The following is a 50,881-nucleotide window of genomic DNA, read 5'->3' as shown; positions in this document are numbered from 1 at the left end:
AGAATTATCCAAGTGAACTTATTCGAAAGGAAGTATTTGAAATCGCTATTCTCACCAGACAAGAGGGTGATAAAACAAGAGGAACCTCAATTGAGGTTCCTCTTGTGATTTTTGTGGGACAGCAGTGGCATTTAGCCCCTTTTTTAGTGTCAAAAATTTTAGATTTCAGACATTTTTTTTTGATATTGCGCTTCGGCTTTTTCAAAGCGTTCAACCACATCCGCCTCAGGTGCTTTGCCCAATAAGCTCACCACAACGATACTGATTGTAGAGAAAATAAAGCCTGGAATGATTTCGTATAAACCAAGGTGGCCTAAGTAGTTTTTCCACACGATTACAGTCACAGCACCCACGATCATGCCAATGATTGCTCCGTTAAGCGTCATACGTTTCCACAGCAATGAAAGAATAATCAGTGGGCCAAATGCAGCTCCGAAACCTGCCCATGCATAAGCTACTAAGCCTAAAACTTTACTTGCAGGGTTCATTGCAAAGGTGATTGCAAATACAGCAATTGCCAAGACCATCGCACGTCCAATCCAAACCAATTCTTTTTGCGATGCATTTTTACGAATAAATCCTTTGTACAAATCTTCCGTCAAGGTGGTTGAGCAAACCAATAACTGACAGCTAAGTGTGCTCATCACCGCAGCTAAAATTGCGGCTAAAATAATCCCAGCAATCCACGGATTGAATAGAATTTTAGTCAACTCCATAAATACCGTTTCAGGGTTGGCATTAACGACACTTGCCAGTTCTGGGTGGACTTGGAAGTAAGCAATACCGATATAACCCGCTGCTACAGCACCGCCTAGACACAGGATCATCCATGTCATACCAATGTGTCGTGCATTCGGAATGGATTTAACAGAATCGGCTGCCATAAAGCGAACCAAAATATGCGGCTGACCAAAATAGCCTAAGCCCCATGCCATGCTGGATAAAATCGCAACTGTACTTAAACCTTCAAATAAATTAGAAGCTTGTGGGCGAGCTGTTTCCAAAACAGCAGCAAGATTTTGACTGTTATCACCTAAAGCAAGGTAGGCGATGATCGGTGTGATCAGCAGTGCAAAGATCATCAGACCCGCTTGGAAAGTATCGGTCCAACTGATCGCTAAGAATCCACCAATACAGACATAGCTGATGGTTGCAATTGCACCAATCCACAGTGCTGTTGTGTAGTTCCAACCGAATAAACTTTCGAAAAGTCGTGCGCCAGCCACCATGCCAGAAGCACAGTAAATCGCAAAGAACACTAAAATCACTACAGCTGAAATGATACGTAAAATCTTTTTACGGTCTGCAAAACGGCTCGTGAAATAATCGGGCAGGGTCAGCGCATTATTTTGATATTCGGTATGAACACGCAATCGACCTGCAACGATCAGCCAGTTCAACCAAGCACCGATAATTAAGCCGATTGCAATCCAAGCTTCGGAAAGACCAGATAGATAAATTGCACCAGGGAGACCCATGAGTAGCCAACCACTCATGTCGGATGCACCTGCTGAAAGTGCAGTCACAACACTTCCTAAACTTCGTCCACCTAAAATGTATTCGTCAAAGTTATGCGTAGCTTTGTAGGCATACAAACCAATGGCAAGCATTGCAAGAATATAAAAAATAAAGGTGACTAATGTCGGGTTTAAATGGCTCATAGGCGGTTCGTCCTTATTGAAAGCAAATCATCTCTGTCCTAGATGAAAATTTGTACTTCTGTCGTAAGTCGCAGATTCAAGCACGATTTAAAAATTACACTCTGTAACCTTTAAGCATATTTTATGTATGTTTTGCGTAAATGATATTTTTTCTTATTACAAATCGAATTTTTATTGTACTGTTGAAATGTTGTCCAGAAGGGAATTTAAATTTTGTTAAGTAAATCTACCTGAGACTTTTCATCACAAAAAGAGAACTAATGAAATTAGGTAAAAATTACACAATGTTACATAGTGAACAAGAAATGTGCATTTGAAATATTTGGTTGCAAATGTGCATCACATCATCTGTAGTGAGATGATTTGAACAGGTCGAATATGAGGTATGCACAGTCTTGGTGCGTAATTAGAGGGAATGCGCAGTGACAACGGTTCAAATGGAAAAAACGAGAATAGAGCATGATTTATTGGGGGATAAAGCAGTCCCGCAGTCATGTTATTACGGTATACATACATTGCGTGCCATCGAAAACTTTCAAATATCAAAGCAGCATGTCGGACAAAATTTAAACTTTGTACGCGCTATTGCTCAGGTAAAAAAAGCGTCAGCAGAAACCAATTATCAATTTAACTTAATACAAGATGATATTCGCCAAGCGATTCAGCAGGCGTGTGATGCATTGATTGTTCATCCTGAACAATGGGCAGATTCATTTCCAATTGATATTTATCAAGGTGGAGCAGGCACTTCTATTAACATGAATGCCAATGAAGTCATTGCCAATATTGCCCTTGAGTTGCTCGGAGATGCGAAAGGCAGTTATCAAAGGATTCATCCCAACGACCATGTCAATAAGTCACAATCCACCAATGATGTCTATCCAACAGCGCTGCGTCTAGCGACATATAGTGCTTTTAATGCTTTATTTGGGGTGTTAAATCAGCTAATTGTAAGTTTACATGTTAAAGCCGATGAGTTTAAACATGTCATCAAAATGGGGCGTACACAGTTACAAGATGCTGTTCCGATGACATTGGGGCAAGAGTTCCGAGCATTTGCAACATTATTAAAAGAAGATTTGAAGTTGATTGAACAAAATCGACAGCTTTTATTGGAAATTAATTTAGGTGCGACGGCAATTGGTACTGGTGTGAATTCTCCTGGAGGTTATGCGGCCAAGGCCGTTGAAAATCTAGCTCATTTGACCGGTCTAAAATTGCAAGGTGCAGAAGACTATGTCGAAGCAACCAGCGATTGTGGCGTATTTATTTTATTATCGAGTTGCTTAAAACGTTTAGCTGTCAAACTTTCTAAAATTTGTAATGACTTACGTCTTTTAAGTTCTGGGCCACGTACAGGTTTAGCGGAAATTCGATTACCTGAGTTACAAGCAGGTTCGTCGATCATGCCTGCAAAGGTCAATCCCGTGATCCCAGAAGTGGTCAACCAAATTGCATTTCGAGTAATGGGGAATGATTTAACCATCACTTTGGCTGCAGAAGCAGGGCAATTACAATTAAATGTCATGGAGCCTGTGATTGCATTGTCCATGAATGAATCGATTGAGCTTTTGGTGAATGCAGTAAAAACATTAGACAGCAAATGTATTCAAGGGATTCAGGCAAATGAGCAAGCATGTTTTGATGCTGTGATGCGTAGTGTAGGTATTGTGACCTTACTTGATCCATATTTAGGTCATGCAAAATGTGATGAAATCGGTAAGCAATGTATTGCCGAAAATAAAACCATTCGCCAAGTGGTATTAGAGCAAGAGCTGTTAACTGAAAGTCAATTGGATGAAATTTTCTCGATTGAAAATTTAGTTTCTGAAGTGACACCATTTAGTATGCCACTCGCTCAAGTGAGTTAAATGCTTATTTAAGACTTTTAAATAGTAAATGATGAGTAAATGACGAAGGTTAATCCTTCGTTTTTTATTTGAAGAAATTAGTGGTAAATATAGAGAACTAAACTAATGACAGTCATGTATTAAGTATCCATTAGAAACCTAATTTCTAAAAGAAAGTATTAGGTTGAGAATAAAACGCTATATTTGCTTAGGATTGTAATTATTGTTCTATATATAGTCATGAAGGTTTGGATGAAAAATTTAGTGCATAGATAAAGTCAGAAAAGCTTTAACTTGCCCCAAAAAGGACGTAATCGAAGTACAATAGGTTTTTTATCATGTTGTAGATAGTCAGATGTTTAATAAGTTAGTCGATTTATTCAAAGGCGCTAAAGAGTCGCCTGAGCAACTTTACTTAGAACAACACCACATTCAATATGATGAAACTCAGGGCTATATCATTGAAGGCGTAGTTTTAAATACTTTGTCTGAACGTCTGGAATATTTGTCGAATAGAAAAATGACAAATTTCGATGATTTAAAACAGCTCTATGCGACTGCAATGATTATCAATGAAAAAATAGACTTGGAAATTGCAAATCAACGCTTTGTTGCACGATTAGGCAATACTGAAGAAAATCTGTTGCAGTTTAAACTCTATGTCAAACTATTGAATGATTATTATCGTCAATTCATCCGTGATCGTAAGTAAGTGAATGGACTGCAGTGTTTGAGTTTGATGGGTGCGTTAATGGTACTCTTCAATAGAAAATACAATCGCAAATCCATATTGGTTAAAACACTGTATATAGTTGCTTAAATCTCGGAATGTAAAAAGCATCGTGTTAATATGATCACCAAGTGATTAAAACATTAAAAGCTATTTACATCATGTTCCAGCAAGAAATTTCACAACTCAATCTTAAACAGCTCAAAGCTGGCGAAAAGCGGTGGGTCGGAAACTTACAAGGCTCATCTGCTGCATTATTATTTAAAGAAATTAGCAAACAATCCAAACAGTTGTTTGTGATTGTAGCACGTAATAATCAGCATCTCGGGCAGTTAGAAAGTGAGCTGGAATTTTACGGAATTAAGCCGACTATTTTCCCTGATTGGGAAATTTTACCTTATGACCGCCTATCGCCACATCAAGACATCGTTTCTGAGCGCTTGGCGATTTTGTCCAATATGCCACAGCAAGGTGTGTTGTTGGTTTCAGCAACAACTTTAGCGCAGCGAGTTGCGCCTGCATCTTGGGTATTAGGTGAACACTTTGATATTAAAGTAGGTCAAAAATTTGATATCGAACAACAAAAATTAAGATTAGTACAAGCGGGCTATCACTTGGTGGATACCGTTTATGATCATGGTGAATTTGCAGTACGCGGTAGCATCATGGATATTTACGCTTCGGGACAAAGTTCACCGATTCGTGTTGACTTATTTGATGATGAAATCGATACCCTCAAATTCTTTGATCCTGAAACTCAGCGAACCACCCAAAACTTAGATCATTTTACGGTTTTACCTGCAAAAGAATTTCCATTAAAAGAAGCGCGGTCACTGTTTCGTGATCGATATGCGGAAAATTTTCCGACGGCAAATCCAAAGAAAAACCCAATTTATCAGGATGTACAAGATGGCATAGCTTCACCGGGTATTGAGTTTTATTTTCCGTTGTTCTTCTCTGAACAAGCCATGAGAGAGCAAAGTACGCTATTTTCGTACTTACCAGAGAATGGCATTGTCATTACAGATAAAGCTATTGATGACACATTGATTCAGTTTTGGTCAGACATTGTGCGTCGTTATGAAGACCGTCGTCATAATGTCGACCAACCGATTTTGCCGCCAGAGCAGATTTTCCTACAACCAAATCAAGTGTTAGAACAATTAAATCTTTGCCGTCGTATTGTGGCTTCACCTGAGGCTTTTGATGAACGTAATGGCGTGATCAATCTTGCTGCTGAGATTCCACCCCGTTTACCGGTCGATCCAAAACGTGAAAAGCCATTTTCTGCGGTTAAGCAATATATCGATGCGGCAAATTATCCGGTGCTTTTGGTGGCTGAAAGCGCAGGTCGACGTGAAACCTTAAAAGATGCGTTGCGTCCGAGTTTGGGTGATATCCCGACGGTCGAAAGTTTTGATGATTTTATGCATTCTATGCATGCGATTGCGATCACCAATGCGCCCTTAGATCGTGGTTTATTGCTAACTGACAAGCTCAGTGTAATTTCTGAAAATCAGCTGTATGAACACCGTGTGGTTCAACGTCGTCGTAAACGCCAACAGGAAGTATCAGAAGAGTTTCTTGTTCGTAGTTTAACCGAGCTCAGTATTGGCGCACCTGTGGTTCATATTGATTATGGTGTGGGGCGATATGCAGGTTTAATCACCTTGAGTATCGATGAGCAAGACCATGAATTTTTGCAGTTAGATTATGCCGATGCAGCTAAGGTGTATGTCCCTGTAACAAACCTGCATTTAATTAGCCGATACAGTGGTGGTGACCCAGATCTAGCACCATTACATAAATTGGGCACAGATGCATGGTCTAAAGCCAAACGCAAGGCTTTAGAGCAGATCCATGATGTGGCGGCAGAACTTTTACATATTCAAGCCCGTCGTCACTCGAAGCCGGGTTATGGATTTGAACTGGATCAGAGCCTCTATATGCAGTTTGCCAGTGGCTTCGCCTATGAAGAAACTTTAGACCAAGCCAATGCTATTGAAGCGACACTGTATGACATGCAACAAGCGAAGCCGATGGATCGCTTGGTTTGTGGTGATGTCGGTTTTGGTAAAACAGAAGTAGCCATGCGTGCTGCATTTGTGGCAGTACAAAATAACAAACAAGTGGCTGTACTTGTGCCAACCACGTTGTTGGCGCAGCAGCACTACGAGTCTTTCAAAGACCGTTTTGCGGACTGGCCTGTACGTATTGAAGTCCTTTCACGTTTTGGTTCATCAAAATCACATACCAAAACCATTGAAGACCTCGCAGAAGGCAAAGTGGATATTGTGATTGGCACACATAAAATCTTGCAGGAAAGTGTGCAATTTAAAAATCTCGGCCTCATGATCGTGGATGAAGAGCACCGTTTTGGTGTACGTGATAAAGAGCGAATTAAAGCTTTACGTGCCGATGTTGATATGCTAACGCTAACTGCAACGCCTATTCCACGTACGCTGAATATGGCTTTTAGTGGCATGCGTGATCTATCTATTATTGCAACGCCGCCTGCACGTCGACTTGCTGTGAAAACCTTTGTACAAGAGCATACTGGAGATTCGATCAAAGAAGCCATCTTGCGTGAATTGCTACGTGGTGGACAAGTGTATTTCTTACACAACGAAGTCGAGACCATTGAACGTACGGCAGAAACCTTACGGGAATTGGTCCCTGAAGCACGTGTTGCGGTTGCTCATGGTCAAATGCGTGAGCGTGAACTAGAGCAAATCATGCAACAGTTCTATCACAAAGAATATAACGTGCTGGTGTGTTCAACCATTATTGAAACTGGGATTGATGTGCCAAACGCCAATACCATTTTGATTGAACGTGCAGATAAACTGGGGCTTGCGCAGTTGCACCAATTACGTGGTCGTGTTGGTCGATCGCACCATCAAGCATACGCCTATTTACTTGTACCTTCGCTCAAAGGCTTAAAGGGTGATGCTGAAAAACGCCTAGATGCCATTTCGCGTGCATCGACTTTGGGTGCGGGTTTCATGTTGGCTACAGAAGACTTAGAAATTCGTGGTGCAGGTGAGTTGCTGGGTGAACAGCAAAGTGGCTCAATGCAAACCATCGGTTATAGTCTATATATGGAAATGCTTGAAAAAGCCACCAAAGCCATTCAAAAAGGCAAAACACCTAATTTTGACTCACCATTATCATTAACGGCTGAAATTAGCATGCACATGCCAGCCTTAATTCCAGATGATTATTTAGGTGATGTACATCAACGGTTATTGTTCTATAAACGCATTAGTAATACGGATACTCAAGAGAAACTCGATAACATTCGTATGGAGTTGATCGATCGTTTTGGCTTGCCGCCGCAAGCAGTCAAGCAATTATTCTCTGTCCATCAGTTGCGTTTAAAAGCGGAACAATTGGGTATCACAAAAATTGATATCAGTTCACATGGCGGCAGTATTGAGTTCTCACCAGATACACCAGTTCAAGCCATATCGATCATTCAAATGATGCAAAAGCATCCGACTTTCTTCCGAATGGAAGGTGGACAGCGTCTAAAAGTGATGGTCATGCTCGAAGAATATGACAAACGCATTCAATTTATAAATGACTTATTAGACAGTTTGCTGAAGGAATTGGCGCCAAATCAATAGATTTGGCGTATAAATTGCTTGTTTAGAATGAGTAGATTTTCATGAGTGTTTTTTATATAGAAGAAACGCTTGATTTTTTTGAAAAATTTATTAGAGTCATAAGCACGCAACGTTTTATTCAAATGCAGTTTATTTGTAATGAAACGTTCTGTACAGAATATTCACACCCATAAGGATGTGATAGTATTAGCCATCATTCTAATTTTGCATCATTTATAAAGATATGTTTAGTTTACATCCACAACTTGCTCAAGATACGTTTTATGTAGGCGACTTTCCTCTGTCAACATGTCGTTTGATGAATGATATGCAATTCCCGTGGCTTATTTTGATTCCACGTGTTCCGGGAATTACAGAGCTTTATGAATTAAGTCAGGCAGACCAAGAGCAGTTTTTACGTGAATCAAGCTGGTTATCAAGCCAATTGTCACGTGTATTCCGTGCAGACAAAATGAATGTAGCTGCATTGGGTAATATGGTTCCACAATTACATTTTCATCATGTTGTTCGTTATCAAAATGATGTGGCTTGGCCGAAACCAGTTTGGGGTACGCCAGCAGTTCCTTATAACAATGATGTCTTGGCACACATGCGCCAAACACTAATGCTTGCACTACGTGGTCAAGGTGATATGCCTTTCGATTGGCGTATGGACTAATCCCGATTTACGGACAATATCAGGATAGTAGAAGAATGAGTGTCCGTATGGGGGCGATCGAGTGCCGTTAGACAATTTAATCAGCAAAGAGCCTAAACAGTTTGAATATTTTCATCGTTTGATGGGATATATCATGCTGTCTTTGGTGATTATTGTCTATCATTACACTCAGCCAGATACGCAATATCAAATCTATATTCCTGCATTTTTATTTTTTCTGATTTTAGTCGTTCCTAAGTTTTCTCATTGGTTAATTTATCGATATAGCAATCAAGTTAAGCGTAATGTGCTTTTTCTGATCGATATCATAGTAATTGCTGTACTAATGTCTGCAGTACATTTAAGCCTTGTTTTAACTTTTCTTGCGGTCTTTGCGCTGCTATATACAACCATTTATAACAAAATCAATTTCTTAATGATGTCCTTGGCCGGGATTGTAGGCGTCACTGTATTTTATTTATGTAATATTTATGTCTTTGGTTTTCAAGAATATTTTGAGTCAACCAGCAGTGAATTAACCGTTCTTGGCTTTTTATGCCTCATTACCTATTTCAGTGTGGGGACATTTTATCAACACACCCAAGTTCAGTCTTTGAGCAATAAAAAGAACCACTATTATGATCAGATGAATCGTTATATGGAATTCGCCAATCAATTGAGTCGTTATGCGCCTATGCAACTTTGGCAATCGATTATGAAAGGTGAGTCTGAAGCTAAAATCGAATATAAACGTAAAAAACTCACGATTTTCTTTTCAGATATTCAAGGGTTCACAGAACTTTCTGAAACATTAATCCCAGACGATTTAGCATTTCTACTCAATGACTATTTGAGTCATATGACTGAGATTGCCAAACAGTATGAAGCGACTGTCGATAAATTTATGGGTGATGCAATTCTAATCTTCTTTGGTGATCCACATAGCCAAGGCGTAGAGCAAGACGCAAAAACCTGTTTAGAGATGGCAATGGTCATGCGTCAGCAAATGAAGTTGCTGCGTGAACGCTGGATTAAAATGGGTTATCCGCCGCTACACATTCGTATGGGTATTTCTACAGGGTATTGCCACGTTGGGAACTATGGTGCGGCTCACCGTATGGCTTATACCATCGTGGGTCGTGATGCCAACTTGGCTGCAAGATTACAGAGTGCTGCCGAAGTCGACGAAATTTTGATTTCAGACGATACGCATCATTTAGTGAAAAATGACTATTTATGTGCGCCCAAAGCACCGATCTTCTTAAAAGGTATCAAAGGCCCAGTACGTACTTGGCAAGTGATGGAAAAATACACCTCACAGAAAACAGATTATCAGCGTTGGTTCGACTACGAATATAAAGGCTTTAATCTATTGTTGAACTTAGATGAAGTACAAAACTTTGAATATCCTGAACTAATACATGTTTTAGAACGTATGATTCAACGCTTACAAACTCAGCAAAAAATGACCAACTCTGCTGGTATTGTTAAACTGAATTTAGAAGACGAAGTGATCGAAGAAGTCAAAAAAACTGAATCGCACTCTTAATGATTCAACACATGCATAATTAAAATTAGATCTAATCGTATCGCGTAAAATTTAAACAAGAACTCAATTCATGCTTTTATCAAAACGTCTTCTTTTTTGATATGTTGAATACATTTATGTATAAAAAAGCCAGTGACGATAAACTGGCTTTTTAATTATAGAAAATATTCTATAAATTAATGATTTTCTGAAGCATGGTTGATGGTGTATTTAGGAATTTCAATTTCCAAATCTTCATCTTCAATTTGTACTTGGCATGACAGACGAGAGTCTGGTTCTAATCCCCAAGCACGATCGAGAAGATCTGCTTCGACATCATCCATTTCATCTAGACCATCAAAACCTTTACGTACAACCACATGGCAAGTGGTGCATGCTTTAGACATATCACATGCATGTTCAATTTTGATGCCGTTTTTTAACATGCTTTCGCAAAGGTTAGCATTTGATTCGACTTCAAACTCAGCGCCGTTTGGGCAGATTGTTGCGTGAGGCAGTACTTTAATACGTGGCATAATCTTGACCTATAAATTAATTTGAGTTTGACCAGTCATCGAGTTTTGTGCCTTTCAATGCGGCATCAATGTGCTGATTCATACGAGCTGCAGCAAATGCATCGCTATGTATTTTAAGCTGTTCTACAGCATGTTCAATAGCTTTGATATCAGTCGTTTCAAGTGCAGCATCTAAAACAGTGCGTGCAGCAGTGAGGGAACTGTGTTGCTCTTGGCTGAGAAGTTGAGCATCCACTTTAAGTGCTTGATCAAGTGCTTCAAGTTCACGTTTTGCTTCCACTTTGGTTTCTTGAAGATGGCGTAAGTTTTTATCTTCTTCAGCAAACTTATAACCATCAATCAGTAAGCGTTCAGTATCGGCATCAGATAAACCATAAGATGGTTTGATGTCAATTTGAGCATGCACACCAGAAGTGGTTTCTTTGGCAGACACCGTCAGTAAACCATCTGCATCAACTTGGAAAGTCACTTCGATACGCGCTTGACCGGCAGTCATCGGTGGAATACCACGAAGCACGAAACGTCCTAGACTACGGCAATGTTCAACCAAATCACGCTCACCTTGTACAACATGAATCAACATTGCTGTTTGACCATCTTGATAGGTTGTGAATTCTTGGCGACGCGCCACAGGAATGGCTGTGTTACGCGAAATAAGGCGCTCAACCAAACCGCCCATGGTTTCTAAACCTAAAGAAAGCGGCGTGACGTCTAAAAGCAGTGAACCATCTTTAGAGTTACCAATAAGTTGGTTCGCTGTAATCGACGCGCCAATGGCCACAACTTCATCAGGGTTAATAGTACAGAGCGGTTCTTGATTGAAGACATCTTGAACAGCTTTTTGTACAGCATACGAGCGGGTAGAACCACCGACCAATACCACATTTTGAATATCGCTGAGCTCAAGCTTGGCATCACGCATGACACGTTTACAAACGCTGATGGTTTTATCCAAAGCAACTTTGATGATGGATTCAAAAGTAGGGCGGTCTAAAGTCAATGATTGATCAAGAACTTTAAGCTCTACAGATTCAGCCTCGGTTAGAGCTTCTTTTGCTTTACGAGCAGAAACGATGAAATGTGCATATTCAGCATCATCTAAAGTTTCAATATTCAGTTGTTTTTTTGCCCATTTTACAATCAGACGGTCTAAGTCATCACCACCAAGCGCCGTGTGGCCACCCGTTGCTAGAACTTCAAAAACACCTTGAGAGAAACGTAAAATTGAAACGTCAAAAGTACCGCCACCCAGATCATAGATCACATAGTTTTGATCATGTGCAAGATTGGTGTCTTGGTCTAAGCCATAAGCCACTGCCGCAGCAGTCGGTTCATTTAAAAGACGGAGTACATTTAAGCCTGCAAGCTGTGCTGCATCACGCGTTGCTTGACGCTGTGCTTCATCAAAATAGGCAGGTACAGTAATCACAGCACCATTTACTGGATTGTTTAAGCTGCTTTCTGCACGGTCTTTAAGTTGTTTTAAAATTTCTGCAGAAATTTCAACTGGTGTTTTACGACCTTGTGCAGTTTCAAAAGCAGGCATTTCATTCGCTTCACCGACTAAGTTGTACGGGTGTTGGAATTTAATATCTGCCTTAGAGCGACCCATAAAGCGTTTTACAGAACCGATAGTATTTTTAGGATCAGTCGTTAAGAATGCCTTTGCGTCGTCACCATATTGCGTAGTGGATTCGCCATAGTGTGCAATAGAAGGGAGTAACACACGACCATGTTCATCGTTAAGCACTTTCGCTTTACCAGAAAGTACCGTGGCTACTAAAGAGTGTGTAGTCCCAAGATCGATACCAATTGCGATGCGGTGTTCATGCGGCGCACTTGATTGACCAGGTTCTGCAATTTGCAAGAGAGCCATGTGTGTTACATCCTTTGAACGTCAAATATAAAAAATAAATTAAAAATCATCGTCTAAATCAAAGCTATCGTCGTCTAAGAAGCGATCTTCAGCTTTATCGATGTCAGCCATTACTTTTTGGAAAAAGCGTAATTTACGTACGGTATCACGTGCTTCTGCCCAGTCTTCGTCGTCATAATCAATCTTGAATTCACGAACCAAACCGTCTATCCATTGCTGAACTTCAGTTTTAAGTGAAGTGAGGTCATCAGCAGTGCCTGCCTCATCTAACTGTTCACGAATTTCTAAGGCATCTTGTAGGAACTCAAAATCACTAATTGATTGATCAAGGTGATAATCTTGTTTTTTGAGACTTAATAGATATGCAGCGCGGCTATCAACATTGGATAAAGCTTTAAATGCTTGATTAATCTCACTGGATTTAATCAGGGCTAGATCTTTGTCTTCGGCTTTATCTGGATGATATTGTTGCTGCAACTTTAAAAATTCAGATTTTAAAACTGCTAAATCAATATCGAGTGCTACAGGTAAGTTAAACAACTCAAAATGATTCATGGGAGATGGTGTCCGCAATAGAGGTGCAAAAAGTGTTGCTTTAAATGCAATTAAAACAGTGAATTTTACACTGTTTTAATGCGAAAAAGGAGTGTGGAAAAGGCTTAAACCGTAAACGATTCGCCGCAGCCACATTCGCCTTTTTTATTTGGGTTATTAAATTCAAAACCTTCGTTTAATCCATTTTTCACATAGTCCATCTCCATACCTTCGAGATAAACTAAGCTTTTTGGATCAACGAATACTTTTACGCCAAACTGATCGAATACTTGGTCATGCGTGTCAATATCATCGACAAACTCAAGTACATAAGCTAAACCAGAACAGCCAGAAGTTTTCACGCCAACGCGAATGCCTTCACCCTTACCGCGATTCTTGATGTAATTGCTGATATGAGTTGCAGCATTTTCAGTTAAATGAATCATGAAAACTCCGTTAATCTTTTTTAAAACACGTAAACAATTAAGCTTTTACTTTCTTGCTACGGTAGTCTTCTACAGCAGCTTTGATTGCATCTTCAGCAAGTACAGAGCAGTGTACTTTTACTGGTGGAAGTGCAAGTTCAGTTGCAATATCAATGTTCTTAATTGCTTGAGCTTCATCAAGAGTTTTGCCTTTTAGCCACTCTGTTACTAATGAGCTAGATGCAATTGCTGAACCACAACCGTAAGTTTTGAAGCGAGCTTCTTCAATTATGCCGTTGTCATCAACTTGGATCTGTAGACGCATAACATCGCCACAAGCTGGTGCACCGACCATACCTGTACCAACGTTTTCTGCATTTTTGTCTAAAACACCAACATTACGAGGGTTTTCGTAATGATCAATTACTTTTTCGCTATAAGCCATGACGCTTCTCCAAACCTCGGGGTCAGCCTTAAGATTAATATGGGGGTGAAATTACGTTAATCAATGAGATAGCCTTAAAATAAAAGCTATCTCACCGGGATGAATTAGTGTTCAGCCCATTCTACAGAATTAAGGTCGATACCTTCTTTGTACATATCCCAAAGCGGTGAAAGATCACGTAGTTTTTCAACTGCTGCTTTGGTAATTTCAAGTACATGGTCAATATCGGCTTCAGTGGTGTATTTACCAAAGCTGAAACGAATCGAGCTATGAGCCAATTCATCTGAAAGACCCAATGCACGAAGTACATAGGATGGTTCTAAAGTTGCTGATGTACATGCAGAACCAGAAGATACTGCGCAATCTTTAAGTGCCATCATTAACGATTCACCTTCAACGAAGTTAAAGCTGACGTTTAGATAGTTTGCAACGTTGTATTCTGGGTGACCGTTCAGGAAGACTTGTTCAAGACCTTGCAAGCCATTCCAAAGTTTGTCACGAAGTACACGAATACGAGTTTGTTCGGCATGTAAGTTTTTGCCTGCAAGTTCGAACGCTTCGCCCATACCCACGATTTGGTGAGTCGCTAGCGTACCTGAACGCATACCACGTTCATGACCGCCACCGTGCATTTGCGCTTTAATACGTACACGTGGTTGACGACGTACATAAAGAGCACCAATACCTTTAGGACCATAGATTTTGTGGCCAGAGAAACTCATCAAATCAACTTTCATTGTTGAAAGATCAATTTCTACTTTACCAGCAGCTTGCGCAGCATCTACATGGAAATAAGTTTTGTTTGCACGAGTCAATTCACCGATTGCAGCTACATCTGTAGTTGTACCGATTTCATTGTTCACCATCATCAAAGATACAAGAATCGTATCTGGACGAAGGGCAGCCTGAACCATTTCAGGTGTAATTAAACCTGTTTTTGCTTCTGGCTCAAGATAAGTAATTTCGAAGCCTTCTTCTTCAAGCTCGCGGCAAGTATCAAGAATTGCTTTATGTTCAATTTTACTTGTAATAATGTGCTTGCCTTTAGATGCATAGAACTGAGCAATACCTTTAAGCGCAAGGTTGTCAGATTCAGTTGCACCAGAAGTCCAAACGATTTCGCGTGGATCAGCTTTTACTAGATTAGCAACTTGTTCACGTGCATATTCTACTTTTTCTTCTGCCTGCCAGCCGTAAGCATGAGAACGAGAAGCTGCATTACCAAAAGTACCGTCAAACGTTAGACATTCCATCATACGTTCTGCGACTTGAGGGTCTACAGGTGTAGTTGCTGCATAGTCAAGATAAATAGGACGCTTCATGTCAAATACCTGTAACCGATAAAAGGGCTGAATCAAAGTTTGCTGAATTTTGACGAATAGATACGGTTTGAACGTTATCGCGTGCTACAAGGTCAGCAAGGGTGATTTTTGCAAGATAATCGGCAATGTGGTGGGAGAGTTCCTGCCATAAATCGTGAGTCAAGCACATTGCACCATTTTGGCAGTTGCCTTTGTGGTCACAACGGGTTGCATCAACTGTTTCATTTACAGCTTCAATAATTTCCAAAACAGTGATGTCTTCAGCACTACGAGCTAGGTGATAACCACCGTTTGCTCCACGGATGCTGGAAACTAAGCCGTGACGCTTTAATTTTGCAAATAACTGCTCAAGATAGGCCACTGAAATGGTTTGACGAGCTGCAATTTCTGCAAGAGTGATCGTTTGTTCAGTTGGCTGCAAAGCTAGATCAAGTAGAGCAGTCACTGCGTAGCGACCGCGAGTTGTTAAGCGCATGATTCGATACACATGTTAAGTCTAGATGTGCAGATTTTATGAATCCTGACTAAAATAGTCAAGTTTTTTTGAGATTGTTTATTTGTTTTATTTTGTCTGAAAAATTATGTATTTATTTGAACCACACATTATACACTAATAACGTTATTAAAAGAACAGATATTAGACTAAAAGCGATATTAATCCGCTTTTGACGGCGTTCGATACGCTTAATACGGTTTTTGTATTGTTTAACTTCAACTTGCAGTGTGTTGATTTTAGAGCGTTGCTGTTCAATTTTTTCTAAAAGGGGGGCAATACGTTTTTTAGACGCAACGATATCGTTTTCTTCGACAGGTTCAGACAGCCAGTGTTTCCAGTCAGATAAAATTTTCGGCACACCAAATAATGAAACCAGATCGCGAAATTCATCTTTCAGAACCACATCACCATCGATCCGCATGGTTTTGATGCTTTTACGATTACCAAATACAAAAATTTTCACCAAATCCATTAATGTCGTGCGGACATCAAGGTCGATGGCTTTATCTGGAGATTTCGTGTCGAACAGAATACCGTGCTCAGTAAACTGAACATAAAAGTCAAAATAAGGGATGTAGCTATTTATTTTCAGTGCGACTTTTTGATCAACAAATTTTTTAGCTTGTAATGCTACAACACGGTCATGTTTTAAAATGAAAGTAAAAATCGTTTCTAAAACAATCAGGGTCATAGTAAGCAACAAATGTGGTTGAGCTTGTGTTTGTTGCGTATCACTCATAAAAAAAATGTCCTTGTTAAAATCTGAAAGCACTGGAAACTGAGCATCCTGCTCTAGAGGAACTTAGAATATACCAAAAAGTTGGTAATTCACCAGCTTTGTAGAACAGTTTAATCAATCTATCAAGTCATATGTTTGCTATTATGTTGTTAAAATGAAGAATCACATGTTGCTGTGCACATAAAATAATCAGGAGAAGTGCGGATTATGGAAAATACAGAAAGCATAATTGATGATGCACAAGAAAAAGCAGAAAAGCCGGCTAAAACTCGCGTACGTAGTCATTCTGACCGTCGCTCTAAAATGGATTTTCGCAAATATACCAAACAGATTTGGTTGGCTGGATTAGGTGCTTTTTCACGTGCTGAGGGTGAAGGAAATAAGCTTTTTGACTCTTTAGTCAAAGTTGGAGAGGAGCTTGAGTCCAAAACGATTGATATTGCAGATCAAACTGTCGAAAAAGTTTCAGAAAAAGCCAAAGAATCTGTAACTGATACGAAAGATAAAGTAGAAAAAATTTTAGATAATGGTGTTAATCATTCCTTAAACCGTTTAGGATTGGTGACTGTAAAGGATTTACAGCACGTAGAAAGGCTTATACTTCAATTACATACTAAAGTTGACCTATTGGCCGAAGAAAATGCCCAACTGAGGGCCGAAATACTAAAAAAACACTAACTTTTTTACTATTATCGAATTTTCAAGGTTTTTTTCGTCAAAAAATTCTATAAAAAGAGGTTGAGGAGTATTGCGTTTAACCCTAAAGCATTGCTATAAAGGCGTTATGGCGTTTTATACAAATTCTTGAACCTTAAATAAACGATATTAAGAGGACGTAATTTTCATGAATAAATCAGAATTAATTGATGCAATTGCCGAAAATGGGGGATTATCTAAGGCCGATGCCGGTAAAGCTTTAGATGCTACAATTGCTGCAGTTACCAATGCATTGAAAGCTGGTGATACAGTTACTTTAGTTGGTTTTGGTACTTTCAGCGTTAAAGAACGCGCTGCACGTACTGGTCGTAACCCACAAACTGGTGCGACTTTAGAAATCAAAGCAAGCAAAGTTCCTAGCTTCAAAGCTGGTAAAGGCTTGAAAGATTCTGTAGCTTAATCTTATTAAGCACATGAGACGCGCCATTATTTGGCGCGTTTTTTATTGGTAAATGTGATTAATTGATATATCGCATTCATTCATCTCGGGTTTTCGGTTAAAATTCACCGCAAATAAAATATTGGAATACTTATGGAATCGTTTCGTAAAGTCATTAAGGGTTGGCTGGGCAAGGTCTTGCTCGTTTTGTTTTTGACCCCTTTAGCACTTGTAGGTATTGAAGGATATTTTAGTGGTGGATCTAAAGATGCAGCAAAGACTGTAAACGGTACTGAAATTTCTCAAAAAGAACTCGAAGCACTGACGAACTCATTAAAAGAACAATATCTGGCATATGCTCAGGGTGATGAAACATTATTGAATCAAAATTTCATTAGCAATAAAGCGATGGATACTTTGGTTTCACGCCAATTGCTATTGCAACAAGCTGATAAATTAGGCATTAGCTTGAGTGATGCACAAATTGTGCAAATGATTCATCAACAGCCAAGCTTTCAAGTCAATGGTCAATTTTCTGATGAAGCGTTTGCGCGATACCTCGAATCGATTGGTATGACGAATCGCACATTCATTGATAATTTACGTAAAGACCATGCTTTAAAAATGTTGTCTACAACATTTATGGAATATGCATTGGTGAGTAAGCTTGATATCTTGCAAATTGCGAACTTACAAACGGAACAACGTAGTATTCAGTTGGCGAGCATTAATCTTGAAAATTACAAGAAAAATGTAAAAGTATCTGATGCTGAAATTGCGGCTTATTATGAGCAGCATAAAAACAAATTTAAGCAAGCAACCAGTGTTGATGCAGATTTTGTCGTATTAACACCTGCCAATATTACTGCACCAGTAGAAGCTGCAACTGATGCTGAATTGAAAGAAGCGTATAACAGCTTTGTTGAGAATGCACAGAAGTCAGTTAAACCACTCGTTAAGCACATCATGATCACTGCGGACAATCGTTCAGATGCCGAAGCTAAAAAACTGGCTGAAAGTGTTCAAGCTAAAATTAAAGCGGGTTTAAGCTTTGACCAAGCTGCAGCGCAATTCTCTGAAGATCCGGAATCTAAAGCAAAAGGTGGTGAACTGGTTGCTTATGAAAAAGGTGTATTTGGTGATGCATTTGATGCAGCAGTTGAAGGTGCTCAAGCTGGTCAAGTGACTGCTCCAGTGAAAACAGACAGTGGTTATCACTTGATCGAAAAAGTGGCGCCAGCTGTAAAAGTGCCTTCATTTGAACAAGAAAAAGCACGTCTGCAAGCAGAAGTCGCTGCTTCGAAAAAAGCCAATGTTTTTTCTGACACTGTAAACAGCCTCAATGATATGGTGGTGAGCAGTGATGCCCTTGATGTCGTGGGTCAAGAAGTGAAAGGCGTAAAAGTTCAATCATTGAATGGCTTAACATTAGCATCGCAACATCCTGTTCTAAGTGATGCAAACGTCAAAGTTAAATTGTTTAACGATGATGTTAAAAATGGTGAACGTAATGTTTCATCTAGCATTCAGTTGAAAAACGGTGATGTAGTTTGGGTAAAAGTGCGTAACTATCATGCTGCAGGTGTTCAAACCTTAGCTGAAGCGAAAGCGCATGTGAAAACTCAGCTGATTGAAAAGAAAGCGTCTGATGCTGCAAAAGCCCAGATTCAAGCGACATTGAAAGAGTTTGCTGCAAAACCTGCTGCTTCAGTCGTGAAAGGCAATTTAAACTTTGAAAATGCGGGTACCTTCACTCGTGCTGATGGTTTGTTGAAACGCGAAATTCAACGTGCTGCATTTAGTGTAAAAGCGCCGAAAGCAGGTCATTGGTCTGTTACTACGACTAATCTACCAAATGAATTGGTTGTGGTTGCTGTGACTGCAGTGAACAAACAATCTGATGCGGCATTAACGGGTGAGCAGTTAGATGAGTTAACAAAACTTTATCAACAGCTTCGTGGTCAACAAGAATTTGATGACTACACACGTTATCTAAAAGATCATGCCAAAATTAAATAATTAAGGCAGCTTTAAAAAAAACCAGCTTTCGAGCTGGTTTTTTTATGTTTAAGTTTAATGCATCACACTTTAAGAAAAACTTTTAAAAACAAAGATTAAATAAAATTGACTATTTGAATAATTCTCTTAAATTGAGTTTGGGAAGGCAGTTTCCTAAAAAATATAATGATGTGATTTGAGGGTGTTATGCAAAAGATGAATCATTTAAACGGTATTTTAAAAAATATTTTGGGGCAAGTTGAAATAAAGCAGTTGCTGATTCAGGGGAAATCACAGCATCAGCATATTCCCTCAACACCAGAAGTGACTGGACTAGATGATCTTATAACTGGCACGGCAGAGCCAAAAACATGGGTGATCATTTCAGTCGGTGAAACTGTTACACGCGTCAAAGTGGATAAACAAGGACATCGGCAGATTGATAATCCACTGAAGGATGGTGGAGTTGCCACAATTTATGCGGTAAATCATCATGGCTTACGCTCAGAGGCAATAATGATTGCTCCAATTGCAAGAGCCAAGTGTGCTACCCAAGATGCCGGAAATAATTGAAAAAGGCGAATATTTGGTTGGTAAAGCTGATGCAGGAAATACGGTGGTTGTGAACTATGGTGAGCAAGAGTTTATAACAGTTGCTGATGTAAATGGCGATTGGTCGATGCTCAATCCTTTAACGACCACAGGTGCAATAAGTGTTGTGGCAATTGATCAGGACGGTAATCGTTCTGAGGCGTTGCATACAGCGCAAATCATTTTACCGCAAGCTGTTACGATTTTAGAGTCTGGCGCGGTGATATCAGGTACTGCCGCACCAAATACGACTGTTGTGATTTAGTCGGATCAAGCGGTCTATCGTATTCAGGTCGATGAAAATGGTGATTGGTCAATAGAAAATCCAGTGGCAAATGGTGGCATGTTGATGATTGTTGTGGAAGATCAATTTGGTCAGCAATCTCCTGCGATTGGCTTGGCATTTCCATTTATTCAGACCCCGCCTGAAAATCCAAGCTATGTACTACCAGCACCAGAAGTGACGCTAAATAGTGAAAAACTCGAAGGCAATGCATTTCAACAGGCTAAAATCATTGTTACAGCCAATGGTCAAGAGTACGTGACGTATGCCAATGAAAGTGGTTTTTGGTCGATGGATAACCCGATTCAAAATGGCGGTTTTGCAACAATCGTGGCGGAAGACAGTCGTGGTGTTCAATCGCCTGAAATCTCAATAGCTAAACTGATACTTGCACAACCTGAATCATCAGCTGAACTTACAGAGATTTTACTGGTAAGTGATGAACTGAGTGATGAACAAACTGAAAACCAAAATGACAGTCAAATTGAGCCGATTCAATCTGTGATCAATCTAGATACGCTTTTACAGGATGCGAATGAAGTCCCAATTGTATTGCACACCGATGAACAGGATTTGATCGCATTGGGCAGCGACGTTTCAAATCCGCCCGCTATACTTCCTGCGCTTGAATATCCAAGCTTACTCATTGAAGCTCCACTGACACCGTCTGATTGGCTTGCTTAGAAATATGAACCAGCTTCCGAGCTGGTTTTTTTTGGTTTAAATTGACAGATATAATTTTTATTTAAAAGATTTGGCATATGAAATATTGACTCTAGCATCGTAGATTGGTGTTCTCAAAAAATAATATGAAAAAAATAACTCATCACAACAAAGGATTAAGCGGATGATATCTCTGTATATGCCTCAATGTAAACGTTTAAAGAACCCGTTATTGCGATGGATGGATCATTATTTTAAACACATGATACAGATGCTACTAACGATTTGCGTTGCCAGTAGTATTCAAGCTGCAGAACTAAACTTTCAAAAAGTTTTAGAGCAGGAAAGAGCTTGGGCGGGCTTGAGTAGTAAAAAAGTCAAAAATAATGAAATCGAGTGGACATATAGTGAAGGAGGAGATCCACGAAAACCGACGCTGTTATTGCTACATGGTTTGTCAGGCACGCGTGATAATTGGAACCGCGTTGCCCGTTATTTAACGCCCAATTATCATGTCATTATTCCAGATCTGCCAGCACATGGAGAAACTATTGTCACAGATCAATTTGATCTATCAATTCCAAATTTAACTGAAAAATTACGACGATTTATTGATGCTGCAAAGTTAGATCCAAATTTACATATCGCAGGGCATTCGATGGGTGGTGCAATTGCCATGCTCTATAGCGCTCAGTATCCCTTAGAAGTGAAATCTTTATTGTTGGTGGATTCGGCTGGTGTCTTTAAGTCGAGCAATACAGTATATCTAAAAGATACGGCAAAGCTTGCAGAGCTAGTGGTCAGAAAAACCGGTGATTTTGATCGCGTGATGAAGATCGTGATGCAATCTCCGCCTTTTATTCCACAAGAATTAAAAATTGGGCAAGAAAAGTTGATGATCGTTCAGTCTAAACAAACCAATAAAATGGTGGAGCAACTGCAAAAAATGGCCACCTTGTATACGCCAGAGTCCTTTGCTTTGGCTGCACGAGGCATTGATGCACCTGTGTTTATTATCTGGGGGAAGCAAGATCAGATTATCAATGTTGAAGTAGCAGAAGAACTGAGACGCTTATTTAAAAAAGCCGAAAAGCCTCTGATTTTAGACCATGTTGGTCATATGCCAATCTTAGAAGCGGAGCAGTTAATGGCGTTGCCATATTTAAAGTTTCTTTCAACTGTTCAATGAATCAGATTGGTAGAGTAGGTGTAAAAAAGCGAGAAATATCTCGCTTTTTTAAACTTAATTAGATACTTTGAGTCGATTTAAGTACGTACTTTAATTTCATAGCCAGTGTATTTTCGAATATTAATCACACCGGTATCCAAAATCAGATACTGACCTTTAATCCCTTGTAATTTTCCGTGAATAATCGGTGTTTTGTCCAAATTATGCGATTTGATTTTTTCAGGATATTCTTCTACCGGGTAGATAAATTGGCGTGGCAACTCATCTTCTAGCAGTTCAACAGTTTCATTAAACTCTAAGTTTTGACTAAATTCTTCGCGAATGGTTTGAATTTTTGGTGCGAATTCTTCTACCAATTGGTCGCGAATTTCGATCAGGTTGATTGGTTCTGCTTCACCTTTGAGCAATTTACGCCAATCGGTTTTATCGGCCACTTGCGTACCAAACATGACTTCAAGCTTACCAGATAAGCGACGTGAACCAACTTTCATAATCGGCAAAGCTTGCGTCGCACCTTGGTCTAGCCAACGTGTAGGCATTTGACCCAAGCGGGTAATCCCCACTTTTAAGGCACTCGAATTGGCTAAATAGACAATATGCGGTTGAAAGCAAACTTCATGGGCAAAATCATCCTCACGGCAAGTCCCGAGATGATAATGACAGGTTTCAGGCTTCATAATGCACATATCACAAGAAGCCTTAGTCTTCATGCATTTGAAGCAATGACCTTGTGAATACGATTTAGGCGTTTTTGCGCCGCAAGAAATGCAGTAGATATTTCCCGTGGCTTCGATTTCAATTTCTTGGCCAAGGCTAAACGGTAGATCAACTTCTGAGCGATCTAGAATAAATTTATACTCAACATTTGCCTTGTGTGTATGTTGATCAGTTACACTAAGGTCTTTAAGACCTGCATGCATTTTATGGCAAATGCCTTGTAGTTCCATACGAATACTCACTTCATTATTAAGGATGCGGTCAATGGCTGAACAAAATGTCATCACTTCTATGCTAGACGATTTGTCAAAAGAGCAGCCCATTTCAACCGCAATCTGCATTGGTCAAGATCTTGAGCAATACAATCAATTTCATCCAATTCAATGGCAACATTTTAACGTAACTGAGTTTTTAAATCTGCCTTTTACCCAGCGTTTTGACCTTGGATTTGTGATTCTTGATACTGAAACGATGTTGAGTTTGGATCAGCAGCAGAAAACGCAGATGTTGGTAAAATTGCGTGACCTATTCGCTAAACGCATCGTAGTGGTGAGTAAATTACACGATGAACAATTATTACGTGCTTTAGGCTTTACTCAGCTCATTGATAAAACCACGCATGAAAGTGATTTTGCTTTATGGCAGTTTAATATTTTGACTTATAAACACATTCCAGATTGGTTTAACTCTAAATTTTGGGCAAATCCTGAAAACTGGGATAAATTCCGTTGGTAACAAATACTTAGCCTGTGAAAAATTGCAAAAAATTAACAAACATTTATGAAAAATTTGTCTTTTCCCACGTATGCTGTAATTAAGTTTATCTAGGTTTCACTGGGAAAAATAAAATGACAAATTTAAATAATATTGTTGAGATTTTAGCAAAGCAGGCCCTTGGTGGTGCAAACAATCAAAATCAACAAGGTGGCTTGGGCGGTATTTTAGGTTCGGTGCTGGGTCAATTGGGTGCAAATGCAGGCACTCAAAATACCCAAGACAATGCTCAAAACCAAGCGGGTGGTTTGGGTGGAATTCTTGGCTCTGTGTTGGGCCAACTAGGTGGTGCAGCGCAGCCGCAGCAACGTAGTAGTGGTGGCAATGCTTCAACCATTTTAGTAGCAGTGTTACCTCTGGTGCTGGCTTGGATTCAAAAACAAGGTGGCCTACAAGGTGCTTTGGATAAATTACGTGGACAGGGCTTGAGCAGTCAGGTTGATGATTGGGTATCTACAGGCCCTGGCGATAATGCTGCTGTGAATAATCAACAAGTACAAAATTTATTTGATGATGCCGAAGTGGAGCAAGTTGCACAAGAAACACAAACTCAGAAACAAGATGTGTATAGTGCAATTTCAACGGTATTGCCACAAATTATTGACTCATTGACGCCACAAGCTGGACAAACCAATCAGCAAGAAGCGAATGCTGATATTCAACACGTGATGAATTTGGTCTCAGGTTTTCTTAAGCGTTAATCACAATATTATTTGATGGTATTAGATTGAATAAAAGCCAGAGAATTCTGGCTTTTTTATGATTTGAAAAAAGATAACAAGTTGTCGCTTAGATTGTCACTAGGATGGATTAAATAGACGGTTCGACACACTGATTTTTTTGCCAATATAGTGTGATTTTTTTTGTCGAATCAAAATGATTTTTGACTGAAATTCTAACTCACCAAACTCTGGTTCAACTTGCACATAATGTAGTTGACCAAACTCATCACGCACACGCGCTTGAGCCGAAAAGCCGGGACGGGCATTTCCACTTGAAATGGTTGCTAGACGACCCAGTAGGTTAACGGTTTGTTTTTTATATTTGGGCGGTACAACCTGATCCAAACAATGAATCATAAATACCGTAAAGAATATGGCAATAATCAACGCAGGTAAAATAAGATAATAAGCGGGAACGAATTGACCTTCTTTAGCGTGAATACAGAACTGAAGTACATAGCCTGCAAAGCTAAAATTCATCAGTAGAAAGAACAAAATCAGAGTCTTGGAAAATTTGACATTCAATAATGCCAATTCTTGTATGCGCTGTGGGGCAATTCTTTTCAAAACTTGGCTAGGACTAATATTGATGTAATAGCCAATGGTTTCAACCATGCCCAATAACAGTACGGCCAATAAACTTAAATGAAAGGGTATTAAGTTATAGTCTGTTAAAAATGCGGACATGGTTGTATTCCAGTGTTTATTCTTCTGTGAGGTAGATTCCACCGTCAGAATGCACGTTAATGTTCACTTTTTCAAGGGCTTGACCTTGGCATGGGCCAGAAATACATTCCCCAGAGTCGACCATAAACAGTGCGCCGTGTGTTGAGCACTCAATAAACTCTTGGTCACGATCTAGAAACTGATTTTCAAGAAACTCAAGTTCCACGTGCAAGTGTGGGCAGTTATTTTGATAAGCGTAAAACATGCCATCACGTTGGGTGATAAAAATCGTTTCACCTTCAGGCGTTTCGAATGATCGTGCTTCACGTTCAGGCACATCATCCGTCATGCAAATTTTAAACATTAAGCACATTCCTTCTGAAATGATTGTAAAAGCTGAGCATAGTCTTCAACTGCTAGGCGTGGACCAAACTGAGCCACAACTTCACTTGAGATCAAGATGGCAAGTTCAGCAGCCGTTTGATAGTCATGACCTGCATTGAGTGCGTATAGGAAAGCACCAGCAAAAGCATCACCAGCACCATTGGTATCTACTGCGGTAACTTTACGACCTGGCACGGTAAATGTTGCGGCTTCATTATGAATTAAGGCACCTTTGGCACTTAATGTAATGACAATGTGTTTGCTTAGTGATTGCAATTTCGTAAGTGCAGCATCTAAATGATCTGTTTCTGTATACATCAGTGCTTCTTGTTCATTACAGAACAATAAGTCCACGCCATCATCGAGTAATTCATCTAGACCTTGACGTGCATATTGCACCATTGCTGGATCAGATAAGGTCAATGCAATTTGTACACCATTGGCTTTGGCGATTTGGCGTGCTTGTTTTACCGCAAGGCGTGCGCTGTCTGATGTTGAAAGATAACCTTCGATATATAACCATTTCGCAGTATTTAAGCTGCCAAAATCAATTTGGCTATCAGTCAATTCCGCAGTAATACCGAGGTAAGTATGCATCGTACGTTCAGAATCAGGGCTGACCAATACCATACATGTGCCAGTTACACCTTCACTGATTGATTGAGTTGCAGTTTGGATGCCAGCGTCGTTTAAACCATTTAGGTAAATTTGACCTAAGTCATCATTGCCGACACGACAACCATAAAATGCAGTTCCGCCTAAAGCACTAAAAGCAACCGTTGTATTTGCTGCAGAACCACCAGAAGCTTGACCTTTATATTCTTGAGTGGCTTTTAGATTGTTATAAAGGGCTGCTTGAGTATCGCCATCTGTCAGTTGCATCGTACCTTTTTGCAGATTGTGTTGAATTAGGAATTCGTCAGAGACTTTAAATTCTTGGTCAATAAGTGCATTACCAATTGCAAAAAGGTCAACAGTTGCCATGTTGTATGTTCACATCAAAAAAATGAAAGTGCTAAGTTTACACGAATGCTCAGGATTGCTGTAGTTTGTTGAAAAAAATTCAATTAAAGGACAAGTGTGTATAAAAATCGGGCAAATCCATTATATTTTTACATTTTTTTTGAATTAGTTGCCGTTTTAATCAGCTTTGCTATTGTGCAAATCGAAAAATTTTACTTTTATAGAGCTATAGGGTGTTCAGACTGAATCAAGATGATTTGGTCATCATAAATAGATAACAGATTAAAAGTGTGAATATATGGAAATTACGATTCTTCCAGCAGAGCAACTTCCTGCTCAAATCGAAAATATTGCTGCTTTGGCGCAGCATGAAGGCTATACATTTATACACCGTTTAATTGAAGAATATCAAAGTGGTAAAAATCGTTTTGACCAAACGGGTGAGCAATTATTGCTTGCTTATGATGGCGATAAATTAATTGCTTGTGGCGGTTTAAATCAGCAATGGGGTGATACTGGTGTAGAAGAACGGATTGGACGAGTTCGCCGTTTCTATGTGCATCCGCAGTACCGTCAGCATGGCGTGGGTAAGCAGCTATTGGTGGAATTGGAAAAGGGTGCAAAAAAACACTTTTCTGCACTGTGCTTAAATACTGAGCTTAAAAATGCTGCAAAATTCTATCAAAAACAGAATTATGTCTATGTCGAAAGTCATCCAAATTATAATTATTTCAAATATCTAGTTTAGTTTTAAATCCAAAAATAGACTCTAAATACTGTAAATGAAGCATCCGATATCGGGTGCTTTTTTTCTTGTGACAATTCTAAAAAAAGAGTGCCTTATTTTAAGCAAAAATTCATTTCAGTTATCGAAGATATAAGCATCAAAATAACTGCATTGAGTGATGCATATGCATATGCATATGCATGAACTACAAGACTACGTTAAAAAAGTCCCCCAGATTACCGCACTGTTTTGGTTGACCAAAATTTTTGCGACCATCTTTGGTGAAACCAGTGTTGATGCATTGTCCATGTCCTTAAATTTGGGCTATTTACTCAGTACCTTTATTTTCGCAGGCATATTTATCAGTCTGCTGTATTTTCAAATACAGTCCAAAGCCTATAAACCTTATTTATATTGGGCCACGATTATTGCCAGTACAACGGTAGGTACGACTTTAGCGAATTTTGTAGATCGTTCTTTAGGGATTGGCTACTTGGGTGGTAGTTTTCTGTTACTCAGTTTGGTGCTCGTATCGCTTTTTAGTTGGTATCGAGTCGAAGGCTCGATCAATCCAAGCGTGGTGAATTTGCCGCGAACACAGATCTTTTATTGGTTGACGATTACATTTTCTCAAACGCTAGGTACAGCTTTGGGGGACTGGACTTCCGATAGTGCAGGATTAGGCTATAGCGGTGGTATATGGCTATTTGGTGGTCTAATCGTATTGATGGCGTTGTTGTATTTTTTTAGTCGGGTCTCAAAGACGATTTTATTTTGGGCTACTTTTGTTTTGACACGTCCATTGGGCGCAGTTGTCGGCGATTTTTTAGATAAGCCCATCAGTTCAGGTGGATTGGATTTAAGTCGCTTTATGGCTTCTTTTGTATTGTTATTGGCGATTGTGATTTGCGTCTATTGGTCAACACGAAATGATAGGCAATCCATAAAATCTGTCTAAATGTTTTAGTGCGAAAACAAGTGATTTTTAAAATTAAAGTTCAAGTTGATTAAAACAGTTGGAAATGTTGTTTCGGTGAATCTAGTTGTGATTTTTTAAGGTATACTTTGCCTAATTTAAATGAATAGATTAGGAGCACACATGACTGTAGATGTCACTGAAACCATTTCTCAAACTGTACATCCCGCGTTTCAGTTGATTCGTCAACATCATGTTGAAGCTTTAGACATTTTAGTGTCTGAATATAAACACAAAGTGACTGGCGCGGTGCATTATCACTTAGCCACAAACCATGATGAAAATGTATTTTTAGTTGCCTTCCGTACGCAGCCGATGGATTCAAAAGGTGAGGCGCATATTCTTGAGCATACGGCACTTTGTGGCTCAGAAAAGTTCCCTGTACGTGACCCATTCTTTTTAATGATTCGTCGTTCCCTCAATACGTTTATGAACGCGTTTACCGCTGCGGATTGGACGGCTTATCCATTTGCAACGCAAAACAAAAAAGATTTCCAAAACTTGTTAGAAGTTTATATGGATGCTGCTTTTGCTGCGAATTTGAACCCGCTTGATTTTGCGCAAGAAGGGATTCGTATTGAGCTAGAAAATGGCGAAGCTGTATATAAAGGCGTGGTATTTAATGAAATGAAAGGTGCCATGAGTTCACCTTCAGATCAATTGTATCACCAACTTGCCCATCATTTATTCCCAGAAACAACTTATCATTACAACTCAGGTGGTGATCCTAAAGACATTCCTGACTTAAGCTATGAAGAGTTGGTCAGTTTCTACAAATCACATTATCACCCAAGTAATGCGGTGTTTATGACCTTTGGTAATGAGCCTGCATATAATTTACAAGAACAGTTTGAAACGCTTGCTTTGTCAAAATTTGAAAAAGGTCAAACGCTATATTCAAAACCTGAGCGTCGTTTAACTGCGCCTGTAACTGTAACTGAAACGTATGCAGTTGATGCTGAAGACCTCAAAGACAAAACATATCATGTGCTTTCTTGGTTATTGCCTGAAGCAAGTAATATCAAATTACGTTTAGGTATGCGTTTGGTTGAGGGGGTATTGCTTGAAGATTCTGCTTCGCCATTACGTCATTACTTAGAAACCTGTGGTTATGCACAGTCTACTGGTCCATTCATGGGCGTAGATGACTCAAACTATGAAATGACGTTCTACTGTGCAATTCAAGGTTCCAACCCTGAGCATGCAGAACAATTTAAAAATGGCGTGTTTAAAGTATTAGAAGACGTTGCGGCTAAGCCTGTTGACCCGGCTTTAGTTGAGGCGATTTTGCATCAAATTGAATTGCATCAGCGTGAAATCAATGGTGATGGTACACCATATGGCCTAAGCTTAATTCTGAATGGTTTAAGCAGTGCGATTCACCATTCAGACCCTGTGGATGTTTGGGATGTGGATACGGCCATTGAACAAGTGAAGGAAGAGTTGAAAGACCCAATGTGGTTATCTAACTTAATCAAAACATACTTGCTAGATAATCAACATCGTGTGCAATTAACTTTGGTTCCTGATGCTGAAAAAAATGCGTTGGAAGCGGCAGCAGAAAAAGCACGTTTAAAAGAAATTGATGCGAACTTAACTGAAGCGCAAAAAGCAGAGATTATTGCGCAGACTGAAGCACTGAACATTCGTCAAGATACCCCAGATGATTTGAACCTATTGCCTAAAGTAGGTTTAGAAGACGTTCCTGCACAATTACAGATTGTACAAGGTCAATTACGCGAAATTATCAGTAATGGCTTGGATACGCCGTTAAATCTTTACCACGCAGGCACCAATGGTCTTTATTACCAACAAGTTTTGATTCAGATTCCTGATGAAGTGGTGCAATCGCCGTATTTCAATCTTTTATCGATTTTGATGGGTGAAGTTGGTGCAGGTGAATACGACTACTTAGAGCTACAACAGTTGCAAACAGCTGTGAGTGGCGGTTTAGGTATGGGTGCATCGCTGCGTTCAAAAGTGGATGATAAAGGTCAAATTAGTGCTTGGCTAACGTTGACCACTAAATCATTGGTGAATAATCTTGAAGCCATTCGCTTATTGAAATTGGCTTTTGAACAGCTACGTTTTGATGAAAAAAATCGTATCGTAGAGTTATTGCAACAACGTAAAGCACGTTGGCAGTCACGTGTATCTGGTTCTGGTCATAGTTATGCAATGCAAATTGCAGGTCGGCAACATAGTGCATTGGCGCTACGTGATTATCATAATACAGGCCTAGGCGCGCTGAACTGGCTGTCAGAACTTGTCAGCAAAATTGAGCAAGACGACACGGCTTATAATGCCTTGATTGATGAGCTTAAGTTAATTCACAACCGTTTGCTTAAAGCACCAAAACAATTCTTGGTGGTGTGTGAGGAGCATCATTCAGACCGATTGGTTGAAGAAGTTCAAACCATTTGGGATAAAGTGGCGATTGATGATAACCCACATGCTTTAACTCAAGTGAATTTTGCAGATAGCAACAATGACGAAGCTTGGCTCATTCAAGCCAATGTTCAGTTCTGCGCTTCAGCATATCCTGCGGTGGAAGTGTCACATCCAGATGCAGCACCTTTAATGATTTTGGCGGCTTATCTACGTAATGGCTTCTTGCATAGCGCGATTCGTGAAAAAGGTGGTGCTTATGGTGGTGGTGCAAGCTATGACGGTAATGCATGTTCATTTCGTTTCTATAGCTACCGTGACCCACGTTTAGCTGAAACGTTTAAAGATTTTGACGCAAGTGTGCAGTGGCTACTGAATGCTGAACAACAACCGCATCAGCTAGAAGAAGCGATTTTGGGTCTAATTGCCAGCATGGATAAACCGGGTTCACCAGCGGGTGAAGCCATTACAGCTTGTTATGCTTTATTGCATAAACGCACGCCAGCTTTCCGTCAAATGTTACGTGAACGTCTGTTGAATGTGACTTTGGATGATCTAAAACGTGTTGCTGTGGCGTACTTGGTTGAACAACAACCGACAAAAGCTGTGGTTGCACCCGTGGCGAAGCGAGAGGCTTTGGTTGAGCTTGGTTTCGAAATAAAACAAGTGAATTAAAACAAAAAAGGGGTTTTTATGGCGTTCAAATCTCTTGAGCGTACGACATTGCAACTGAGCCTCATTGCGCTCAGTTCAATGTATGTCAATACTGTAAATGCACAAAATGCGGAAGTGGCTGTTAAACCAGCTACCGCTGAAGCATGTGTGGCACTTGAGTCAAATGCAGAGCGATTATCGTGTTATGACGCTTTGTTTAAAGTGCAACCTGCTGAAAAAGAAATGTTGGTCTCTGAGCGTCAAGCCGCACAAGAAATTAAGCCTGAACCGACAGAGAAGCTAACTTTCAAAGAAAAAGTCAGTCATGCGTTTACGGACCGTTTATTTGCTGTAGAAGCACCGAACCTCAATCCAAATCTTTCATTATTGGATAGTCGTTGGGAACTTTCTCCAGAGAGTAAATTAGGGACGTGGAATATTCGCGGCTATCAACCTGTGTATTTAATGCCGGGATACTGGACTTCAGATAAAAATGAACGTCCATCAAGCCCGAATAAAAACAACACGGTACAAGCCGATCAGGAACAAAACCTGAAATCGATGGAAGCCAAGTTCCAATTGTCATTAAAAACCAAAGCTGTTGAAAACTTATTTGGTGATAATGGTGATATCTGGTTGGGCTATACCCAGTCTTCTCGTTGGCAAGTCTACAACGAAGATGAATCACGACCATTCCGTGAAACCAACTATGAGCCTGAAGCCAGTCTGGTTTTTCGTACCAACTATGAACTCTTGGGTTTGAACTGGCGTATGCTGGGCTTAACTTTTAACCATCAGTCTAATGGGCGTTCTGATCCTTTATCGCGGAGTTGGAATCGTGTCATGTTAAATCTAGGATTTGAACGTGACAATTTTGCACTGATGTTACGTCCTTGGTATCGTTTCGAAGAAGATACCAAAGATGATAACAACCCTGACATTACCGATTATGTGGGACGTGGGGATTTAACAGCGTTTTATCGTCATAAAGATCATGACTTTAGTTTGATGTTACGTCATTCATTGAAAGGTGGTGATGATTCACATGGTGCGGTGCAGTTCGATTGGACTTTCCCAATCAATGGTAAATTACGCGGCACAGTTCAATTGTTTGATGGCTATGGTGAAAGCCTGATTGACTATAACCATCGGGCAACCTATGTCGGTGTCGGTGTGTCATTAATGAATTGGTTTTAATGATTGCTCAATAATTAATTTACGGACGTAAAAGTAATTTCGCATTTTTAAGATGCTTTTAAGTCTAATCGACGGAGTCTTATATCTAGGGATTGAATAAAGGGATTAGCCTTCGGCTGGAGGTACTTTTGTTTAGGCAAAAGTACCCAAAACCATTGTCATCCGCAAAACTCGCTCTCTAGCGTCTATTTACTTAAAGTATCGCAAAAACATTTTTGATTAGAAGTCATTCTGTCTCAAACACTTGCGGATGACCTTACCGCGTATCGTTCTTTCATTTGAATCAAATTACGCTACTGATGTTACTATGTAACATCCTTAAATAAAAAAACCATGCTATGGCGTGGTTTTTTTTATGGCGGAGACAAAATGTACAAATCAACCGATTTGGATCTCAGAAGGTGGGTGTTTTAAGCGACTCTTCTTCGGTGTAGCAATCAGATAAGCCAGTGTTAAGGGGCCAAGACGGCCTGCGAACATTAATAACATCAGGGCGACTAAACTGGCGGGTTGTAAGTCACTGGTGATGCCACGAGATAGGCCAACGGTGCAGGCAGCGGATACTGCTTCAAAGAGTAAGTCTAAAAAGCGTTTGTCAGGCTCGAGTAGTAATAGACTGAAAAAACCAATGAAAATCAACGTTACTGTAATGAAAATCACCGCTAATGCTTTAAAGGTGGTTTTTTCAGAAACAGAATGGTTGAATACACGCAGTTCATCTTCACGTCTTAAAAAACTGACAACACTGAGCACAACAATAATAAACGTCCCGACTTTGATGCCACCAGCTGTACTGAGAGAACCACCACCAATAAACATCAGTAACATCGTGACGAGTGATGATGCATCGCTCATGCTTTCCATGGGTAAGCTGTTAAAACCCGAAGAGCGCGGAACCGTTGCATGGAACCACGCGTTGAGGGCTTGGTCACCAAGTGACATCGTGGCTAAGGTCGCAGCATTATTGGCTTCTAATAACCAAATGGTGATGAAGGCAAAGACATTTAAACCCGCAATAGTCGATAAAATCAGCTTGCTATTGGTACTGAGTTTTTTCCAACTTTTATTGCGCTTAATGTCCATCAGTACCAAAAAGCCAATACCCCCAATAATGTAAAGCATACTGATGGTAAATGTAATGAAATAACGGTCAGCAAAGCTCATTAAACTATTGGGAAATAATGAAAATCCACCATTATTAAATGCTGAAACACTATAAAAGGCAGCATAAAACACGGCCTGGTTAAAATTGTATTCTTGCATCCAAGCGATGGTCAAAATAACCGTTCCCACCATTTCAAAAAATAGCGAATAAAGCAGTACGCCTTTAATAGTCATGGTCACTTTGGCAAGACTGGTTTGTCCAATGGTTTCTTGAGCCATAATCTGTTGTTTTAGCCCAATTTTAGGGGACAAACTCATAGCGGCCAATATCGCAAAGGTCATAAAACCGAGACCACCGCATTGTAGTAAACCCATAATCACGACTTTACCAAACACCGTATAGGCTTCGCCGACATTTACAACTGAAAGTCCTGTAATGGTTACGGCAGAGGTCGCTGTAAAGAGGGCATTGATCCAACTTAAATCGCCATGATGTGAATATGGGAGCTTTAACAGCAAGGTGCCAATGATAATTAGCCCAAGAAAACCCAATGCCAAAATACTGGGTGGGCTAAGATTAATGGTATTACGCTGTTTATTGTGCAGTTTCATGTTTTTCTACTGTCATCTTGCGCGATTGTGTGCAAATAGACACGACGCTGATTACAAAGTTGCTTTAAAGTGTTTAGCCAGTCGACGTAAATGTTCGAGTAAACCTTCAACCACTAAAATATCGCCTGTTTGTAAAATCAGGTTCGGATCTAAACTATATTGAAGCTGGGTGCCACGTTTATGCAAAATCGCCTTCACTTCAGGGACATGACCCATTATTTGATTTAGACGCGTGCCTTGTTGTGATTCTTTAATTTCAACTTTCACCAAATAATGATCATCTTCGAGCACCATGTAGCGACTCACCATCGGATAACTCAGTGACTGGGCAACACGGACGCCCATATCTTCTTCAGGATGGATGATTTTGCTGATGCCTAAATGGGTTAAAATCATGTGATGCGCTTTGGACTTGGCTTTGGCCCAAATTTTGTTGATCCCCATGTTTTTAAGATGGAGCACACATAAGATGCTGGCTTCAATATCTTCACCAATTGCGACTACGACTGCTTCACAATTTTGAATATTGAGTTCTTGTAAAACGTGTTCATCTGTTGCATCAGCAATCACTGCATGGGTTAGTTGGTCCGAAATACTTTCAACAAACTTTTTGTTGCTATCGATTCCAATGACATCGTGTTTTAAACCCATGAGTTCAGTGGCTACAGTTGCGCCAAAACTTCCTAAGCCAATCACAGCGAATTGAGCCATGCCGTATTCCTAAATTATTCTAAAGTTATTGAATATGTTGATGTTAGCTTGTTCAGCCTAGAGCGGCTATGAAAATTTACATAATCCATCTAAACCGAAAAGCTCTAATTTTTAATTTCTTCAGTATTTTGATAGGAATAAAGTTCAGCAATATTGGGGCAATTTTCCATAACTTGTTGGTATTTAAAAATTTCATAGCCTAAGTTGTTTTTTAGAATATATTGAAATTGATGTTGATCTTCTTTAATGACATTAAGAGTGGCTTTACGAACAAGCTCGGAATTGTTCTTTAAACGGTTTAAGCCATCGCATGAAAATTCACGGATAATGGCTTGAACAGATTCGGGAGCGGTTTGATCACTTAGCTCATCAAAGCGAATATATACAATGTAATTTGGATATTGATTCAACATTTCAGCCTGCGCGGTATAGCCGTAAATATTTTCTAGATTTTGCGTACGTGACTGATTTGGAATTTGTTTCATACTTTGACGAATCTTATCTTCCTCTTGCTTAAGTTGATAAGCCGGATATACATAAAAATATCCACCTAAACCCACAATGACGATCATAAATAAGGCATAAAAATTCAATTTTAAATATCCATTTTGTTTTATTTTCAATGGATTATAGGGTATGGTTAAATTAACAACAATGACAGCGTTGATGAATTAATTTGATGAATTTATTTATTTTGATTCAGGAAATAGTTGATGCAAATAAAAAAGCTGGAACCTAGATCCCAGCTTTCATATAGAAATTTTACTTATTTCAAGAAACGTTGATAACCGAGGTTATTGGTAATCTCAACATATGGATAGGTAATATTTTCCAATGTTTCAATTAAACCATCTGGGTTTTGTTTCGCATCTGTTGCTTCCATACCCACCAATACACGACCTTCCGCAGCACCGTGGTTACGGTAATGGAATAGGGTGATGTTATGCGTTGGGCCTAGACGTTCTAAGAAAGTCAGTAATGCGCCCGGACGTTCGGGGAATTCCACGCGGAATAGGCGTTCATTTTCAATATCGGCATGACCGCCAATTAAATAACGAATATGTAGTTTAGCCACTTCATCATCGGAAAGATCGTCTACATCGTATTGGAATTTTAAGGTTTCAAAAATTTCCTGACGTTCTTTTTCGCCATTTTTGAGACTAATACCCACAAACACTTGAGCGGCACTTGAGTTACTTGCACGGTAGTTAAATTCAGTGATGTTACGGCCTTGTAGTGCGCGGCAGAATTGGAGGAATGAACCTTTTTCTTCTGGAATGGTCACAGCAAAGATCGCTTCTTTACGTTCACCCAGTTCGGTACGTTCTGCAATGTAGCGCAAACGGTCAAAGTTCATGTTTGCACCGCAAACAATCGATACCATATTTTTACCTTCTAGACCATGCTTAGCTACATACTTCTTAATACCTGCAAGCGCCATTGCACCTGACGGTTCTACAATGCTGCGGCATTCATCAAAGGTATCTTTAATCGCTGCACAGATTTCATCGGTATTCACCAAAATAACGTCACGCTCAACAATTGGGCCTGAGTTATCTGATTTTTGTAGCTGAATCACTTCAAATGGTTTTTCACCAATTTGTGCAACTGCTGTACCGTCGGCAAAAAGACCGACAGATGGAAGAATGACACGTTCATTAGCTTCAAAGGCTGCTTTTAAACATGCTGATTCGTCATATTCAACAGGAATGACTTTAACATGCGGTGCCACATCACCAAGATAAGCAGCTACACCGGCAATGAGACCGCCACCGCCAACAGCAACAAATACATAGTCTACATCACGCCATTGACGCAAAATTTCGTTGGCAATGGTGCCTTGACCGGCCATAACGAGTTCGTCGTCATAAGGTGGAATAAAGGTCATACCTTCATCTTTTGCACATTGGATTGCATATTTATTGGCTACGTCAAAAGAATCACCATGCAGAACCACCTCACCACCTAAGCGTTTAACCGCTTGTACTTTAATGTCTGGTGTGGTTTTAGGCATAACAATAATGGCGCGAATACCTAACTTTTTACCAGATAACGCCACGCCTTGAGCATGGTTACCTGCAGAAGCAGTAATAACGCCACGTTCCAACTGAGATTTCGGTAATTGACTAATACGGTTGTAGGCACCGCGTAGCTTGAAAGAAAAGACAGGTTGTAAATCTTCGCGTTTAAAGCGAATGTTATTGTTTAGTTTTTCACTAATTCGTGGCGCTGCTTCGAGTGGGGTTTCGATTGCAACGTCATAGACCGTTGCCTGTAATATTTGTCGAACCAAACGAGACAGCATGTTAATTTTCCATCTAACAGTTTAAAATAGGGGTTTATTGTAACAAACCCCTGTACATTTGGGCTGAAAAATCAGCGTCTAATGTCAAAAAATAGTTGAGCCAAGTTATGAGTCTGTATGCTACCCAAGATGAAAAGAAACAAGCTGCCGCAAAAGCTGCGTTAAAGCATTTGCCAAAGGGCGGTATTTTGGGTGTTGGTACAGGAAGTACTGTGAACTTCCTCATCGAATTATTGCCAGAGCTTCAACTCGAAGCTGCTGTTGCAAGTTCTGAAGCAACTGCACAACGTTTGAAAAAATTAGGCATTGAAGTGGTTGATATGAACCACGTTGGCGGTTTAGATGCCTATGTAGATGGCGCTGACGAAATTGACCGTCATATGCACATGATTAAAGGCGGCGGCGCTGCGTTGACTCGTGAAAAAATCGTGGCGTCTATTGCGAAAAAATTCGTTTGTATCGTAGATGATTCTAAATGGGTTGATCAGTTGGCACGTGAATTTCCGCTTCCTGTAGAAGTGATTCCAATGGCACGCTCTGCTGTTGCGCGTAAAATCGTTTCTTTAGGCGGCGACCCTGTATACCGTGAAGGCGTAGTCACAGATAACGGTAATGTAATTTTAGACGTACACAACTTAAATATCCTAAATGCATTGGAACTTGAAAAGACTTTGAATGATATTCCGGGTGTAGTGTGTAACGGTATATTTGCATTAAACAAAGCAGATATTGCTGTTGTTGCGACCGATAACGGTATTGAAGAGCGTACAGCGGTTTAATCTGTTCTATTAGAATCCCCCTAAATCCCCCTTTTATAAAGGGGGACTTTTCACCTGAATTTATTTAGGTGATTTTCCCTCCTTTGTAAAAGGAGGGTTAGGGAGGATTTAAAATTAATAAAAAATATGATCCCAAACCTTCCTGAAATTCAAATCACTCGGAAATTACGTGCCACACGCCTAAGACTTCGTGTAGAACCAACTCAAATCAAATTAACGGTTCCCCAGTTTTGTACACAGCGCCAAGTTCAAGATTTTCTGAAACAATCAGAACAATGGATGATTGAGACATGGCAGAAGCAGCAGGAAAAAACAGGGCAGATTGATAAAACGCTACCAGTAGAATTAAAACTATTCAATCTAGAGCAGCCTCTAAGCATTGTTTATCAAACGCAAAAACATCCATTTATCTTGGATGACGAAAGCCATCAACTATTCATCAGTGATCGGCAGCCTGAGCAATATTTAAAAAGCTTTGTGATTGCTTATGCCAAAGAGTATTTACCAATTTATTTAAAGCAAGTGAGCAGTGAAACAGGCTTGAAATATGGTGATTGCTCAATTCGTCAGCCCAAAACGCGCTGGGGAAGCTGTTCAGCGCGCCATGATATTATGCTGAATAGCGCATTGGTGCTGTTTCCAGAGCAAGTTGCACGATATGTGGCTGTACATGAGTTAGCGCATACCAAGCACTTTGACCATAGCCCAAACTTTTGGGCTGAAGTGCAAAAGCATGATATAAATTTTCAGCAGCATCGAAAAATACTAAAAATGACGGTAATGCCTTGGTGGTGGGTGCTCTGAATTAAAGGCACTAAGTTGTAAACACTAAAGCATTTCTTAATATATTATTTCAATTAAATCAAATCCTTCTTGGTATGTAGGCGGTTCTAATGCGTAATAAACATTGGTTAATGCCATCAGATCGACTATTTCATCTGAAGGGCGTTGAGCGTTTCTTTTTATGCATACTTCGAGCGGGATTTGAAACCATACAGCAACGCATTTTTTACCCAATTGTTTAGCTTGCTCAATAATCGGCAGACGTTCAGATTGCTTTACTAAAATAGCATCAAAAATAATATTTTCAGGTTCGCGGGATATTTGGTTTTTGGCCCAAGTTGATTTCCCAGCCCCTTGGCATCCGATCAATATATAAATGACTTTAACCTTTGGGTTAGTTTTTAATTCATGCTTAAAAGCGTCAAAACAGCATTGCCATGCTTGAATATTTCTTTCTTTAGTGAAGACACGACCTTGAGCTGTGGATAGGTAATGATCAGGATTTATATGCATGATCTGACTTAATAGGATTCAGAAGATAAGCTAACATTATAAAGTGAAGCTTTATATGTCAAAACAGTTCAGAAAACCTTAACTTCCTGTCATACTACGCAGTCATCAAATGGATACTTTGAATAGAGGTAAAGAGCGTGATTTCAGTAGGTATTGTCGGCGGTACAGGTTACACAGGTGTTGAATTACTGCGTATTTTACTGCGACACCCCAATGCAGAAGTAAAAGTTTTAACTTCGCGTACTGAAAATGGCCGCCGTGTGGATGATATGTTCCCAAGCTTGCGTGGACATACAGACCTTTGCTATTCAGATCTAAATATTGAAGAACTAAAACAATGTGACGTTGTATTCTTTGCGACGCCGCACGGTGTTGCAATGAAACACGCTGAAGAATTGGTTGCTGCAAATACTAAAGTGATTGACCTTGCTGCTGACTTCCGCTTGCAAGACTTAGCTCAATTTGAGAAATGGTATGGCCTCGACCATGCTTGCCCAGAATTATTAAAAGATTCAGTTTATGGTTTGTCTGAATTAAACCGTGAAAAAATTCAAAAGGCTTCAGTGATTGGTAACCCAGGTTGTTACCCAACAACTGTACAGCTTGGTTTAGCGCCAGTATTAAAAGCTGAAGGATTAGTGGAACCTGAAAGCATTATTATTGATGCAAAATCAGGTGTGTCTGGTGCAGGTCGTAAAGCAAGCCTCGGCATGATCTATTCAGAAAATGCCGACAACTTTAAAGCCTATGGCGTAGCGGGTCACCGTCATCATCCTGAAATTGTAGAAGCCTTAGAAAATATATCAGGTCAAAAAGGTGTGTTTAACGAAATTTTATTCGTACCGCATTTAGTACCGATGATTCGTGGCATGCTCAGCACTATCTATATTGATTTGACAGACGCAGGTGCTTCTGCAGATTTACAAAGCATATATGAACAGTTCTATGCCAATGAGCAGTTTGTAGATGTGATGCCTGCAGGTAGCTCACCTGAAACACGTACTGTGCGTGGTGCGAACCAATTACGTATTGCGATTTGCAAACCTCAACCGAAAAAATTAGTGATTTTGGTGGCTCAAGACAACTTGGTGAAAGGTGCTGCAGGTCAAGCTGTACAAAATATGAACTTGATGTTTGGTTTTGCTGAAAATGCAGGACTTCAAGGCATTGGTTTATTACCATAAGAAACGATTTAAAACTTCACACACATTTAAAACTGGATTTTAATGTGTGCCTTGAGTGAATTAAAAATAAGAGATGACAATGTCGAATACAGAATCTAATTTCAAGTCAGAACCTGAAAACAGTGAAAAAACGCCTTTTATGAAGACGAATATGCCACTGGCGATTGGTGCAGTTGTACTTGCATTGAGCAGCGGTTTGCTCGGATATAGTATCGGTCATCGTCAGGGCTTAACTGTGGTCGGTTATGATGCAGATGCAGAGCAACTTGTTGATGTGGTGCAAAAGCAAAAAACTGAATTAGCAGGCCTGAATAAAAGTTTGAATGCGGCAATTCAAGAGCGTGATGTTGCTGTAAGTAATTCAAATGATTTATATTTGGCTGTTAAAAAAGCACGTGATGATCAAGAGTTAACCGGTAATTTGGGTGTTTTGTATCGTGAAGTATTGCGCCAACGTGGTGGTATGCCGCTTGCAGTACAACATTTAGCGATTAAACCGTTACCTGAAAATGCGTATGAATACCAACTTGATCTCGTTCAAGTAAGTCCGTCAAAAAGTAATGTATCTGGAAGTGTTGAGCTGCGTCTAATTAAGGGTACAGAAGTACTTGCAGTGCCTTTAGAAGACAAAAACTTTAACTTTAGCGAAAGTGAGCGACTCACTGGACGTTGGACCATGCCAAAAGGCTTTAGTCCAGACTTTATTGAAGTGCGTTTAAGCGGTTCTAAACCCGTTATTCGCCGTTTTAGCTGGTCGAAAGGTCAGCCTGTTGAAAATCAATCTGCCTTCCTTTCAGAAATTCCTCAAACTGAAGCAAGTGCAAACTAAGTGTGAAACCTAAATCCTATGCGAACCAATAAGCGTCAAACGTGTTTATCTGACATTAAAAATTCATTTTACCAATCTGGTTTAGTGGACTGGCATCTAAACCCGACTCTCAGCCAAGGTACGCAGGATGATGGTGATTCAGACATTCAAGTATTGACTGCGCCACCTGAGTTAAAGCGTCCTCCTATGTATGCTGTCGTTTTAATGAACGATGATTACACCCCAATGGACTTTGTAATTGAAATTTTACAACAATACTTTGCTTTGAATCTTGACCAAGCCACTCAAGTAATGCTAACTGTACATTATGAAGGAAAGGGTGTTGCAGGGGTTTATCCGCGAGACATCGCAGAGACTAAAGCAAATCAGGTCAATAATTACGCTCGGTCGCAAAGTCATCCATTACTTTGTCAGATTGAGCCAAAAGATTAATAAGGGGATTACATGCTCAGTCGTCAATTAGAAGTATCATTACGTTTGGCTGTCAGCATGGCTCGTCAAAAGAGACATGAATTTTTGACGGTAGAACATTTATTATTGGCTTTACTGGATAATGATTCCGCTGTTAATGCATTGAAAGCATGTGGCGCAGACATTATTGTGCTTCGCAAAGAACTTGAAGAATACGTAGAACAACATACCCCTAAGCTTGGCGAAAATAGCGATCAAGCGCCACATCCTACAGAAAGTTTTGATCGTATTTTGCAGCGTGCAATTTTCCATGTTCAATCGAGTGGTAATGACCGCACTGTAGAAGGTGCAGACATTTTAGTTGCGATGTATTCAGAGCGTGATTCATTTGCGGTGTATTTACTTAAACGCCATCAAATCAACCGTTTGACATTAACGCAGTATTTGTCACATGGCACACGTAAAGATGAAGTCCAAGCTGAAGAGGAAATTGAAGAGCTCGATGGTGAAAGCACCACGTCTTCAAATTCTGGCCCATTAGAGCTTTATACGACCAATCTCAATGTTGAAGCTCAAAAAGGCAAAACAGATCCACTGATTGGTCGTGAAAAAGAAATTGAACGTACAGCTCAAATTCTGTGCCGCCGTCGTAAAAACAACCCACTTTTGGTGGGTGACCCAGGTGTCGGTAAAACTTCGATTGCTGAAGGTTTGGCTTGGCTCATTGTAAATGGCAAAGCTCCTAAACCGCTTGAAAATGCAGAAGTATTTAGTTTAGACATTGGTGCTTTAGTTGCTGGAACTAAATACCGTGGTGATTTTGAAAAGCGTTTAAAACAACTGCTAAATGCCTTGAAGAAAAAGCCTGAAGCTATTTTATTTATTGATGAAATTCACATGATCATCGGTGCAGGCTCAAGTATGGGCAGCACGATGGATGCATCGAACCTCATCAAGCCAGCTTTGGCGAATGGTACTTTACGTTGTATCGGTTCAACGACTTTCCAAGAATATCGTCAAGTTTTTGAAAAAGATCATGCATTATCTCGTCGTTTCCAAAAAATTGATGTCAATGAACCATCTATTTCAGAAACGGTTGATATTCTGCGTGGCTTAAAAGGCAAATTTGAAGAATTCCATCATGTGAAATACGAAGATCAAGCGTTGGTTTCTGCGGTAGAACTATCTGCAAAATTTATCAATGATCGTTTCTTGCCTGATAAAGCCATTGATGTGATTGATGAAGCTGGTGCGCAGCGTCGTTTAAAAGCTGAGCAAGATGATACGGTCATTTCAGTTGAAAACATTGAAGATATCGTTTCGAAAATTGCCCGTATTCCACCGAAAACTGTGTCTAAAGATGACAAGAGCGTCCTTGAAAATCTTGAGCGTGATCTGAAACGTGTGGTGTTCGGTCAGGATGAAGCGATTGAAGCGCTTGCATCTGCGATTAAATTATCTCGTGCAGGTCTAAAAGCACCAGATAAGCCAGTGGGTAATTTTGTCTTTGCGGGTCCTACAGGTGTGGGTAAAACTGAAGTCACTAAGCAATTGGCGAAATTGTTAGGTGTTGAACTTGTACGTTTCGATATGTCGGAATACATGGAACGTCATGCCGTATCTCGTTTAATTGGTGCGCCTCCGGGTTATGTAGGTTTTGATCAAGGTGGTTTGTTGACCGACGCGATTCATAAAAATCCGCATTGCGTACTTTTACTAGACGAAATTGAGAAAGCGCATCCAGATGTCTTTAATTTGTTATTACAAATTATGGATCATGGTTCATTAACGGATAACAATGGTCGTAAGTCTGACTTCCGTAACGTCGTGTTAGTGCTGACTACCAATATTGGTGCAGAATCAATTTCACGTGTGAGCATTGGTTTCATGGATCAAGATAACAGTAATGATAACCAAGACGCGATGAAAAAAGCCTTCTCTCCGGAGTTCCGTAACCGCTTAGATGGTGTTATTCAATTTAAAGCATTGCCAACAACTGTCATTGAAAGTGTGGTTGATAAGTTTTTAACAGAGCTTCAGGCACAGTTAGATGACAAAAAAGTGGTTCTTGAGGTTGACCAAGATGCACGCGAATGGATGGCAGAGCAAGGATACGATCGCTTGATGGGCGCTCGTCCAATGCAGCGTTTAATTCAAGAGCATTTGAAGAAACCGCTTGCTGAAATGATTTTGTTTGGCGAGCTTGCGGAACATGGCGGTAATGTTGGTGTTTCAGTGAAGAAAGAAAATGGCAAAGCTGTGGGCTTAAAACTCGAAGTGTTTGAAGACCAAACCGCTGAACCTGCTTAAGTAATTTAATTAACGAAAAACCCGTGCTTGCACGGGTTTTTTATATTTATTCGACGCTAGATTTGGGTTTCTCAATGATGGACATACCATTAACAAAAGTGCTGACCACATTTGGTTTATTTGCACTGACAGCACTGATGGAAATTTTAGGCTGTTACTTCCCATATTTGATTTTAAATCAGCAAAAATCGCAGTGGTTATGGATTCCAACAGCGCTTGCATTGGCTGCATTTGTTTGGTTATTGACGTTGCATCCAGCAGCTTCGGGTCGCATTTATGCAGCCTATGGCGGAATCTACATTTTCTCTGCATTACTGTGGTTGCGTTTTGTCGATCACGTAACTCTAACACGTTGGGATATGCTAGGTGGTGTCATTGTATTGGTAGGTGCAGCTGTGATTGCATTACAGCCTCAAGGTTTAATTCGTTAAGTTTAATATTGCAGAAGTTAAACCAGGAGCTGTAAGAAATCAGATTTTTATTTAAATTTACATTCAGCGTTGTGGATTTTTATTTCGTATTTCTGTTGAGGTGAAGATAAATCCATTTCCAATACATATGGATTTACACGTTGAAATTGATGCTCAAATAGCAATTCACAATTTTGTAGAGAATTCTTTTTGATCAGTTGTTTGACTTGCTGTTGACCCACTGATTCTGCAAATTGTGTAAAGTCAGGTGTGGTGATAATTCCTTCGATTTCTATTTTATCTGCTGAAACTTCCATTTTTTCCATCAACACATTTTGGTCAACTTGATAAGGAAGAGTACGAGAGTCCTCGTCACTAATGGCAGCCAGTATTTCGTTTAAAGCTGTTTTATTTTTAATTTTAAAATTGCTATCTAAAATCTGATTTTTCACCAAGTATTGATCTAATTCACTTGGTTCACCAGCAAAGCTAAAAGTAGATAAGCTCAATCCAAGAGCCAATAAGCAAATATTTTTTAAACGCATAATCTTAATCACTTATAAAAGTTATGGTTTATTAAAGCATGCAAAAACAAAAAAAGCACCCGAAGGTGCTTTTTTATCTAAGTAAAACCTTAGTCTTTTTTAAGATTTTCGTTAATTAAAAATTCAACAAGTGCTTTTTGTGCATGTAAGCGATTTTCAGCTTCATCCCAAACCACGGCATTTTTGTGGTCAAGCATATTTTCAGAAATTTCTTCGCCACGATGCGCAGGTAAGCAGTGCATAAATAGGCAGTCAGCGTGAGCAAGATCCATCAGGCGTTCATTCACTTGATAATCAGCAAACGCTTTTTCACGAATTTTTTGCTCTTCTTCTTGGCCCATACTTGCCCAAACATCTGTAACGATTAAATCTGCATTAACTGCAGCATCTTCGGCAGAATCAACAAGTTCCACACAGTGTGCAAATTCAGATAAAAATTCTGCTTTAGGTTCATAGCCCTTAGGTGCAGCGATTTTTAATTTAAAGCCCCACATATGAGCAGCTTCAATATATGAGTTACACATATTGTTGCCATCACCAATCCAAGCAACCGTTTTACCTTCAATAGAACCACGGTGTTCAACAAATGTTTGAACATCGGCAAGTAATTGGCAAGGGTGGTGATCATCTGTTAATGCATTGATGACAGGAACTTTTGAATAAGAAGCAAAACGTTCAACAATGTCGTGACCAAAAGTACGAATCATCACAATATCAAGCATGCTTGAAATCACGCGTGCAGAATCTTCTACTGGCTCGCCACGACCTAATTGAGAGTCGCGAGATGAAAGGAAAATTGCACTACCACCAAATTGGCTCATTCCTGCTTCAAACGATACACGTGTACGGGTGCTCGATTTCTCAAAAATCATGCCCATGACTTTACCAACGAAAGGTTGGAAAACTTCATTGTTATGCTGTTTGCGCTTGAGTTCGATACCGCGCTGTACAATTTGGTTAAGTTCTAAAGTCGATAAATCGCGTAAAGTTAGAAAGTGACGTAGAGCCATTGTTACTCCACAATAATTGCTGAATCAAAGAACAAAACAACAATTAGTTGTTGGTTGGTTAGAGAAAAAGGAATCGATTAATATACTATAAGAGAGGTAAATTGCAAAAAATCTAGCGCTTTTGGTGACCGTCTAGGAAACGATCGACGCAATAACTGATGTAATTGATGGTTTCTTGATCATTTTCATCAATGCTGATGCCCATGAGAACGCGCCATTCTAAATTACGCAAAATTCCAAAATAAAACTGAGCCGAAAACAACGGGTTTTCACAATACAGCAAACCGTGTTGATGCGCTTGATTTAAAATTTCTGCAACGGTGTTCTGAATTTGTTTTGGGCCTTGCTCATGAATATAACGTGCTATTTCAGGATTACGTCCTGTTTGTTCTAAGACTAACCGCATAAATGCCGCATTTTCAGGCATCACGATATGCTGATGAAAGTCACTTAAAGTATTGATGAGATAAGCACGAATATCGGTGTCAGGGCTCACCGTAAATGGTAGGCAAATATCTTTGAAAAATAAGCAGCGACGATAGTCACAAATGGCCTTAAATAATCCGTCTTTATTACCAAAATATTTATAGATTGACGCTTTTGAACCACCTGCATGATTCACGATGTCATCTAATGAAACTGCATCAAAACCACGTTTTAAAAAAAGCTCCGTAGCACTTTCTAAAAGCGCAACACATCGTTCATGTCCGCGCCTCGTTTGTGGCTGGTCATGCGTTAGAGGTTCAATGTGTATTAAATCTTGCATAAAGTGATAATATTTAACAAAAAAAGAGCTGATTTGACGATAATTATAGCAAAAAATTCAGTTCTTTTCTGCTTTGCTCATAAATAAGAGATCTTTGACTAAAGAATAACAACAGATAGGTGACAAGTGAAATATTTGACTAAAGTTTTAGAGTTAATATTCTACAAAGCCATAGAGTTGGAAAAAAATATGGATATACTCAAACTTCGAAAATTAAAGTAAATGCCGTGGAAAGGAATATGACACAACAAACGTCTGCAGGCTTAAGATTTAGACAAGCATTGGAAGTAGAAAAACCATTACAAATCATTGGCACAGTAAATGCCTATGCAGCAATGATGGCAAAAGAAGTTGGCTATAAAGCGATATATTTATCTGGTGCAGGTGTTGCGAACTATTCATATGGTTTACCTGACTTAGGCATGACCAGTTTAGACAATGTTTTGGAAGATGTTCGTCGTATTACCGAACGTGTAGATACACCATTACTTGTCGATATCGACACAGGTTGGGGCGGTGCATTTAATATTGCCCGTACTGTGAAACAAATGATTGCTGCGGGTGCAGCAGCAGTTCACATCGAAGACCAAGTGGCACAAAAACGCTGCGGACACCGTCCGAACAAAGAAATCGTGTCACAACAAGAAATGGTTGACCGTATTAAAGCGGCAGTCGATGCAAAAACCGATTCAAACTTTGTGGTGATGGCACGTACAGATGCATTACAAAAAGAAGGTTTGCAAGCAGTGATCGACCGTGCATGTGCATGTGTAGAAGCGGGTGCAGATGCGATCTTTGCTGAAGCAATGACTGATATTACCATGTACAAAACAGTCTGCGACGCTGTGGGTGTACCTGTACTGGCAAACATTACAGAGTTTGGTGATACCCCTTACTACACCAAAGAAGAACTAGGCGAGCAAGGTATTGCAATGGTGCTTTACCCATTATCACCAACACGTGCAATGCAAAAAGCGGCACTCGAAGTGATGCATGCAATCCGCAATGACGGTACACAAGTCAATGTACTGGATAAAATGCAACAACGAAAAGAACTCTATCAATTCCTCGATTATCACACTTTTGAAAACACCTTAGATAAATTGTTCACTGAAGGAAAATAAAAAATGGCTGAAGGAAAAGTACTCACGGGCGCAGGACTGCGCGGACAAGTAGCTGGTAAAACTGCATTGTCAACTGTAGGCAAAAGTGGTGCGGGCTTAACCTATCGTGGTTATGACGTTCAAGACTTGGCAGAAAACTGTCAGTTTGAAGAAGTCGCGTACCTGATTTTCTTTGGTGAATTACCAACAACAGAACAGCTTGCAGCATACAAAGCCAAACTCAAATCACTGCGTCAATTACCACAAGCGTTGAAAGAAGTTTTAGAGCGTATTCCTGCTGACTCACACCCAATGGACGTGATGCGTACAGGCGTTTCAATGTTAGGTAACCTTGAAACAGAAAAATCATTCGATGAACAACAAGATGTTGCAGATCGTATTTTGGCAACGCTTCCTGCGATCATCTGCTACTGGTATCGTTTTAGCCATGACGGCGTACGTGTAGAAGAAAACACCGATGATGATTCAATCGGTGCTCAATTCTTACATTTACTTCGTGGTGAAAAACCAAATGAATTGCATGAGCAAGTGATGAACGTATCACTGATTCTGTATGCAGAGCATGAGTTTAACGCATCTACTTTCACAGCACGTGTATGTGCTTCGACGCTTTCAGATATGCATTCGTGTATTACTGGTGCGATTGGTTCACTTCGTGGCCCATTACATGGCGGTGCAAATGAAGCTGCCATGGAAATGATTGAAAATTGGACGTCTCCAGAAGAAGCTGAACGTGAAATGCTCGGCAAACTTGAGCGTAAAGAAAAGATCATGGGCTTTGGTCATGCGATTTATAAAGACAATGACCCACGTAACGGCATCATCAAAATCTGGTCTGAACGCCTAGCGAAAGACGTTGGCGATACGGTACTTTATCCAGTATCAGTACGCTGTGAAGAAGTGATGTGGCGTGAGAAGAAACTGTTCTGTAATGCAGATTTCTTCCATGCATCTGCTTATCACTTCATGGATATTGCAACGAAATTGTTTACGCCAATTTTTGTAATGTCACGTGTAACAGGCTGGGCTGCACATGTAATGGAGCAGCGTGCGGACAATCGTATTATTCGCCCAAGTGCGGACTATACAGGTCCGGAATTACGTAAAGTTGTGCCAATTGCAGAGCGTTCTGCGGCATAATTTTAAGTGTAATAAAAAAGCCTCAAAAGAGGCTTTTTTATTATTTGTTATTTAATTTAACAATCTATTTGGTTAATAAAACTGGATCTTCAACGCTATATCCCGTTTCAAATGGAATCCCTAGATATTTAACAGTTACTAAATAAAAAGGCTTTTGCACTACACGATAAGTTTTAGAGATTTTTAAACCTTCTTTATAGGTCTCAGCCTTTTGTACAGCGCTTTTATACTGCGAATTTTTAACACGATATTGATAGGTCCATTTATCAATGGTTTCAGTGGGGTCATACCATGATTTTGCAGTGCCATTCATGGTTGTTAATACCTGTATTCGAGCATTATTGTTATTTACTGGTGTTAATTCGACCAAACGTTTTTTTATTTTCGCGATTTCTTTATCAAACTGGGTGCTGTCTTGATCGTAATCAATCCGTTTTGTCTTTGGATTAATATACAAAGACTTCACTGTAATTAATTGCGTCGGTTTTTGGCTATTTAATTGATAATAATATAATTGTGGTAAACGACCACGACCATCTTCAAAATGACGCATTAAATAGATTTTTTGGTCTTTTTTATCAAAACCTAAAACCTCAATGGTTTGAGGGCCGCCTACCGTAGCCAAAGCAGAGCAGGACAGTAGTGTGCTTATTGCGAATGCATTGAAATGACGTAGCTGCATTTTCTTGTCCTGATAAGTAAATTCCTCAATACAGTATGCGATGCAAAATGATATTTAAATATGAAGATTATGTATGTTTTATTCTGCATTTAAGATGTCTAATACACTGTGAGCAACATTTTCAGTTAACTGATCTAGGCGTTCTAAAGCCGTACCTAAAATAAAATAGTGATAATTATAGATACGACCGTCATGTAAGATTGAAATATAAAATGTACCTTCGGGTTTTTCTGCGGTTGCACTGCCACCGGGTTTGAGTAATCCAGTGCAGGCCACCACAAAGTCCGCATGTAAAAATAGTTGTTGTCCTTGCTCAGCCATCGCTTGAGTTACTTCTGCGGATTCGGCCGTAAATTTTTCTATTAGTAGAGGATCTACTTTTAAAATTTCACGTTTGATCGATGGATCATAGCTCACAAGACCACCTAACAAGATATCTGCACCACTATTCTTATAAATTGAAAATTGGCTACATAAATAACCAGAGCTTGCACTCTCGATAAACGCGATGGTCATGGATTTTTGTTCTAAAGCATTGCAACACAGTTTAAGCATGTGCTTACCCCAAAGTAGAATGGTGAATGATCATTAGTATTCTTAAAATTTTAGCATTGATTTCGCTCGCCTGTAATTTCACTAAAAGTCTAAGTTGGCACTGTGGGCGTTGAGGAATTCACAAAAATAGCGTGATTGTTTAGAAGCTGTACGAAAATATGAAATAAAGGTTTCTTCGGAAGGGAAACGATGTTAAAACTTAAAATAAAGAGCGTAACAAAAGTAGGTTTATTTCAATGAAAACGACTGTTAAATATGTAGTATTAAAAAGCCTAGACTATCAATTGGGCACGCCACTTTTTCAAGAAGAATTAGACGCAGATAGCCTGTATTTTGATCAAATTCCGGCTGTAATTCAGTATCAAAATCATCAATTCAAAGTGAAAAGCAAAGAGTTAAAGCGTGTTTATTTGGCGGAAGAAAATGAAGACATGCAAACCATTATTGTGAAAGTACTTGCTGTTTAATTTCGATCAATTTGTAGTATTAATAATACAGTTCTCATTGAGTTGGGAACTGTATTTTTGTATTTGCCTGATTCAAACTTTAGATAAGTCTAGATTCAAAAGTAATACATATTTTTTTAATAGATTTCTTTCATAAGTCATTTTTCACTCAGCTCCAAGTTATAAATTCCAGCAATTAGATTGAATCTTAATGCTAGTCTTTTGCCTCGATTGCGATATCGCTCAGCAAGAATTTTGAAGGTTTT

At 39.7% G+C, this 50,881-nt stretch carries 51 protein-coding genes and 1 pseudogene; 28 read left to right on the top strand and 24 right to left on the bottom strand.

The annotated features are described in order from the left end of the window. Positions 1–158 precede the first annotated feature (158 nt). Positions 159–1,661, bottom strand: a complete 1,503-nt coding sequence (gene putP, locus FTU16_RS13525; RefSeq protein WP_180163470.1) for a sodium/proline symporter PutP — start codon at positions 1,659–1,661, stop codon at positions 159–161. A 422-nt stretch (positions 1,662–2,083) separates the two neighbouring features. Between putP and aspA the strand changes: the two genes are divergently transcribed. The 5 genes from aspA (at position 2,084) to FTU16_RS13500 (ending at position 10,056) form a co-directional block, all read left to right on the top strand. Continuing rightward, positions 2,084–3,532 (top strand): aspartate ammonia-lyase, encoded by a 1,449-nt coding sequence (aspA, locus tag FTU16_RS13520; RefSeq protein ID WP_180163469.1) that lies wholly within the window; start codon positions 2,084–2,086, stop codon positions 3,530–3,532. A 334-nt stretch (positions 3,533–3,866) separates the two neighbouring features. Then, positions 3,867–4,223: a hypothetical protein gene (locus FTU16_RS13515; protein WP_168378608.1), complete on the top strand. Its 357-nt coding sequence runs from the start codon at positions 3,867–3,869 to the stop codon at positions 4,221–4,223. Positions 4,224–4,402: 179 nt separating this feature from the next. After that, positions 4,403–7,870, top strand: coding sequence for a transcription-repair coupling factor (mfd, locus tag FTU16_RS13510; RefSeq protein WP_180163474.1), 3,468 nt, complete (start codon positions 4,403–4,405; stop codon positions 7,868–7,870). A 223-nt stretch (positions 7,871–8,093) separates the two neighbouring features. Beyond that, a complete protein-coding gene (locus FTU16_RS13505; protein WP_067762788.1) occupies positions 8,094–8,528 on the top strand; it encodes an HIT domain-containing protein in 435 nt (144 codons plus the stop codon). Positions 8,529–8,589: 61 nt separating this feature from the next. Then, complete coding sequence (locus FTU16_RS13500) at positions 8,590–10,056, top strand: adenylate/guanylate cyclase domain-containing protein (protein WP_180090038.1); 1,467 nt, start codon at positions 8,590–8,592, stop codon at positions 10,054–10,056. A gap of 176 nt (positions 10,057–10,232) precedes the next feature. Here FTU16_RS13500 and fdx read toward each other — a convergent pair whose 3' ends face one another. From fdx to FTU16_RS13460, 8 genes are all read right to left on the bottom strand, one after another. Beyond that, positions 10,233–10,571 (bottom strand): ISC system 2Fe-2S type ferredoxin, encoded by a 339-nt coding sequence (gene fdx, locus FTU16_RS13495; protein ID WP_180163468.1) that lies wholly within the window; start codon positions 10,569–10,571, stop codon positions 10,233–10,235. A gap of 16 nt (positions 10,572–10,587) precedes the next feature. After that, positions 10,588–12,447, bottom strand: coding sequence for a Fe-S protein assembly chaperone HscA (gene hscA, locus FTU16_RS13490; RefSeq protein WP_180163467.1), 1,860 nt, complete (start codon positions 12,445–12,447; stop codon positions 10,588–10,590). Positions 12,448–12,486: 39 nt separating this feature from the next. Continuing rightward, positions 12,487–13,002: a Fe-S protein assembly co-chaperone HscB gene (gene hscB, locus FTU16_RS13485; RefSeq protein WP_180090034.1), complete on the bottom strand. Its 516-nt coding sequence runs from the start codon at positions 13,000–13,002 to the stop codon at positions 12,487–12,489. A 104-nt stretch (positions 13,003–13,106) separates the two neighbouring features. Continuing rightward, a complete protein-coding gene (gene iscA / locus FTU16_RS13480) occupies positions 13,107–13,427 on the bottom strand; it encodes an iron-sulfur cluster assembly protein IscA (RefSeq protein ID WP_078188668.1) in 321 nt (106 codons plus the stop codon). 37 nt (positions 13,428–13,464) lie between these two features. Beyond that, complete coding sequence (gene iscU / locus FTU16_RS13475) at positions 13,465–13,851, bottom strand: Fe-S cluster assembly scaffold IscU (protein ID WP_180163466.1); 387 nt, start codon at positions 13,849–13,851, stop codon at positions 13,465–13,467. Positions 13,852–13,955: 104 nt separating this feature from the next. Then, positions 13,956–15,173 carry an IscS subfamily cysteine desulfurase gene (locus FTU16_RS13470; protein ID WP_078188666.1) on the bottom strand — a complete coding sequence of 406 codons (1,218 nt, stop codon included), beginning with the start codon at positions 15,171–15,173 and terminating at the stop codon, positions 13,956–13,958. A gap of 1 nt (position 15,174) precedes the next feature. Then, entirely contained in the window at positions 15,175–15,648 is a 474-nt protein-coding gene (locus FTU16_RS13465; protein ID WP_078188665.1) for an Rrf2 family transcriptional regulator, read from the bottom strand. Positions 15,649–15,760: 112 nt separating this feature from the next. Further along, complete coding sequence (locus FTU16_RS13460; protein WP_180163465.1) at positions 15,761–16,408, bottom strand: hypothetical protein; 648 nt, start codon at positions 16,406–16,408, stop codon at positions 15,761–15,763. Between the two features lie 207 nt (positions 16,409–16,615). Here FTU16_RS13460 and FTU16_RS13455 point away from each other — a divergent pair, with 207 nt between their 5' ends. From FTU16_RS13455 to FTU16_RS13425, 7 genes are all read left to right on the top strand, one after another. Continuing rightward, complete coding sequence (locus FTU16_RS13455; protein WP_180022145.1) at positions 16,616–17,086, top strand: phasin family protein; 471 nt, start codon at positions 16,616–16,618, stop codon at positions 17,084–17,086. Between the two features lie 166 nt (positions 17,087–17,252). After that, positions 17,253–17,525 carry an HU family DNA-binding protein gene (locus FTU16_RS13450; RefSeq protein ID WP_078188662.1) on the top strand — a complete coding sequence of 91 codons (273 nt, stop codon included), beginning with the start codon at positions 17,253–17,255 and terminating at the stop codon, positions 17,523–17,525. Positions 17,526–17,657: 132 nt separating this feature from the next. Further along, positions 17,658–19,523: a SurA N-terminal domain-containing protein gene (locus FTU16_RS13445; protein ID WP_180163464.1), complete on the top strand. Its 1,866-nt coding sequence runs from the start codon at positions 17,658–17,660 to the stop codon at positions 19,521–19,523. 186 nt (positions 19,524–19,709) lie between these two features. Continuing rightward, positions 19,710–20,075: a hypothetical protein gene (locus FTU16_RS13440; RefSeq protein WP_180163463.1), complete on the top strand. Its 366-nt coding sequence runs from the start codon at positions 19,710–19,712 to the stop codon at positions 20,073–20,075. Next, positions 20,059–20,358 (top strand): Ig-like domain-containing protein, encoded by a 300-nt coding sequence (locus tag FTU16_RS13435; RefSeq protein ID WP_180163462.1) that lies wholly within the window; start codon positions 20,059–20,061, stop codon positions 20,356–20,358. Before FTU16_RS13440 ends, FTU16_RS13435 begins: the two co-directional genes overlap by 17 nt. A gap of 78 nt (positions 20,359–20,436) precedes the next feature. Beyond that, on the top strand, positions 20,437–21,060 hold the full coding sequence (locus FTU16_RS13430; RefSeq protein WP_180163461.1) for a hypothetical protein: 624 nt from the start codon (positions 20,437–20,439) through the stop codon (positions 21,058–21,060). 220 nt (positions 21,061–21,280) lie between these two features. Then, complete coding sequence (locus FTU16_RS13425) at positions 21,281–22,228, top strand: alpha/beta fold hydrolase (protein WP_180163473.1); 948 nt, start codon at positions 21,281–21,283, stop codon at positions 22,226–22,228. A 77-nt stretch (positions 22,229–22,305) separates the two neighbouring features. Here the strand turns inward: FTU16_RS13425 and FTU16_RS13420 are convergent, their stop codons facing one another. Next, positions 22,306–23,175: a DUF2797 domain-containing protein gene (locus FTU16_RS13420; RefSeq protein WP_180163472.1), complete on the bottom strand. Its 870-nt coding sequence runs from the start codon at positions 23,173–23,175 to the stop codon at positions 22,306–22,308. Positions 23,176–23,209: 34 nt separating this feature from the next. Between FTU16_RS13420 and FTU16_RS13415 the strand changes: the two genes are divergently transcribed. Next, a complete protein-coding gene (locus tag FTU16_RS13415; RefSeq protein ID WP_078188659.1) occupies positions 23,210–23,680 on the top strand; it encodes a DUF6231 family protein in 471 nt (156 codons plus the stop codon). Positions 23,681–23,793: 113 nt separating this feature from the next. Continuing rightward, positions 23,794–24,420: a YidB family protein gene (locus FTU16_RS13410; protein WP_180163460.1), complete on the top strand. Its 627-nt coding sequence runs from the start codon at positions 23,794–23,796 to the stop codon at positions 24,418–24,420. A 99-nt stretch (positions 24,421–24,519) separates the two neighbouring features. Here the strand turns inward: FTU16_RS13410 and FTU16_RS13405 are convergent, their stop codons facing one another. Genes FTU16_RS13405 through FTU16_RS13395 form a run of 3 tightly spaced genes read right to left on the bottom strand, consistent with a single transcriptional unit; the run spans position 24,520 to position 26,475 of the window. Then, positions 24,520–25,128, bottom strand: a complete 609-nt coding sequence (locus FTU16_RS13405; RefSeq protein ID WP_168378601.1) for an OB-fold-containig protein — start codon at positions 25,126–25,128, stop codon at positions 24,520–24,522. Between the two features lie 16 nt (positions 25,129–25,144). After that, complete coding sequence (locus FTU16_RS13400; protein WP_180004656.1) at positions 25,145–25,471, bottom strand: Rieske (2Fe-2S) protein; 327 nt, start codon at positions 25,469–25,471, stop codon at positions 25,145–25,147. After that, positions 25,471–26,475 carry an adenosine kinase gene (locus tag FTU16_RS13395; RefSeq protein WP_180004657.1) on the bottom strand — a complete coding sequence of 335 codons (1,005 nt, stop codon included), beginning with the start codon at positions 26,473–26,475 and terminating at the stop codon, positions 25,471–25,473. The genes FTU16_RS13400 and FTU16_RS13395 overlap by 1 nt, the downstream gene beginning before the upstream one ends. Positions 26,476–26,752: 277 nt before the next feature. On the opposite strand from FTU16_RS13395, the gene FTU16_RS13390 reads away from it, so the two are divergent. The 4 genes from FTU16_RS13390 to FTU16_RS13375 all read left to right on the top strand — a co-directional run bounded on the left by FTU16_RS13390 (position 26,753) and on the right by FTU16_RS13375 (position 32,396). After that, the gene (locus tag FTU16_RS13390) at positions 26,753–27,202 is read left to right on the top strand and encodes a GNAT family N-acetyltransferase (protein ID WP_180059094.1); all 450 of its coding nucleotides are present in this window, start codon (positions 26,753–26,755) and stop codon (positions 27,200–27,202) included. 163 nt (positions 27,203–27,365) lie between these two features. Then, positions 27,366–28,139 (top strand): hypothetical protein, encoded by a 774-nt coding sequence (locus FTU16_RS13385; RefSeq protein WP_180163459.1) that lies wholly within the window; start codon positions 27,366–27,368, stop codon positions 28,137–28,139. A 141-nt stretch (positions 28,140–28,280) separates the two neighbouring features. Then, positions 28,281–31,220 (top strand): insulinase family protein, encoded by a 2,940-nt coding sequence (locus FTU16_RS13380; RefSeq protein ID WP_180135320.1) that lies wholly within the window; start codon positions 28,281–28,283, stop codon positions 31,218–31,220. An 18-nt stretch (positions 31,221–31,238) separates the two neighbouring features. Further along, positions 31,239–32,396: a phospholipase A gene (locus FTU16_RS13375; RefSeq protein WP_180163458.1), complete on the top strand. Its 1,158-nt coding sequence runs from the start codon at positions 31,239–31,241 to the stop codon at positions 32,394–32,396. A 378-nt stretch (positions 32,397–32,774) separates the two neighbouring features. Here the strand turns inward: FTU16_RS13375 and FTU16_RS13370 are convergent, their stop codons facing one another. The 4 genes from FTU16_RS13370 to ilvA form a co-directional block, all read right to left on the bottom strand. Beyond that, positions 32,775–34,112, bottom strand: a complete 1,338-nt coding sequence (locus FTU16_RS13370) for a TrkH family potassium uptake protein (RefSeq protein WP_180133722.1) — start codon at positions 34,110–34,112, stop codon at positions 32,775–32,777. A 51-nt stretch (positions 34,113–34,163) separates the two neighbouring features. Continuing rightward, positions 34,164–34,823 carry a TrkA family potassium uptake protein gene (locus tag FTU16_RS13365; protein WP_180065508.1) on the bottom strand — a complete coding sequence of 220 codons (660 nt, stop codon included), beginning with the start codon at positions 34,821–34,823 and terminating at the stop codon, positions 34,164–34,166. Positions 34,824–34,927: 104 nt separating this feature from the next. Then, on the bottom strand, positions 34,928–35,395 hold the full coding sequence (locus FTU16_RS13360) for a hypothetical protein (protein WP_180163457.1): 468 nt from the start codon (positions 35,393–35,395) through the stop codon (positions 34,928–34,930). Positions 35,396–35,589: 194 nt separating this feature from the next. Beyond that, positions 35,590–37,128, bottom strand: a complete 1,539-nt coding sequence (gene ilvA, locus FTU16_RS13355) for a threonine ammonia-lyase, biosynthetic (protein WP_180163456.1) — start codon at positions 37,126–37,128, stop codon at positions 35,590–35,592. A gap of 107 nt (positions 37,129–37,235) precedes the next feature. On the opposite strand from ilvA, the gene rpiA reads away from it, so the two are divergent. Together rpiA and FTU16_RS13345 are read left to right on the top strand one after the other, a co-directional pair. Then, positions 37,236–37,907, top strand: coding sequence for a ribose-5-phosphate isomerase RpiA (rpiA, locus tag FTU16_RS13350; RefSeq protein ID WP_078188646.1), 672 nt, complete (start codon positions 37,236–37,238; stop codon positions 37,905–37,907). Between the two features lie 126 nt (positions 37,908–38,033). Further along, the gene (locus FTU16_RS13345; RefSeq protein WP_180163455.1) at positions 38,034–38,711 is read left to right on the top strand and encodes a SprT family zinc-dependent metalloprotease; all 678 of its coding nucleotides are present in this window, start codon (positions 38,034–38,036) and stop codon (positions 38,709–38,711) included. 36 nt (positions 38,712–38,747) lie between these two features. Here FTU16_RS13345 and FTU16_RS13340 read toward each other — a convergent pair whose 3' ends face one another. After that, entirely contained in the window at positions 38,748–39,203 is a 456-nt protein-coding gene (locus tag FTU16_RS13340) for an AAA family ATPase (RefSeq protein ID WP_180163454.1), read from the bottom strand. 137 nt (positions 39,204–39,340) lie between these two features. Here FTU16_RS13340 and argC point away from each other — a divergent pair, with 137 nt between their 5' ends. From argC to FTU16_RS13315, 5 genes are all read left to right on the top strand, one after another. After that, on the top strand, positions 39,341–40,387 hold the full coding sequence (gene argC, locus FTU16_RS13335; RefSeq protein ID WP_180163453.1) for an N-acetyl-gamma-glutamyl-phosphate reductase: 1,047 nt from the start codon (positions 39,341–39,343) through the stop codon (positions 40,385–40,387). A 79-nt stretch (positions 40,388–40,466) separates the two neighbouring features. Continuing rightward, entirely contained in the window at positions 40,467–41,216 is a 750-nt protein-coding gene (locus FTU16_RS13330) for a hypothetical protein (protein ID WP_078193467.1), read from the top strand. 18 nt (positions 41,217–41,234) lie between these two features. Continuing rightward, on the top strand, positions 41,235–41,648 hold the full coding sequence (clpS, locus tag FTU16_RS13325; protein WP_078188641.1) for an ATP-dependent Clp protease adapter ClpS: 414 nt from the start codon (positions 41,235–41,237) through the stop codon (positions 41,646–41,648). 12 nt (positions 41,649–41,660) lie between these two features. Next, complete coding sequence (gene clpA, locus FTU16_RS13320) at positions 41,661–43,937, top strand: ATP-dependent Clp protease ATP-binding subunit ClpA (RefSeq protein WP_180064133.1); 2,277 nt, start codon at positions 41,661–41,663, stop codon at positions 43,935–43,937. 77 nt (positions 43,938–44,014) lie between these two features. Beyond that, positions 44,015–44,368: a YnfA family protein gene (locus FTU16_RS13315; protein ID WP_180163471.1), complete on the top strand. Its 354-nt coding sequence runs from the start codon at positions 44,015–44,017 to the stop codon at positions 44,366–44,368. Between the two features lie 47 nt (positions 44,369–44,415). Here FTU16_RS13315 and FTU16_RS13310 read toward each other — a convergent pair whose 3' ends face one another. The 3 genes from FTU16_RS13310 to FTU16_RS13300 all read right to left on the bottom strand — a co-directional run bounded on the left by FTU16_RS13310 (position 44,416) and on the right by FTU16_RS13300 (position 46,668). After that, a complete protein-coding gene (locus FTU16_RS13310) occupies positions 44,416–44,892 on the bottom strand; it encodes a hypothetical protein (protein ID WP_180163452.1) in 477 nt (158 codons plus the stop codon). Between the two features lie 89 nt (positions 44,893–44,981). Beyond that, the gene (gene argF / locus FTU16_RS13305) at positions 44,982–45,902 is read right to left on the bottom strand and encodes an ornithine carbamoyltransferase (RefSeq protein WP_078193464.1); all 921 of its coding nucleotides are present in this window, start codon (positions 45,900–45,902) and stop codon (positions 44,982–44,984) included. Positions 45,903–46,014: 112 nt separating this feature from the next. Then, positions 46,015–46,668 (bottom strand): TetR/AcrR family transcriptional regulator, encoded by a 654-nt coding sequence (locus tag FTU16_RS13300; RefSeq protein ID WP_180007806.1) that lies wholly within the window; start codon positions 46,666–46,668, stop codon positions 46,015–46,017. A 239-nt stretch (positions 46,669–46,907) separates the two neighbouring features. Between FTU16_RS13300 and prpB the strand changes: the two genes are divergently transcribed. Continuing rightward, entirely contained in the window at positions 46,908–47,792 is an 885-nt protein-coding gene (gene prpB / locus FTU16_RS13295; protein ID WP_180163451.1) for a methylisocitrate lyase, read from the top strand. A 3-nt stretch (positions 47,793–47,795) separates the two neighbouring features. After that, a complete protein-coding gene (gene prpC / locus FTU16_RS13290) occupies positions 47,796–48,932 on the top strand; it encodes a 2-methylcitrate synthase (RefSeq protein WP_180005560.1) in 1,137 nt (378 codons plus the stop codon). A gap of 64 nt (positions 48,933–48,996) precedes the next feature. On the opposite strand, the gene FTU16_RS13285 is transcribed toward prpC, so the two are convergent. Both FTU16_RS13285 and FTU16_RS13280 read right to left on the bottom strand, forming a co-directional pair. Beyond that, a complete protein-coding gene (locus FTU16_RS13285; RefSeq protein WP_180145804.1) occupies positions 48,997–49,614 on the bottom strand; it encodes an aminotransferase in 618 nt (205 codons plus the stop codon). A gap of 78 nt (positions 49,615–49,692) precedes the next feature. Next, entirely contained in the window at positions 49,693–50,169 is a 477-nt protein-coding gene (locus FTU16_RS13280; protein ID WP_180163450.1) for a CinA family protein, read from the bottom strand. 236 nt (positions 50,170–50,405) lie between these two features. Here FTU16_RS13280 and FTU16_RS13275 point away from each other — a divergent pair, with 236 nt between their 5' ends. Next, positions 50,406–50,636: a hypothetical protein gene (locus FTU16_RS13275; RefSeq protein WP_078190858.1), complete on the top strand. Its 231-nt coding sequence runs from the start codon at positions 50,406–50,408 to the stop codon at positions 50,634–50,636. Between the two features lie 137 nt (positions 50,637–50,773). On the opposite strand, the pseudogene FTU16_RS13270 reads toward FTU16_RS13275, so the two are convergent. Beyond that, positions 50,774–50,881: pseudogene (locus FTU16_RS13270) on the bottom strand (IS5/IS1182 family transposase); the annotation flags it as partial.

Origin of the sequence: Acinetobacter sp. YH12069 (genome assembly GCF_013419675.1) — a bacterium.
Lineage (GTDB): Bacteria > Pseudomonadota > Gammaproteobacteria > Pseudomonadales > Moraxellaceae > Acinetobacter > Acinetobacter amyesii.
The sequence above is the reverse complement of the archived record's forward strand: the minus strand, read 5'-3'. Positions and strand labels throughout refer to the sequence as shown.

Excerpts from the sequence above, each read along its gene's own strand:
- putP (WP_180163470.1), bottom strand. The coding sequence starts at position 1,661 with ATGAGCCATTTAAACCCGACATTAGTCACCTTTATTTTTTATATTCTT.
- FTU16_RS13515 (WP_168378608.1), top strand. The coding sequence starts at position 3,867 with ATGTTTAATAAGTTAGTCGATTTATTCAAAGGCGCTAAAGAGTCGCCT.
- mfd (WP_180163474.1), top strand. The coding sequence starts at position 4,403 with ATGTTCCAGCAAGAAATTTCACAACTCAATCTTAAACAGCTCAAAGCT.
- FTU16_RS13505 (WP_067762788.1), top strand. The coding sequence starts at position 8,094 with ATGTTTAGTTTACATCCACAACTTGCTCAAGATACGTTTTATGTAGGC.
- fdx (WP_180163468.1), bottom strand. The coding sequence starts at position 10,571 with ATGCCACGTATTAAAGTACTGCCTCACGCAACAATCTGCCCAAACGGC.
- hscA (WP_180163467.1), bottom strand. The coding sequence starts at position 12,447 with ATGGCTCTCTTGCAAATTGCAGAACCTGGTCAATCAAGTGCGCCGCAT.
- hscB (WP_180090034.1), bottom strand. The coding sequence starts at position 13,002 with ATGAATCATTTTGAGTTGTTTAACTTACCTGTAGCACTCGATATTGAT.
- iscA (WP_078188668.1), bottom strand. The coding sequence starts at position 13,427 with ATGATTCATTTAACTGAAAATGCTGCAACTCATATCAGCAATTACATC.
- iscU (WP_180163466.1), bottom strand. The coding sequence starts at position 13,851 with ATGGCTTATAGCGAAAAAGTAATTGATCATTACGAAAACCCTCGTAAT.
- FTU16_RS13470 (WP_078188666.1), bottom strand. The coding sequence starts at position 15,173 with ATGAAGCGTCCTATTTATCTTGACTATGCAGCAACTACACCTGTAGAC.
- FTU16_RS13465 (WP_078188665.1), bottom strand. The coding sequence starts at position 15,648 with ATGCGCTTAACAACTCGCGGTCGCTACGCAGTGACTGCTCTACTTGAT.
- FTU16_RS13460 (WP_180163465.1), bottom strand. The coding sequence starts at position 16,408 with ATGAGTGATACGCAACAAACACAAGCTCAACCACATTTGTTGCTTACT.
- FTU16_RS13455 (WP_180022145.1), top strand. The coding sequence starts at position 16,616 with ATGGAAAATACAGAAAGCATAATTGATGATGCACAAGAAAAAGCAGAA.
- FTU16_RS13450 (WP_078188662.1), top strand. The coding sequence starts at position 17,253 with ATGAATAAATCAGAATTAATTGATGCAATTGCCGAAAATGGGGGATTA.
- FTU16_RS13445 (WP_180163464.1), top strand. The coding sequence starts at position 17,658 with ATGGAATCGTTTCGTAAAGTCATTAAGGGTTGGCTGGGCAAGGTCTTG.
- FTU16_RS13440 (WP_180163463.1), top strand. The coding sequence starts at position 19,710 with ATGCAAAAGATGAATCATTTAAACGGTATTTTAAAAAATATTTTGGGG.
- FTU16_RS13435 (WP_180163462.1), top strand. The coding sequence starts at position 20,059 with ATGCCGGAAATAATTGAAAAAGGCGAATATTTGGTTGGTAAAGCTGAT.
- FTU16_RS13430 (WP_180163461.1), top strand. The coding sequence starts at position 20,437 with ATGTTGATGATTGTTGTGGAAGATCAATTTGGTCAGCAATCTCCTGCG.
- FTU16_RS13425 (WP_180163473.1), top strand. The coding sequence starts at position 21,281 with ATGGATCATTATTTTAAACACATGATACAGATGCTACTAACGATTTGC.
- FTU16_RS13420 (WP_180163472.1), bottom strand. The coding sequence starts at position 23,175 with ATGGAACTACAAGGCATTTGCCATAAAATGCATGCAGGTCTTAAAGAC.
- FTU16_RS13415 (WP_078188659.1), top strand. The coding sequence starts at position 23,210 with ATGGCTGAACAAAATGTCATCACTTCTATGCTAGACGATTTGTCAAAA.
- FTU16_RS13410 (WP_180163460.1), top strand. The coding sequence starts at position 23,794 with ATGACAAATTTAAATAATATTGTTGAGATTTTAGCAAAGCAGGCCCTT.
- FTU16_RS13405 (WP_168378601.1), bottom strand. The coding sequence starts at position 25,128 with ATGTCCGCATTTTTAACAGACTATAACTTAATACCCTTTCATTTAAGT.
- FTU16_RS13400 (WP_180004656.1), bottom strand. The coding sequence starts at position 25,471 with ATGTTTAAAATTTGCATGACGGATGATGTGCCTGAACGTGAAGCACGA.
- FTU16_RS13395 (WP_180004657.1), bottom strand. The coding sequence starts at position 26,475 with ATGGCAACTGTTGACCTTTTTGCAATTGGTAATGCACTTATTGACCAA.
- FTU16_RS13390 (WP_180059094.1), top strand. The coding sequence starts at position 26,753 with ATGGAAATTACGATTCTTCCAGCAGAGCAACTTCCTGCTCAAATCGAA.
- FTU16_RS13385 (WP_180163459.1), top strand. The coding sequence starts at position 27,366 with ATGCATATGCATATGCATGAACTACAAGACTACGTTAAAAAAGTCCCC.
- FTU16_RS13380 (WP_180135320.1), top strand. The coding sequence starts at position 28,281 with ATGACTGTAGATGTCACTGAAACCATTTCTCAAACTGTACATCCCGCG.
- FTU16_RS13375 (WP_180163458.1), top strand. The coding sequence starts at position 31,239 with ATGGCGTTCAAATCTCTTGAGCGTACGACATTGCAACTGAGCCTCATT.
- FTU16_RS13370 (WP_180133722.1), bottom strand. The coding sequence starts at position 34,112 with ATGAAACTGCACAATAAACAGCGTAATACCATTAATCTTAGCCCACCC.
- FTU16_RS13365 (WP_180065508.1), bottom strand. The coding sequence starts at position 34,823 with ATGGCTCAATTCGCTGTGATTGGCTTAGGAAGTTTTGGCGCAACTGTA.
- FTU16_RS13360 (WP_180163457.1), bottom strand. The coding sequence starts at position 35,395 with ATGATCGTCATTGTGGGTTTAGGTGGATATTTTTATGTATATCCGGCT.
- ilvA (WP_180163456.1), bottom strand. The coding sequence starts at position 37,128 with ATGCTGTCTCGTTTGGTTCGACAAATATTACAGGCAACGGTCTATGAC.
- rpiA (WP_078188646.1), top strand. The coding sequence starts at position 37,236 with ATGAGTCTGTATGCTACCCAAGATGAAAAGAAACAAGCTGCCGCAAAA.
- FTU16_RS13345 (WP_180163455.1), top strand. The coding sequence starts at position 38,034 with ATGATCCCAAACCTTCCTGAAATTCAAATCACTCGGAAATTACGTGCC.
- FTU16_RS13340 (WP_180163454.1), bottom strand. The coding sequence starts at position 39,203 with ATGCATATAAATCCTGATCATTACCTATCCACAGCTCAAGGTCGTGTC.
- FTU16_RS13330 (WP_078193467.1), top strand. The coding sequence starts at position 40,467 with ATGTCGAATACAGAATCTAATTTCAAGTCAGAACCTGAAAACAGTGAA.
- clpS (WP_078188641.1), top strand. The coding sequence starts at position 41,235 with ATGCGAACCAATAAGCGTCAAACGTGTTTATCTGACATTAAAAATTCA.
- clpA (WP_180064133.1), top strand. The coding sequence starts at position 41,661 with ATGCTCAGTCGTCAATTAGAAGTATCATTACGTTTGGCTGTCAGCATG.
- FTU16_RS13315 (WP_180163471.1), top strand. The coding sequence starts at position 44,015 with ATGGACATACCATTAACAAAAGTGCTGACCACATTTGGTTTATTTGCA.
- FTU16_RS13310 (WP_180163452.1), bottom strand. The coding sequence starts at position 44,892 with ATGCGTTTAAAAAATATTTGCTTATTGGCTCTTGGATTGAGCTTATCT.
- argF (WP_078193464.1), bottom strand. The coding sequence starts at position 45,902 with ATGGCTCTACGTCACTTTCTAACTTTACGCGATTTATCGACTTTAGAA.
- FTU16_RS13300 (WP_180007806.1), bottom strand. The coding sequence starts at position 46,668 with ATGCAAGATTTAATACACATTGAACCTCTAACGCATGACCAGCCACAA.
- prpB (WP_180163451.1), top strand. The coding sequence starts at position 46,908 with ATGACACAACAAACGTCTGCAGGCTTAAGATTTAGACAAGCATTGGAA.
- prpC (WP_180005560.1), top strand. The coding sequence starts at position 47,796 with ATGGCTGAAGGAAAAGTACTCACGGGCGCAGGACTGCGCGGACAAGTA.
- FTU16_RS13285 (WP_180145804.1), bottom strand. The coding sequence starts at position 49,614 with ATGCAGCTACGTCATTTCAATGCATTCGCAATAAGCACACTACTGTCC.
- FTU16_RS13280 (WP_180163450.1), bottom strand. The coding sequence starts at position 50,169 with ATGCTTAAACTGTGTTGCAATGCTTTAGAACAAAAATCCATGACCATC.
- FTU16_RS13275 (WP_078190858.1), top strand. The coding sequence starts at position 50,406 with ATGAAAACGACTGTTAAATATGTAGTATTAAAAAGCCTAGACTATCAA.